Origin of the sequence: Leisingera daeponensis (genome assembly GCF_019801465.1) — a bacterium.
In the GTDB taxonomy this organism is placed as follows: Bacteria; Pseudomonadota; Alphaproteobacteria; order Rhodobacterales; family Rhodobacteraceae; genus Leisingera; species Leisingera daeponensis_A.
Genome location: NZ_JAHVJA010000008.1, coordinates 1 through 57376, shown reverse-complemented (window position 1 = coordinate 57376; position 57376 = coordinate 1). Strand labels below are relative to the sequence as shown.

Genomic DNA, 57376 nt, shown 5'->3' with positions numbered 1-57376 from the left:
CCGCGCCATGGGCAAGACCGGCCCGCTGATCGGGCGCTGGCAGCTCAAGGCGTTCTCGGCGCTGCTGTTCAACACATTGGCCACCGACCGGGTGGCGCTGATCACCTCGCTGGCCAAGGCCGTGCGCATGGGGCTGCAGATCGCGGTGCTGGGCGTCGGCGTGGTGCTGGTGATCAACAACCAGCTGACCCCGGGGCTGATGATCGCCGCCTCGATCCTGCTGGGCCGCGCCGCGGCGCCGGTGGAGCAGTCGATCGCCGGCTGGCGCGGCTTCCTCAAGGCGCGCAGCGCGCAAGGCAGGCTGAACACCCTGCTGGCCCACCTCGGCGCCGCGCCGGAGCGGCTGACCCTGCCCGAGCCGGAGGGCCGCCTGTCGGTGGAGAACGCCACCGTGGTGCTGCCCGGCCGCCCGGACCCGCTGCTGATGGATATTTCCTTCGAGCTGAAGCCCGGCCAGTCGCTGGGGCTGATCGGCCCGTCCGGCGCCGGCAAGACCACTCTGGCGCATGCGCTGGCCGGCCTGCAGCCGCTGGTGCGCGGCCACATCCGCATCGACGATGCCGCGCTCAGCGACTGGGATCCGGCGCAGATCGGCCAGCATATCGGCTTCCTGCCGCAGCGGGTCGAGCTGTTCCAGGGCACGGTGGCGGAAAACATCGCGCTGATGGATCCGGACGCCCGCCCCTCCGACGTGGTGGCGGCGGCCAAACTGGCGCAGGTGCATGAGATGATCCTGGCGCTGCCCGGCGGCTACAACGCCGAGGTCGGCCCGCGCGGCGAGTTCCTGTCGGCCGGCCAGCGCCAGCGCATCGGCCTGGCGCGCGCCTTCTTCGGCGACCGCAAGCTGATCATCCTGGATGAGCCCAATGCCAATCTCGACCCCGAGGGCGAAGAGGCGCTGGCCTGCGCCATCGAGGAGGCCTGCGCCCGCGGCGCCGCGGTGGTGGCGGTGACCCACCGGATCAGCCTGCTGCGCCGCGTCAGCCATGCGGCGCTGCTGCAGGACGGCCGCCTGGCCCGCTTCGGCGAGGCCCGCCAGGTGATCGAGGCCGCGGCGCAGCCGATGGCCGCCGCCCAGGCGCATCCCGACGACCCCAAGATCGCCCCGTTCCGCCACCGCAAGGGCAGCGCGGACCAGGACGCACAGACCCCTCCGGCTGAAGGAGAAAGCGCATGAGCCTGGTAGAGCAAGAGAGCCGCGCCCCGGCCCGCAGCGGCAATCGCCCGGACGGGGTGCAGAGCGGCTTCCGCGACCTGATGCCGGCCGGCAGCGGCCAGGACATCCCGCTGCCCAAGCGGCCGCCCACCCGGGTGCGCCAGCTGGTGCTGTGGCTGGTGGTCTGCGGCTTCGGCCTGTTCGGCGGGCTGGTGTTCTGGGCCACCAAGGCGGAGCTGACCAGCGCGGTGGTGGCCGGCGGCAGCTTCAACGTGGCCGGCGACCGGCTGGCGGTGCAGCATTTCGAAGGCGGCATCCTGCGCGAGCTGAACGTCGCCGAGGGCGACCGCGTCCGCGAAGGCCAGGTGCTCGCCCGGCTCGACGGCCGCCGGGTGGAGGCGCAGCTGGCGATCCTGCACACCCAGCTGGCCAGCGCCCTGGCGCAGCAGGCGCGGCTGGAGGCCGAACTGCAGGAGGCCGAGACCCTGCAGCCGGGCGCCGCGCTGGAACAGCTCATCGCCGCGGCGCCGGAACTGGCGCAGCTGGCGGCGGTGCAGCAGGATCTGCTCCTCTCGAACCGGGCGCTGTACCAGGGCCAGATGGAGATCATCCAGGGCCGCATCACCCAGCTCAATGACCAGCTCAGGGGCCGCGACGCCCGCATCCGCGCCACCGAGGAACAGCTCGCCCTGGTGCAGGGGGAACTGGCGGATCTGACCGGGCTGTTCGAAAAGGGCCTGGTGCCGAAGACCCGCATCAGCCAGCGGCAGATGCAGCTCAGCGATCTGCTGGGCACCCTGGGGGCGCTGGAAAGCGACCGCAGCAACGTGCTGGAGCAGATCGGCGAAATGGAAGAGCGCCGCCTGCAGACCGGCCGCGACCGGGTGGCGCGGATCGCCGCCCAGAGCCAGGAGGTGCAGGAGCAGATCCTGGACCTGAACCAGCGGCTGGACGCCACACGGGATGTGGCCGAGCGGCTGACCATCCGCGCGCCGCGCGGCGGCCGGGTGGTAGGGCTCAGCATCAACACCCTGGGCCAGGTGGTCGATCCCGGCCGCACCCTGCTGGAGCTGATGCCCGAGGATGCCAGCCTCCTGGTGGAAACCCGGGTGGCGGTGGCGGATATCGACGAGGTCTCGATGGGCAGCCTGGCGCGGGTGTCGCTGACCGCCTACAGTTTCCGCTCCACCCCGCCGGTCACGGGTGAAGTGGTGATGGTGGCGGCCGGCACCAGCACCGACCGGGCCACCGGCGAGTCCTATTACCCGGTGCATATCCGCATCAAGGACGAAGAGCTGGCCGCCCTGCCCAACGTCAAGGCGCTGCCCGGCATGCCGGCCCAGGCGATGATCGAAACCGGCCGCCAGACCCTGGCCAACTACCTGATCAGCCCGGTGCTCGCCAGCATGTCGCAGGCGCTGAAGGAAGGCGACAGCTGACAGCCCAGCTCCCGCAGGCCCGTTCTGCCGCCCGCAGGACAGGCGGCGGCAGAACGGGCGGCGGCAGGAAAACAGCGGCCCCGGCAGGGGCCGCAGCTGGAAAGGCAGCGGCCCGGGGGGAGGGCCGACCGCCTGACCGGGCCCGTTCCGGCCACCGGCCGGGGCGGGCCTGTTCCGTTCCGCACCCCAATTCCGGTTCTGCAGCCGCCGGGCAGACCCGCCAGCCAGAATAGGACCGGACCGGACCAAATGTTTCGCGCGCGAAACATTTGGTCAACCATGCTGACCTTTCTCTGAGAGAAGACGACCCGCCTTTCCAGGCAAAGGCAGCGCCCAGCAGTCCCCGGCAGAATGAGTATTTATGGAAAGATGAAACCCCGGCGGCCCGTAAGCCAGCCGCGGGCTATTCCGCGGCGCGCTTCCTGACCCAGCCCAGGAAGGCGGCATCGGGCATCCGCAATCTGGGGCTGCCGCTGCGCACCCACATGGCGCGCCATTCCGCCTCCAGCGCATAGGCGTCGGCGCCGGGGATCAGCGCCCGCGCCTCCTCCAGCGTCTGCGGCTTCAGCTGCGGCGCGTTCAGCACCGCCTCGGTCACCGCCGCCTTCTGGCTGAAGCGGATCACATCGCCCTCCAGCTCCTCCAGCGCGTAATCCGGCAGGGGCTGGGCGTCGATCATGTCGCGGATCATCTTGCGGAACACCCGGCGCGGCGAGGCGGAGCCGGATTTCTTCAGCAGCGTCTCCACCGACACCTGCCAGCTGTTCTGCCGCCCGCAGTGCTTGCGCGCCAGTTCGTAGATCCGCCGCTCCAGCGGCTTGCGCAGCCGGAAGTAGTCGCGGCTGAGCGTCAGCACCGATTTCGACAGCACCGCCCGGTACAGCCAGTCGCTGAGCGTCACCGCCACGCTGACCATCTTGCCGCCGCGCGCCTTGCGGACGATCTCCCATTTCTCGATCAGGCCGAAGCCGGTGGTGACCTCCTCGCCGCCGGTCACGATATTGGTGGTGATGCGGGTGCCCGCCAGCCGCTCGAAAGCCTCGCGCAGGCGGCGGTAGGCATCGCCCGAGGTTTCCCGGTTGCAGGCCACCAAGAGGTCATGCGCCTTCAGGTGCAGCACCCGGCTCACCTGCCGCCCGGCATTCAGCGCCGCCATCAGCTGGCTGATGCAGAAGATCAGGATGTCCTTGTCGTGGATCGTCGCCAGCCCCTTGACGCTGGGGGTGACGGTGATCTCGGCGCCGTTGTGCTGGTAGTTCAGAATCCGCCGGTCCGGCCGGGTGCCCAGGGAGAACAGCGGATGCTCCATCGACGCGAGATCGTTCTTGGGGATCGCCCCGAAGATATCGCAGAGGAAAAAGTCCCCCTCTCCTTCCGGCGGAATCCCTCCCGCTGTCAGCTCTGCTGCCATCTGCCTGCCCGTATCCGCTCTGCCGCCCGCCGGGGTCTGCTGCCCCTTTTCGGCGACTCGTTTATCGTGGTTTTGATTACGCTCACCCTAGGGTTATCCACATGCCCCCGCAACGGGGGTTCGGAGTCATCTGGTCGGGGGTTCGGAGTCGTTTCAACGGGGTTTCAGAGTCACGCAGGAGCGGAATTCCGCCCGGATCGCCAATGAAAAAAGGGCTTTGCGCGAGTCACGCTTCCCCTGTAACTGATAAATAACCCATATTTAACAGGGCAGAATTTTTTGCACGCCCTGAAACACCCCCGCTTTCCCCCGCCGCAACCGCTGGATTTGCTTAGGAAAACCAAGGGGGATGCGCATTTTTCTTCCATGTGCCGTGTTTTTGGGTATTCTCTCCAAAAGGCAGCACATTGAGGCTGCAGAGCAGACAGAACAGCATTTCACACCGACCGGGCCGCAAGGCTCACCGACAGCGGGCAGCACTCTCATGGCCAGAGATATCCACAAGGGCAGCACCAGCCTCCCCCCCTATTTCAGCATCGATCCGGACGCCGCCCTGGCCGAGCTGGACACCCCCACCAGCACCGCGGGCTTTGCCGAGATTGCCGCCGCCTGCGCGCAAGGGCGCGCCGATCTCGCCAGCCGCGGCATGAACGAGGAAGGCCGCAAGGAACTGCGCCTGTTCTCCACCTGGGAGATCACCCGCTACCTGATCCCGGTCGCCCAGGCCCATTTCCGCCGGGTGCTGAAGGCCAACCCCGATCTGCCGCAGGGCCGCTCCGAGACCGAGGGCGGCGCCAAGTGGTTCACCCTCGACGAGGTGCTGCGGCTCAGGGCGCATTTCGGCGCGCAAGGATCCAAGGCCAAGGACTACCTGCCCTACCGCCCCGAGGGGCTGCCCGCCAAGATGGTGGCGGTGGCCAACTTCAAGGGCGGCGTCGGCAAGACCTCGACCGCGGCGCATCTGGCGATGTCGGCGGCGCTCGACGGCTACAAGGTGCTGGTCATTGATCTCGACAGCCAGGGCTCGATGACCTCGATCTTCGGCGGCCGGGTGGAGGATGAATGGCAGACCGCCTTCCCGCTCCTGGCGCGCCACTACGGCGAGCACCTGCGGCTGGAGAACCAGCGCCGCCTCGACCGCGGCGATGCCCCGCAGCCGCTGGACGAGGCGCTGGATGCGGCGATGGAGATGACCGCCCGGGACGTGATCCAGGACACCCACTGGCCCAACATCGACCTGATCGGCGCCCAGCTGAACCTCTACTGGGCGGAGTTCCAGATCCCGGTCTGGCGGATGGCGGCGCGCAGCTGGAAGCTGTGGGATGCGCTCACCGAGCGGCTGGAGGCGGACGGCGTTCTGGACGAATACGACGTGATCTTCATCGACACGCCCCCCGCCCTTGGCTACCTGACGATCAACGGGCTGTCCGCCGCCGACATCCTGCTGGTGCCGATGGGCGCGTCGTTCCTGGAGTTCGACTCGACGGGCCGCTTCTTCGACATGCTGCATTCCACCTTTGCCTCCATCGAGGAGGGCGAGAACCTCGCGGCCCGCGCCCTGGGCCGCCCCGGCCTCAGCTTCGAGTGGGACGCGGTGCGCGCCGTCATCACCCGCTACGACGGCGCCCAGCAGGGCGAGCTGGCGGCGCTGATGCAGGCCTACATGGGCCGGGTGCTCTCCCCCCACAAACAGGATTTCACCGCGCTGATCGGCCAGGCCGGCGAGCAGGTCTCCGGCATCTACGAGGCCGACTACCGCGACTTCAACCGCGAGACCTACGCCCGCGGCCGCGAAACCTTCGACGAGACCTATGCGGCCTTCAAGAAACTGCTGATCGGCGTCTGGCGGCGCGAGGTGTTGCAGCAAGAGGCGGAACAGCGCGCGGCCGGCTAAGGCCCTAACAAGGAATTTCCGGCACACTCTCTGCCCGGAGACAGACAGACAGGTCAGGACAGGACATGGCAAAACGCAAACGGCTCTCCCCGGCGCAGACGGGTTACCTGACAGCCGCCCCCGCAGGCAAACCCGCGCTTGGCACCGCCTCCAGCGTGGGGGCGGCACCGATTGCCCAGGTGGCCTCCGATGCCTCCGCCCAGGCGGCGCTGCAGGAGCTGTCCGGCGTTCTGGAAAACGCCCGCGCCAAGGGGCTGATGATCGAAGAGCTGCCGCTGGCGCAGATCGACGAGAACCACCTGGTGCGCGACCGCATCGAGCAGGACGAGGAAGAGCTGCAATCGCTGATCGAGTCGATCCGCGCCCGCGGCCAGCAGACCCCGGCGGAAGTGGTGCCGCTGGAGGAGGCCTCCGGAGGCCGCACCCATGGCCTCATTTCCGGCTGGCGCCGCGTGACCGCGCTGCGCAGACTCTATGAAGAGACCTCGGACCCGCGTTTCGCCACGTTGAAGGCGCTGGTGATCCGGCCGGACAGCGCCGAGGCGTCTTATGTGGCGATGGTCGAGGAAAACGAGATCCGGGTGAACCTCTCGCATTACGAGCGCGCCCGGATCGCGGTGCGGGCCTATAAGGAGGGCGTCTTCACCCGCCGCAAATACGCGCTGCAGGCGCTGTTCGGCAACGCCACCCGGGCCAAGCGCTCCAAGATCGGCAGTTTCGTGACCCTGGTGGAAGCCTTGGATGCGGTGCTGTTCTACCCCACCGCGATCAGCGAGAAACTGGGCCTGGCGCTGGTGCGCGCGATCGAGGCGGATGAAGGCTTTGCCGAACGCGCCACAGCGGCGCTGCAGGCCGCCGGCCGGTCTTCCCCGGAGGCGGAGCTGGAGGTGCTGACCCGTCTGGTGGAGGGTGAGGCGGCGGAAACCCTCAAGTCAGAGCCTGATATGCCCCCTGCCCCGCCGACCCTGGAACAACTGGCGGCACAGGCGAAGGAGCGGAATGCCGGCCGGGAGGCGGAACAGCCCCGGCCCCCGGTGCCGCCGCTGGCCAGCGGCCCGCGGGTGCGCGGCGCCGGCGACTGGGACGCCGCGATGCCGGGCGAGCGGATCACCCTGCCCGCCCCCCGCGGCGTGCGGCTGGCCTATACCCCCAGCGAGCAGAAGATCGAGATCAGCGGCGAGGCCGTCAGCGCCGCCTTGGTCAAGGAGCTGCAGGCCTGGCTGAAAAAGCTCTGATCAGAGCCTTCTGGAACAGCAAAGGGCGCGGTTTCCGCGCCCTTTTTTGTGCCTTGTTAGAGCCTGATATTAGGTCAGCACGATTGACCAAATGTTTCGCGCGCGAAACATTTGGTCCGGACCGGACCTATCTCGGATCCCCCCGGCCGACCGAGGTATAGGTCTCGAAACCCGCCCGTTTGGCAGCCTTGGGGGAATAGATGTTGCGCAGGTCCGCCATCCGCGGCACCTCCATCCTGCGGGCCAGCTTCTTGAGGTCGAGGGCACGGAACTCGTTCCATTCCGTCAGCAGCACCACCAGGTCGGCGTTCTGCGCCGCCTGGTAGGGATCGTCCATCCATTTGACCCCGGGCAGCAGCGCCTCGCCCTCGGCACGGCCCTGCGGATCCACCACCCGCACCCGGGCGCCGCCGCCGACCAGCGCCGGCACGATGGTGAGGCTCGGCGCCTCGCGCATGTCGTCGGTGTTGGGCTTGAAGGTGACGCCGAGCACCGCCACGGTCTTGCCGTTGAACGAGCCGTCGCAGGCATCGCGCAGCTTTTCGACCATCCGCAGCTTCACTTCGTCATTGACCCGCATCACGGTCTCGGTGATGCGCAGAGGGAAGGCATGGTCCTGGCCGATCCGCGCCAGCGCCGCGGTGTCCTTGGGGAAGCACGACCCGCCGTAGCCGGGGCCCGCATGCAGGAACTTGTTGCCGATCCGCCCGTCGAAACCGATGCCGCGGGACACTTCCTTGACGTCGGCGCCCACCCGCTCGCAGAGGCCGGCGATCTCGTTGATGAAGGTGATCTTGGCGGCGAGGAAGGCATTGGCCGCGTATTTGATCAGCTCGGCGCTTTCCAGGTCGGTGGTCAGGATCGGGAAGTCGCGCAGGTACAGCGGGCGGTAGATCTCCGCCATCACCTCGGCGGCGCGGTCGTTCTGGACGCCGACCACCACCCGGTCCGGTTTCATGAAATCCTCGATCGCGGCGCCCTCGCGCAGGAACTCGGGGTTGGAGGCCACGTCGAAATCGGCTTGCGGATTGGCCTTGGCGATCACCTGTTTCACCTGCCGGTTGGTGCCCACCGGCACGGTGGATTTGGTGACCACCACCGCGTAATCGGTCAGCGCCCCGGCGATCTCCTCGGCTGCCGCCATCACATAGGTGAGGTCGGCATGGCCGTCGCCGCGCCGGGTCGGGGTGCCGACGGCGATGAACACCGCCTCAGCCCCGCTGACGGCCGCGGCCAGATCGCTGGTGAAGCTGAGCCGCCCGGCGGCCACGTTCTTCTCCATCAGCTGGTCCAGGCCCGGCTCGTAGATCGGCACCTCGCCGCTGTTCAGCCGCTCGATTTTCCCTGCGTCCTTGTCGACGCAGACCACGTCATGGCCGAAATCCGAAAAACAGACGCCGGACACCAGTCCGACATAACCGGTGCCAATCATCGCAATGCGCATGAACTGCCCTTTCCCCAATCGCTCTGCGGCGGCTTGGCTGCCGCCCTTGTTCTGAGATTAGGAGGATATACGCCGCTGCACAGGGCAGGAACCGGTTTTTTAAGGAGCCGGAAACAGGATGCAAAATAGGTCCGCTTCGGACCAAATGTTTCGCGCGCGAAACATTTGGTCCGAAGCGGACCTAAATGCCCGGGCGGGAAAGCGGCGTAAAGCGTTTGACAGCACCGGGCATTTATGTGCTTTCGGGCCCGCATAAGCGGCAGCAGATTCATCAGACAGGCCCGCAGGGGCCCGGACAGGCAAGGAGCATCCTTTGGCAGCAGCAGCAGAGGCCCCCGGCAGCGCAATCCCGGCAGCGGCAGCTCCCGCAGGCGCAGGCCGCCTGGTGGCGGTGGTGGTGACCCACAACCGGCTGGACAAGCTGAAGGCAACGCTGGCGCGGCTCCTGGAAAGCCCCCCGGACGAACTGGCGGCGGTGGTGGTGGCCGACAATGCCAGCAGCGACGGCACCGGCGCCTGGCTGGCCGGGCTGGAGGATCCGCGGCTCGATATCTGCACCAGCCAAACCAACCGCGGCGGCGCCGGCGGCTTCGAAATGGGCATGCGCCGGGCGATGGAGGCGCATGATCCGGACTGGCTGGCGGTGATGGATGACGACGGCCGTCCGGCCCCCGGCGGGCTGGCGGCGTTCCGCGGGCTGGCCATGCACGATCAGGCAGAAGGCGGCTGGGATGCGGTCGCGGCGGCGGTCTATTTCCCGGACGGCCGCATCTGCGAGATGAACCGCCCCTCGCGCAACCCGTTCTGGCACGCCCGCGAGTTCCTGCGAACCCTGTTCGGCGGCGGCCGCTCCGGCTTTCACGTGCAGCCCTCGGATTACGAGGGCGGGGGGATGCAGATCGATGTCACCTCTTTCGTGGGCTTCTTCATCTCGGCGGAAGCGGTGCGGCGGATCGGTTTCCCGGATCCGGAGCTGTTCATCTATGGCGATGACGGGATCTATACGCTGGGGCTGACCAAATCGGGCGGCCGCATCGGCTTTGAGCCCTCGGTGCGCTTCGAGCATGACCTGTCGACTTTCCAGGGCAAGGGCCAGGCCAAGGCGGATGCGGCGCAGCGCGGCCGTTTCGTGCCGCTGTGGAAGGCCTATTACTACCACCGCAACCTGCTGTTGCTGTACCGGATGGCGGCGGGCTGGCTGTTCTGGCCGGTGCTCCTGGTGATCGTGCCGAAATGGCTGATGAAGGCGCGCCAGCACCCGGGCGCGCGCCGCGCCTTCCTGCGGCTGATGGGCCATGCGCTGCGCGACGGGCTGCTGCGGCGCACCAAGGTGCGCCACGCACGGGTGCTGGAACTGGCCGCCGAGGACTGACCGCCGCGCCGCCCGGGGCGGCCTGCACGGGCGGTCTCAGCGGTTCAGGATATCCCGGTGGTAGCGGCCGGTCAGCACCAGCCCCAGCGCCAGCAGCCCCAGGCTGGACAGCAGCACGAAGGGCACGCTGACATAAGAAGCGCTATAGGTCGGGTAGAAGCCGGTGCGCATCAGTCCGGAGATGTGTATCAGCGGATTGTACCACAGGATGTCCTGGGCCAGCGGCGGCAGGTCCTCATAGATGAACAGGATGCCCGACGCGATGAACAGCGGCCGGGTGAAGATCGACCAGGCGACCTCCCACAGCGGAAACAGCCCCGAGAGCACGCAGTTCAGGGTGCCGACCCCGAGGCCGAGGATCATAGCCAGGAACATTGCCAGCACCGCCGGCGGCAGGTCCAGCACCGCGCGGCTGTCGATCACGGCCAGCACGGCGCCGGTCAGCAGCAGGGTGACCAGGATGCCGGTCAGGCTGTTGAGCAGGAACCGGGCCAGCAGCGCATCGATCCAGGTCACTGCCGGATAGCGCAGCAGCGGCCGCGAAAAGCTGAGCGCCCGGGCCACGGTGGTGGACACGCTCTGGTAGAGATTGAACGGCAGGAAGCCGGTGGCGTAGAACAGCAGGAAGCTGGTGCCCAGCGACGGGTTGCGGATCACCAGCGAAAAGCCGATGGCCAGGAACAGGATCGCTGCCAGCGGCTCCAGCACCGCCCAGAGATAGCCGCCCGGGGTGCGGCCGTAGCGGGTCGACATCTCGCGCAGCATCAGCGCCGCGATGGTGCGCAGCGCAGCAAAGCTGCGGGCGCGTCCGGATCCGGGCGGCTGGGCCGGAGGGAAGGCCGGAGAGAGGGCAGGGGCCGGGGACGGGGCGTCGGCCCCCGCGGGTGTGGGTCGGGTCATGAATAGCCATTGTGAATATGCGCGCTGCAGGCGATAATATGAAAGAAAGACGAGGCAATTACAAACGGCCGCGGGCCGGGGTAAGCAGATTATGACACAGGACCGTCCGGCGGCGCAGCGCACAGCGGCCGCCCAATTCCGTTCCGGCCGCAAGGGAGCGGAAGGCAAAAGCTCCGGCAGCGGCGGCCCCAGCCCGGAGGATCCGGCGGCAGCCGGTCCGGAACTGGCGCTGAAAGCGAAGCCCGGTCCGGTCAATCTGAAGGAGAAGGTCGCCCGGCAGAAGCGCCGTATCGGCCGTCTGCTGGCCCGGGCCGAGACTGCCGAGGCCGAGCTGGAGGCGATCAAGCAGCAGCAGCCCGCGTTTCCGATCGCCCGCGCGGCCCATATGAAGCGGCGCCACTGGGGGCTGATCGCCTCCTTTGCGCTGCTGGTGCTGGCGCCGCTGGCAGCGGCGGTGTTCTATCTTTTTGCCATCGCCGAAGACCAGTATGCCTCCACCGCCGGCTTCACCGTGCGCAGCCAGGACAGCACCGGCGCCAATGATCTCCTGGGCGGGCTCGCCAGTTTCACCGGCAACAGCACCGCCTCGGACAGCGACATCCTTTATGAGTTCATCCAGAGCCAGGAGATGGTGGCGGCGGTGGAGGCGCGCACCGGCCTCAGCACCCATTTTGCCAGCCGCTGGCCCGGCGACTGGGTGTTTGCGCTGTGGCCGGGGGCCTCGTTAGAGGACCTGACCTGGTACTGGCAGCGGGTGGTGCGTATTGCCTATGACAGCGGTTCGGGGCTCACCGAGGTGCAGGTGACGGCCTTTGATGCGCAGATGGCCCAGGCGATCACCCGCGCCATCGTCGAGGAAAGCCAGACCCGCATCAATGCTCTCAATGAGCAGGCCCGCACCGATGCAATGCGCTATGCCGAGGCCGACCTGGCGGAGGCGCTGGAGCGGCTGAAGGCGGCGCGCGAGGCGCTGACCCGGTTCCGCACCCGCACCCGCATCGTCGACCCGGAGGCCGATATCCAGGCCCGCATGGGGGTGATGAACAACCTGCAGCAGCAGCTGGCCGAGGCGCTCATTGAATACGATCTCTTGGCGGGCACCGTGCCCGCGGGCGACGTGCGGCTGAACAAGGCGCAGCAGAAGATCGAGGTGATCCGCGGCCGCATCGACATCGAGCGCCAGACCTTCGCCTCCAGCAACACCGACACCGGCGGGGTGGGGGAGGATTACCCGACGCTGATCTCGGAGTTCGAACGGCTGACGGTGGACCGCGAATTTGCCGAGGAAACCTACCGCGCGGCGCTGGCGGCGCTGGAGCTGGCGCGCGACGAGGCCGCCCGCCAGAGCCGCTACCTGGCCACTTATATCACCCCCACCCTGGCCACCGAGGCGGAATACCCGCGCCGCTATGTGCTGAGCGCGCTCACCGGGCTGTTCCTGCTCCTGGTCTGGGCGATCGGGGCGCTGATCTTCTATTCGGTCCGCGACCGCAGCTGAGGGCAGGACGGTGATCCGGTTCGAGAACCTGAGCAAGAGCTTCTGGATCAAGGGCGAGCGCAAGATTGTCCTCGACAATCTGAACCTCACCCTGCCGGCTGGACAGTCGCTGGCGCTGCTGGGCCGCAACGGGGCCGGCAAGTCGACGCTGCTGGAGATCATCGCGGGCACCCTCAGGCCCGATCACGGCCGGGTGGTCTCCGAGGGCACCATCTCCTGGCCGGTGGGGCTGGCGGCCTCCTTCCACCGGGATCTGACCGGGGCGGAGAACGTCCGCTTCATCGCCCGCATTTACGGGGTCGACAGCGATGATCTGGTGGCCTTTGTCGAGGAGTTCGCCGAGCTCGGAAAATCCTTCCACATGCCGATGCGCAGCTATTCCTCCGGCATGCGCTCGCGGCTCACCTTCGGCGCCTCGATGGGGATCCGGTTCGACACCTATCTGGTCGATGAGGTGACGGCGGTGGGCGATGCCGCCTTCCGCCGCAAGAGCCAGGCAGTGTTTGCCGACCGCATGCAGCTGTCCGGCGCCATCATGGTCAACCACTCGATGCGGCAGGTGCGCGAATTTTGCAACGCCGGCCTGGTACTGGAGGGCGGAAAGGTGAAGTATTACAGCGACTTGGATGAGGCGATCGCAGCGCACGAACGCGATATGGAATAGCGCGCCCATTCAATTTGCAATAGCCGTCCAAGCCTTCTATGAAAGGCGCAAGCTACACGAGGCAGCGGCGGTACTTATGAAGGTTTTGTATTATAACTGGGTGGACTATCTCGACGCGGAAAAGCGCGGCGGCGGGGTGACGGTTTATCAGGCGAACCTCATGAAAAGGCTGCAGGAACAACCCGGCGTTGAGGCCTGGTTCCTGTCTGCGGGCATTTCCTACGACCTGTTCTCCAGCAAGCCGAGATGGGAAAAGCTGCGCCATGGCCCGTCCGATGACGCCCCCCGCTACGAAATCGTCAATTCCGGCATCCTGTCGCCGGCCCATATGTCCTTCGGCAATCCGGCGCAGGTGTCGCATCCGGAAACCGCGGAGGTCTTCTTCGATTTTGTGAAGGCCCACGGTCCGTTCGACGTGATCCATTTCAACAACCTCGAAGGCATCCCGGCCGAGGTTCTGGAACTCAAGCAGCAGTGGCCGCAGACCAAGGTCGTCCTGTCGCTGCACAACTACTACCCGTTCTGCCCCCAGGTGAACCTCTGGCAGCAGGAAAAGATCCATTGCGCCGATTTCGGCGGCGGCCGGAAGTGCCGCAGCTGCCTGCAGAAGAAGCCCGAGGAACGGGCAGTGCGGCTGGCCGGGGCGGTGGCTTACAACCTGAAGAAATACGGCTGCGGGCCGGGCACCCGGGTCTTCGACCGCGGTTTCGGCACCGCCGTGCGGGTGGCCAGCCGGCTGGTGCGGGCGCATGGTAAGCTGCGCAGGCAGGCCTCCGGCCAGGCCGCCGCGGCCGCCCGAACGGCGGTGCGGCTGTCGCCGGAGGCGGAATTCCCGATCAACCCAAGCCCGGCCGCCGATTTTGCCGTCCGCCGGGAGCGGTTCCTGGAACTGATCAACCGCAATTGCGACCATGTGCTGGGGGTGTCTGAACGGGTGAGCGAAATTGCCCGGGAGTACGGTGTGAATCCGGAGCTGGTCAGCACCGCCTATATCGGCACCCGCCAGTACGGCAAATTCCAGGAAACTGCGCCCCGCCCGTCGCTGCTGGACGAGGACGGGGTGCTGACCCTGGGCTATTTGGGCTACATGCGGCGCGACAAGGGCTATTTCTTCCTGCTGGATGCACTGAACGCGCTGCCCAAGGACGTGGCCCAGCGGGTCCGCCTGGTGCTGGCCGCGCCGCGCGGGCGCACCCTGGAGCCGCTGCGCGAGCTGTCGGGGCATCTGCGGGACGTGGTCTATTCCGACGGCTACAGTCATGACCAGCTGGATGAGCTGCTGGCGCCGGTGACGCTGGGGGTGGTGCCGGTGCTGTGGGAAGACAACCTGCCGCAGGTTGCAATCGAGATGCATGCCCGCCATATTCCGCTGCTGACCAGCAGCCGCGGCGGCGCCCGCGAGCTGGGCAATTGCCCGGATCTGGTGTTCGAGGCCGGTGACGAACAGGCCTTTGCTGCGCGCATTGAAGCGGCGCTTGAGGGGCGGATCGACCTGGACAGCTACTGGGCCAATGCCCGCCCGCCGGTGAGCATGACGCAGCATACCGAAGCCCTTCTGGAGCTGTACCGGCAGGCGCCGGCCCGCTCTCAGGTGCAGACGGCCGCCCAGTAAGGCGCCTTTCATCCGGCCGCCTCAGCAGGATGCCCGGAGCATGCCCAGGCCAACCGGGAATGTGCAGGCTGGCGCAGACAAGGGCAGCGGCAGAAACAAAGCCGGTAAGCCGCAATTCAGCTGCGGGCGGCGCTTGCTGGCGGGCTGGTAAAAAGGCCCGCCAGCAGGCAGGCCAGATCTACAGGCCCAGCTTTTCCTCGTAAGATTTCAGCTTTTCCTGGATCTTCCTGCCGTTCGGGCGCAGGGCGTGCGCAACCTGCATCAGGGCATGGGCCTGTTTCAGGTCGGTGTCCTCCAGGGCGATGGCGCTGTCACGGATTGTGTCGATGCTCCGGGGGGCGACAGACTGATGCAGATTGTTCAGGGCTGAAGCGATGTTCTGAAAGATGAAGGCTTGATCATCCGGCTGCAGAACTTCCTCATTGGGGAATTTGCTGCAGTCAAGCGTGAGGTCAACGCCAAAATCGCGGGCAGTTTTGCGGTTGTCCTCTTCGAATGCCGCCATGAATGCGGCGGCCTGCTGCGCAGAGGGGGACTGTTTCAGGCCGCCGTCGTCGGTGAAAAAACCGCGCCGGAACAGAGACCAGGCGACATTGGGGGGGAGGCCGTGAAACCGCAGGTCGTGCAGCAGGTTGGTCAGTTTGGAACCGATTGATTCATTGAGCTGAGTTCCGTCCGGCTTGAAGGGAAGGCCGCAAGCCTGGATGAAATCGGTGACCGAGTCGCCGCCGGCAAGCAGGTGCCGGTTGTAGTTGCGCACAATGAACTCGGCGTCCGGGAAATGGGTTTTCCAATGGCTGAGCTTCTGATGGTAGCTGAGGTATTCCAATGTGTCGGCAGTCAGCTCCGGCAGCACGTTGCGCTTGTCGTTGCCAAAAACGAGTGCGGATTGCGAGGTCTTGGCGCCTTGGGCCTTGTTCGAGGCCGCCATTTCCACCTGATTCCGCAAGTAGACAACAATTGTCACCTTAAAGCCCAGGCTTCTGACCACCTCGCTCAGGCCGGGAAGGCTGGCCGTGTCGTTGAGAAAGAACATGTCCTCTGACGAGATGATCATGTCACGGCCGCTATCCCGAAGGGAGCCTGCGATCATATCCAGCATGCGGGGATGGAAGTTGAACTGGGCGCGTCCGTTTCCGCCCCGCCTGAACTCAATCGTATTGCTGAGGTTGACCACGCCGTTGATCTTGACGAGTTCCCAGCCCGCGCTGGCAAGGCTGTTTTCTGACCGGTTGAGAAAACCTTGGATTGCAGTGGTGCCTGTCTTGTGGGCGCCAATGTGAAGGATCAGTCTGCGTTTCAACGTAACTACCTGTGATCTGCTGGTCTGAGCGAAAGTTGAATATTCCGGGGGGATTAGCTGCTTTTCGGAGGAAACACCAAAGGAAATTCCCAGCGATCCTATCCGGAAAACCTGTTCCGAAGGCGGCGCGGGGTTGCGGCGCCGCTCACAGTGGCGCCGCAAAAAACGCCGGTGCCGCTTCGCCCGTCTCCAGGCAGGCGGCAAAGCCGCGCGCGGCGTCCAGCGCCTCGCGGATGGTCACATCCATGTCCAGGTAACGGTAGGTGGCGAGACGGCCCACGAAGGTGACGCCGCGGGTCTCTTCCGCCAGCTTCACATAGGCGGCCAGCAGTTCCTTCTCCTTCACCTGGCGGATCGGGTAGTAGGGAATGTCGCCGGGCTCCGCCAGGCGCGAGAACTCGCGGTAAAGCACCGAGCCCTCATGCTCTTCCCAGGGCGCGAAATGCTTGTGCTCGGTGATGCGGGTGTAGGGCACTTCCTCCTCGCCGTAGTTCATCACCGCGCAGCCCTGGTAGTCGCCCTGGTGGGTGAAGCGCTCGAAATCCAGGGTGCGGTAGCCAAGACGGCCCAGCTCATAGCCGAAGTAGCCGTCCAGCGGCCCGGAATAGAACACGTGGCTGTAGCCTTCGCCCATCTCCGGGGTGAATCCGGTCTCCAGCTGCACGGTGATGTTCTCATGATCCAGGATCCTGTCGATCATCGGCGTGTAGCCGTTTTCCGGCATGCCCTGGAACTGGTGGAAGAAATAGTTGTCGTCGTAGTTGAACCGCACCGGCAGCCGCTTCAGGATCGAGGCGGGCAGCTCGGAAGGGTGCATGCCCCACTGCTTGATGGTGTAGCCCTTGAAGAAGGCCTCATAGAGGTCCTTGCCGACGAAGCGCATCGCCTGCTCTTCGAAGGTCTCCGGGTTCTCGATCGAGGTGTCGGCCTGTTCATTGACGATGAAATCATGCGCCTCCTCCGGGCGCATGGTCTTGCGGAAGAACTGGTTGATGGTGTGCAGGTTGACCGGCAGCGAGAACACTTCGCGCTCCCCGGACAGCCCGCGGGTGGTCGATTTCACCCGGTTCTTGTAGGGCTTGAAACTCTCGAACCGGTTCACATAATCCCAGACCTCTTCGTCGTCGGTGTGGAAAATATGCGGCCCGTAGACATGCACCAGAACGCCGGTGTCCGCGTCGCGCTCGGTGTGGCAGTTGCCGCCGGTGTGGCTGCGGCTGTCGATGACGGTGATCTCATGGCCGGCCTCCGCCAGATGCCGCCCGATCACCGCGCCGGAAAGCCCCGCGCCCACCATCAAAAACCGTTCCGCAGCCATATCACATTCCCTCTTTGCGCTTTGCGCTTCTTAAATGCGATATCCGGGCAGACTGCAAGCCGCCCCGGCGGCGGATCCCGGCTGCTATCCGGAGGCGGCAGCCCGCCTCAGCGCACCAGCCATTCCTCGATGTCCGGCGTCACCGCGCGCATCCGGATCCAGCCCGGGGCCGCGGGCTGGCCCCGGCGCAGGCGCAGCTTGCCGACCAGCCCCACAAGCGTCCATTCCGGGCGCCGGCGGCGCGGCACATAGGCCCGTGACGCATCATAGGCGGGGTTTTCCTGCGGCTTGCCGTCCGCATCGCGCCGCAGCACGCCGTAATCGTCGCGCAGCCAGCGCTGTTTCCATTCATCCATGTCGCCGTCGCCCGCCACCGCCGGGCTGGCGCTGATCACGCCGATGGGCTCCTCGCCGGCGTTTGCGGCGCGGATTTTTGCGCCGTCCAGCACCACGGACAGCCCGCGGCGGTCTTCCCCTCCGGGGTTGCCGTCCGCCCATTCGAACCATTCGGCGTAGTCAGCGCCGCCGCCGGTCCAGGCGCCGGAGCAGCTGCCGTTGCCGTCCGATCCCAGCCGGAAGTCCGGGCTGCCGCCATCCCCCGCCAGCAGGTAATCGTCGCTGCTGCCCCGGATCTCCAGATGCGCCGCCGGGCTGGCGGTGCCGAGGCCCGCGCGGCCATTGGGTTTCAGCGCCAGCGCGGTGCTCCAGCTGCTGCCATTGGCGGACAGTTTCACCGCGAAGTCATTGCTGCCCGCCAGCCCCATCTCGGCGCGGCCGCTCCAGTTCGACTGGAACAAGAGCGAGGCGGTCTCCGCGCCGGCGGATTTGTTGATCTTGAGCTGATGGCCGGCACCTGAGTGGCTGAGCAGCGTTGCCGGGCCGGAGACCGACAGCGGGCTGGCGGCATCGGCCTGGGTGCCGACCCCGAGGCGGGCGAGGTTCTGGGTTTCCGCCGGCGGCAGCACCCAGGCGCTGCCGTCCCAGACCCTGAGCTCACCCTCAGTGGTGCCCCAGGCGCGCCAGCCGGGGCGGGGGGTGAGGAACAGCCAGCCCTCGCCCTGCCAGACGGCAATGGCATGGGGCCGCCCGGCCCAGGCGCCGCCGGGGCTGGCCGCCAGCACATGGGTCTCGCCCAGGGCGGGCGCGGCGGGGGGCGTGGCGGCATCAAACCCTTCGGCGCTGAGCTGCACCAGCGCGTCCAGCATCTGCAGCGCTTCGTTGTGGGTCACATGTTTCTGCGCCTGGGAGGGCATCAGGTAGGGCAGGGCGAGGATCGGCGAGGCCTGGGTCATCGGCGGGGCTCCGGCATGGCAAACGGGATTGCCGGCAGAGTGCCAGAGCCGGGTCAAGGCGGCGCTAACGGGGCGTGCGCCGGGTGCGCAACACCCCCCGCGGGCGGCGGGCGGGGTTCCGCTCTGTTCCCGGCCCATTCCCCGCCTGTTCGCGCAATTGTTCTCAATCTGTAAACAATATCCCCGGTTTCGCCAGATTTGCCGCCCGTTTTGCGCCGCGCCCGCCCGCCAGGGTGCCCCCGGGTTTTGCAGCGCATGGGAGCGGCACGATGGCACTGGCATTCAGCGGACGGTTCGGCACGGAGGACATGATTTTCGGCACCGATCTGCGCGATCTGGAGATCGCGGTGCAGGACGGCCAGGCCACGCTTTATGCCATCAACGGCATGAACGGCGGCCTCAGCCGCTGGCAGCTGCCGGACAATGGCGGCCTGCCGCAGCTGGCGGGCCGGCAACTGCACGGCCAGGCCTCCCTGCGCACCGGCAACTTCGAACTGGCGGAAACCGGCGGCGGTCTGCGGCTGCTGCAGGAGCAGGCAGGCGGCGGCCTCAGCTATTACCAGCTGGGCAGCGGCGGCGGCCTGGGCAGCCAGCAGCATCAGGCGCTGCCGGGCGCCGATGCGGGCGGGCCGGGCGCGGTGGCGGTGCTGCAGCTGCAGGGCGGCGGGTCGGCGCTTTACGCGGTGGGGCTGTCCGGCGGCGCCTTGCAGGGCTGGCGGCTGGATGCGGGCGGCAACGTGCAGGCGCAGACCGGCGGCGGCGCGCCCTTCAGCCTGGAGCCCTCGGCGCTCCTGGCCGCGGTGCAGACCGCGGGCGGGCCGGTGCTGCTGGCGGCGGATGCCGGGGCCTTGCGCGGCTACAGCGCGGATGCCGCCACCGGCGCGCTCAGCCCCGGGGCGGTGCTGGGCGCGGGGCAGGGGCTTTCGGTCTCCGGCATCACCGCGCTGGAGGGGTTTGAGATGGGCGGCAAGGCCTGGGCGCTGCTGGGCGCCGCGGGCAGCAGCTCGCTCACCCTGGTGGAGGTGGACGCGGCGGGGGGGCTGCGGTTCGAGGCGCAGCTGCAGGACACCGCGATGACCCGGTTCGGCGGCCTTTCGGCGCTGGAGGTGGTGCAGGCGGGGGATCACCTGCTGGTGCTGGCGGCGGGCAATGACGGCGGCCTCAGCCTGTTCACCCTGACCCCGGGCGGCGAACTGATCCATCTTGAGAGCCTGGAGCACAGGCCCGGCCTCGGGCTGCAGAATGTGACCGCGCTGGAGGCGGTGGCGGCACACGGCCAGCTGCAGGTCTTTGCCGCCTCCGGCGCCGAGGGCGGCATCAGCCGCTTCACCCTGCCGCTGGCGGAGCTGGGCGTTGTGCGCCGGGCCGGAGACAGCGAGGCGCGGCTCGGCGGCAGCGCTGCAAATGACGTGCTGGAGGGCGGTGCGGGGGCGGCGGATCTGTACGGCCAGGCCGGCGATGATGTGCTGGTTTCGGGCGCGCAGGGCGGCGATCTGACCGGCGGCAGCGGCGCCGACATCTTTGTCATTACCCCCGGTGCGGCAGCGGTGACGGTGCGCGATTTCACCCCCGGCGAGGACCTGCTGGACCTGTCGCTGTTCGAGGGGCTTTACAGCCCGGCCCAGCTGCAGAGCCGCGGCCGCAGCTATGGCATCGACCTGGAGGCGGGCGGCACAAGGATCGTTGTGGGCCAGGCTGGCGGCGGGCGGCTGGAGCTGGAGGATGTGTTCGGCCCGGCGCTGCGGTTTCAGTTCCCGCAGCGCCAGGGGCTGGGCGACACTCTGCCCGGCGGCGGCTATTACGGCGGCAGCGGGCATGATGTGCTGGCGGGCACCGGCGGCCGCGACGCGCTTTACGGGCTCAGCGGTGATGACCGGCTGGCGGGCTTGGGCGGGCATGACACGCTGTGGGGCGGCAGGGGCAATGACAGCCTGTGGGGCGGCGGCCGCGGCGATGTACTGCAGGGCGGCAGCGGCAAAGACAGCCTGACAGGCGATGATGGTTATGACCGGCTGTGGGGCGGCTATGGTGCCGACATGCTGGACGGCGGCACCGGGCAGGACAGTCTGTGGGGCGGGGGCGGGCGCGACCTGCTGACGGGCGGCGATGGCGATGACCGGCTGGCAGGCGGCAGTGAGGCCGACAGCCTGCGCGGCGGCACCGGCCGGGACTGGCTGCTGGGTGAGGACGGGGCGGATGTGCTGGCCGGGCACGGCGGCGATGACCGGCTGCAGGGCGGCGGCGGCAATGACCGGCTGTGGGGCGGCGCCGGCGATGATGTGCTGTGGGGCGGCCATGGCGCGGACCGCCTGACAGGCGGGGATGGCGCCGACCGGCTGGCTGGCAGCGGCGGCAATGACATGCTGGACGGCGGCCGCGGCGCGGACAGCCTGATGGGGGAGGCCGGGCGCGACCTGCTGCAAGGCGGCGGCGGCGCCGATATTTTTGTCTTTGCCGGCGGCCACGGCCGCGACACGGTGGCGGATTTCACCCCCGGTCTGGACCGCATCCGCCTGGAGGGTGCTGCCGCGGACCGCTTTGCCGATCTGGAGATCAGCCTGGCAGAGGGAGGCACCCTGATCGGCACTGGCAGCGGCTGGCTCCTGCTGGAGGGCCTGCGGCCGGGGCAGCTGGCTGCGGATGATTTCCTGTTCTGAGCAGGCCGCCAGCCCCCGCGGCTTGCCCCGCTGCGGGCAGGGGGGTATCACCGCCGGACCCCCATGCCCCTGCGCCGCGGCGCAGGCCAACCGGAGAGCCGTCTGCCCGTGCTGTCATCCCTGCTGCAAAAACTCAGGCCGCAAAAATCCGGCCTGCAGACATCCGGGCGGGGCGCCCGCTTTGCGGATCCGGCGCCCGGGGAACCGCTTTGCGTGATCGGCGATGTGCACGGCTGCCTGGGGCTGCTGGAGCGGATGCTGGCGCAGGTGCCGCAGGACCACCGGATCGTGCTGGCCGGCGATTACATCGACCGCGGCGAGCACAGCGCCGACGTGCTGCGCTGTCTCAGCGCGCGCCCGGAGCTGACCTGCCTGAAGGGCAATCACGAGGACATGCTGCTGCGCTTTCTGCGCGATCCCGAACGCGGGGGCGGCCGCTGGATCCGCAATGGCGGGCTGCAGACCCTGGCCTCCTTCGCCGTGCCGGGCGTCCGGCCGCAGATGAGCGCAGAGGAGCTGCGCGCGTGCCGGGACCAGCTGCAGGAGAGGATGGGGCCGGCGCTGATGGACTGGCTGGCCGGGCTGGAGACCTCGCGGCTGTCGGGCAATGTGCTGGTGGCCCATGCCGGCGCGGATCCCCAAGCGGCTCCGGACCGGCAGGCCGGGGAGGTGCTGATGTGGGGGCACCCGGAGTTTCTCCGCACTCCGCGCCGCGACGGGGTCTGGGTGGTGCACGGCCATACCATCGTCAGCGAAGCGGCGGCCGCGCACGGCCGGATTGCCGTCGACACCGGCGCCTATGCCAGCGGCACCCTGTCGGCGGCCTGCCTGGCGGACGGGGCGGTGCGCTTCCTGCAGGCAAGGCTCTAGCGCGGGCCGGGGCCGCCGGAACACGGACGGGTAGAAACGCCGCGGCAGACGGCGGCCGGAAGTTGCGTGTTTTTTAGGAAAATGTTAACGGCTGTGCAGGGGTGCGAACTCTAACCAGTTGAGGCTGAACCATGAAGACTTTCCTGACTGCCGCAGGTGCCGCAATTGCTGCAAACTGCATGACCCTGACGGCGGCTTTTGCCATGGGCAACGGCCATGGGCACGGTATCGGCAATGGCGGCGGCAATGGAAATGCTGGCGGCAATGGCTGGGGCAATGGCGTCGGCAACCCGCATGGGGTGCCGGAAATCGATGCCGGCACCGGCCTGCTGACGCTGGCGGCGGTGGGCGCCGCCCTGATCCTGGCCTGGGAAGTGAACCGCCGGCGCCGCGCCTGACGCGGCAGGGCTTCTGTTTCCGGACATACCCCGGCAAGCCCTCCCGGAACCGGGCAGGGCGCCGGGGCGCTGACCTCCGCGGCACCGGCCCGGGGCATGGCCGCGCACGCGCCCGGCGCAGGATGTTGCGCCGCCCTTCCCCGGGCCGGGCCGCTACCTCCAATGGAGGGGCATCCATCTGCCCGCCTTTGCGCTAGAATAACGGTTGAGGCCGCGCGCGCCGCCTTGCAGGCGCGCCGCAGCATACCGCCATTGAAGGCGGACCACTCAGGCAGGAATCCCCGGTCACACCCTGGCACGCAACCGGGAGGGGTTTTGCGATGGGTTCCAACGACAGGGCTGCGGACAGCGGAATCCGCAATCCGGCCGCCTGCCGGAGGCTCCCGGCAGACCCGGGCAGATGACCCTGCCGGGGCGGCAGGCCGCGGCTGCAGCCATCACCCTGGCCATTGCCGCGCTGTGGGCCCCGGCGGCCCCGGCGCAGGCCCCGCTTGTCGTGGGGAATGATTCCGGCGGCTACCTGCACCAGCGCCTGATCGAGCTGAAGCAGCTCCGGCGCAGCGCCGTGCGTGTCGAGATCCGGGGGCGGATCTGCTACTCGACCTGCACCCTTTTTCTGGGGCTGCCGGGCACCTGCGTGGCCCCCGGCACGGTCTTCGGCTTTCACGGCCCCTCGCGCCGGGGCGTGCGGCTCAAGGACAAGGACTTCGAATATTTCTCGAGGCTGATGGCCCGGCACTACCCCGAACCGCTGCGGGCCTGGTTCCTGCACACCGGGCGGAACCGGATCTCCGGGGTCTACAAGATCAAGGGCAGCGAGCTGATCCGCATGGGCATCGCCGCCTGCCGCGGGGGCTGAAGGCGGCTGCCGGGGGCGGCAGGATCGGGGCCCGCCTGCAGCACGCACTGGCCAAATTCCGGCAGTATGAAAAATGCTACTTAAATTCGTCACAACTTAAGTGTATTGAACATCTGTCCGTCCCGTTTAACGGGAGGGTTTTGCTTTAGATGTTTGAATTTACGGGTGTTTGACGATGCAGGATTTTGCACTGACCGCGTATTCCATTGATGAGTCCTCTGATCATCATCTGCCCGGCCAGAGACTGCCCGGATTCTACTCCAGCTTCGGCAAACGGGCCTTTGACATCGGCTTTGCCCTGCTGCTGCTGCCGGTTCTGATGCCGGTCATCCTTTTGCTGTGGGCCCTGGTGCGCAGCGACGGCGGCGCGGGCTTTTTCGGCCATACCCGGGTGGGGCGCAACGGCAAGCCGTTCACATGCTGGAAGCTGCGCAGCATGGTGGCGGATGCCGAGGCCATGCTGCAGGCGCATCTGGATGAAAATCCGGCGGCCGCCGCGGAATGGGCGCGCGACCACAAGCTGGCCGATGATCCGCGAATCAGCCGGCTGGGCCGCGTCCTGCGCAAGACCAGCCTGGATGAGCTGCCGCAGATCTGGAACGTGCTGAAGGGCGAGATGAGCTTTGTCGGCCCGCGCCCCATCGTCACCAAGGAACTCGCCAAATACGGCAGCAGCGTCTCCGCCTACCTGGCCCAGAAGCCCGGCATCACCGGTCTGTGGCAGGTCTCGGGGCGCAATGACATCAGCTATGACGAGCGGGTGGCGCTGGACGTGGCCTATCTGTTCCGGCGCAGCTTCCTCACCGATCTGAAGATCATTGCCAAAACCGGCCTGGCGGTGCTCGGCACCACCGGCCGCTGAGCCGCACCGCGCCCGCGCCGGTTGCGCAGGCCTTTCTTCCAGGCGCGGCGGCGTGTATGCGGGGCTGCAGCACGCCGCCGGCACGCGCCGGTCATTACGGGTTTCGGGACTTCATGAAACAATTGCCTTTGAACGAAGCTTCCTTCGCGGTGCCGCGCCCGGCACCCGCGGAGGCGCCGGACGATGATGCCGTCGACCTGGGGGCCCTGGCGGCCACCCTGTGGCGCGGCAAATGGATCGTGGCGCTGGCCACCCTGGCGGCCGTTTTCACCGGCGGCCTCTATGCCTTTGTCGCGGCGGTGCCGCTTTACACCTCCAGCGCCGTGGTGATGCTGGAAACCAAGCAGCAAAGCGTGGTCGATCTGCAAAGCGTCGTCAGCGGGCTGTCGGGCGATTATGCCGAGGTCAACTCCGAGCTGGAGGTGCTGCAGTCGCGCGGGCTGATGGGCAAGGTTGTCGACAAGCTGGACCTGATGGAGGATCCGGAGTTCAACGGCACGCTGACCGAGCCCTCTGCCCCGGCGGTCCTGGTGCGGTCGGTGAAATCGGGGATCAAATCGCTGCTGGGCCTGCAGCGCCCGGCGGCGGAGATGCCGGAGGAGCTGGTGCAGCAGCTGATCCGGGACAGCGTTGTCTCCACCCTGCTGAGCAAGGTCTCGGTGCATAATGTGCCCAACACGCTGGTGTTCCGGGTGGTTGCGGAAACCGAATCGGCCCGCAAGTCGGCGCTGATCGCCGACACCATCGTGGATCTCTACATCCTCAATCAGATCGAGGTGAAATTCGACGCCACCGAACAGGCGACGACCTGGCTGACCGGCCGGGTGGCCGAGCTGAAGGCGGAGCTGGAAGCCGCCGAGGCCAAGGCCAATGAATTCAACGCCGGCACCGCGCTGATCTCGCCGGAGGCGCTACAGGCCCAGGAGGTGCAGCTGAAGGACCTGCGCGAGCGCATCTCCCTGGCCAAGGCCGCCGCGGACGCCGCGCAGGCGCGCTATGACGGGCTGCGCGCGGCGGCAACCCGCGAGGCGCAGGCGGAGATCAGCCAGGACCGGCAATTGCAGCGGCTGCTGGCGCAGGCGGAGACCGCGGCGGGCGCCGCCGCTTTCGACACCGCCTTCCAGCGGCTGCTGGCCCGCGCCGCGCTGGATGCCCGCCGCGCCGCCCAGCAGGCTCAGACGCTGGTGCAGTCGGAGGCGGAGCTGTCCCGGCAGACCGCCCGCCAGGGCGAGGACCTGATCACCCTGCAGCAGCTCAGCCGCGAAGCCGAAGCGGTGCGGCTGCTCTACGAGTATTTCCTGACCCGCCTCAAGGAGACCTCTGCCCAGGAGGGCATCCAGAAGGCCGACAGCCGCCTGCTGTCGCGGGCGGTGATTCCGCTGTTCCCGTCGGCGCCGAAGAAATCCCTGATCCTCGCCATGAGCGGGCTGCTGGGGCTGATGCTGGGCGCGGGCGCGGTGCTGCTGCTGGAGGCGCGGCGCCGGGGCTACCGCTCGGCCGGGGACCTGGAGCGCAAGACCGGCTACAGCGTGCTGGGGCAGATCCCGGTGTTCCCGGCCAGCGGCCGCCGCAAGGTGCTGGAATACCTGGCCGAGAAACCCTCGTCCGCCACGGCGGAGGCGGTGCGCAACCTGCGCACCTCGCTGATGCTGTCCAACGTGGACCAGCCGCCGCAGGTGGTGGTGATGACCTCTTCGCTGCCCGGCGAAGGCAAGACCACCAACGCGCTGGCGCTGGCGCAGAACTTTACCGGCATCGGCAAGAAGGTGCTGCTGGTCGAGGGCGACATCCGGCGCCGGACCATGACCGCCCAGCTCAGCGATGTGCCGCCGCAGGGCATCGTCTCGGTGCTGGCAGGCGATCTTCCGGCCCAGGAGGCAATCTTTCAGGATCCGCTGCTGGGCTGCGACGTGCTGGCGGGGGAGCAGACCTCCGCCAATGCCGCCGACCTGTTCGCCTCGGAGCGGTTCCGCGCCTTCCTGCAGGAGATGCGGCAAAGCTATGACGTGATCCTGATCGACACCCCGCCGGTGCTGATCGTCTCCGATGCCCGGCTGATCGCGCGCCATGCGGATGCGGTGCTGCTGGCCGTGAAATGGGATGACACTTCCGAGCAGGATGTGGCGGAATCCCTGCGGCTGTTCCACACCGACAACCAGCGCCTGACCGGGATGATCCTGGGCCAGATCAACACCCGCCGGATGAAGCAGTACGGCTACAGCTACGGCGACTACGGCTCGAAATACTACGTCAGCTGAGGCGTCCGGCCCGGACCGGCGCTTGCAGAAACGGCGCGCCCATCAGGGCGCGCCGTTCTTTTTCTGTCCTTGGCCGGTTCCCGGCCGGGGTCAGTTTGCCGTGCTGGTGGTGCTGGTGGTGGAGGGGGTGGAGCCGCCGCCCGCGGCCGCCGCAACACCGGCCGCGGCGGCAACCGCGCCCAGGGCCGGGGCCACCAGCGGCACAAAGCCGGTCACGCCTTCCGCCTCTGCGGCGGCAGCGGCCTCGCCGGCATCCGCATGCAGGCCGGCGCAGTCAGCGCCGTCGCTGTTTTGGGTGTCTTCGCAGTCATTCTCGCTGGCAGTCTGGGCGCAAACGCCGGTTGCAGACAGCACCAGCGCCAAGAGGGTCATCCGGGTCATCGTTAATCTCCTAAACCTATCCGGCGCCAGCCTATCATGCCGGCTTTGCCCTGAGAATGCCGCACTGCTGTAAAAGCCCCGGAATACTGCATTTTTTTGCTGTGCTGCGCCTCGGAAACGCCCCCCGGCAGGGCGCCCGGGGCGGCTGCCGCCCCGCGGCGCCGGCAAGGGTTGCAGCGGCGCCTTAAAAGCGCAATGAAACAGGCAGATTCGCCACAGGCGAGAGACAATTCGCCCCTTTTCACCCGGCCGCGGGACAGCCTGCCGGAAAACGGATAAGGGGAAGCGGGCCACAAGTGATTTTTTAAAGCGTTATGAGACAACGGATACTCCAGAGACGGCATTTTCTGCTGGCAGCGCTGCTGCTGGCAGCCGCCCCGGCGCCGCTCGCTGCGCAAAGTGTTTCCACCTACGGCACTCCCGGTCTGATCGAGGTCCCGACAGCAGAGATGTTTGAGGACGGCACCTTGGTGTTCACTGCAGGAGGATTTGACGGAACGCTGCGCGGCACCATGACCTTCCAGCTGCTGCCCTGGGTGCATGGCAGCTTCCGCTACGGTGCCATCAAGGGGCTGTCGGACGTGCATGACCGCCTATACGACAGGAACTTCGACCTGCATTTCCGCTTGCGGCACGAGACCCGGAACGGCCCGGCCATTGCGCTTGGCCTTCGGGACTTCGGGGGCACCGGGGTAAATGCCGCCGAGTATATTGTCGCGACCAAGACCCTTCGGGGCCGGTTCAAGATCACGGGCGGCATCGGCTGGGGGCGCATGGCCGGGCGCGGCAGTTTCTCCAACCCGCTGGGGGTTCTGTCGGACCGGTTCAAAACGCGGGAAGCATCCGGAGCGGGCGGCATCTCGGAGACCGGCCAGCTTGATTTCGGCAACTGGTTCCGCGGCGATGCGGCTTTGTTCGGCGGCGCCAGCTGGCAGTACAGCGACCGCCTGACCCTGCTCGCGGAATACTCCCCGGATCTTTATGCCCAGGAAACATCCAGATCCGGCTTCGAGCTCAATTCTCCGTTCAATTTCGGTCTCCAGTACCGGTTCGAAAACGGCGCGCAGCTGACCGCCTCTTACCTTTACGGCAGCACCCTGGGGGTCAGCTACAGCTATTTCATCGACCCCCGCCAGAGCGTGGCGCCGGGGGGGCAGGGGGCGGCGCCGCCGCCCCTGCTGCCGGTGGACCAGGTGGCGCTGGCCAGCTGGAACCTGCCGGACGCGCCCGCCGCAGCCGTTCGCCGCCAGCAGGTTCTGGAGAGACAGCTGCAGCAGGAAGGGCTGCGGCTGGTCTACCTTGAGGAGGCAGGCGGGACCCTGCGCATCGGGGTGGAAAACGGCACCTACGGCCAGGCCGCCCAGGCCATCGGCCGCACCGCCCGGGTGCTGGCCAACACCCAGCCCGCCGGAACCCGGGACTTTGACATCGCGCTGATGGCAAACGGCGTGCCGCTCAGCGCGGTGCGGATTGCCCGCAATGATCTCTATGAGCTGGAGCATGATCCCGACGGCGCCTGGCGCAGCTTTGCCCGCGCCGAGGTCTCCGACAGCATCTCCCTGGTCAAGGGCGGCTTCACCGCGGCGGCCTATCCGCATTTCAGCTACCGCTTCGGCCCCTATCTGCAGGCCTCCTTCTTCGACCCGGACGCGCCGCTGCGCTATGAGATCGGCGCCCAGCTGGGGCTGGATTACACGCTGTCGCCGGGGCTGACCCTGTCCGCCGGGCTGCGCCAGCCGCTTGCGGGCAACCTGGACGACAGCCGGCGCCAGTCCAACTCGGTGATCCAGCGGGTGCGCTCGGACTGGGGGCTTTACGCCCGGGAGTCCGACCTGCGGGTCGAGCATCTGACCGCCGAGTACATCTGGCGGCCCGGGGAAAATCTCTATGCCCGCGCCACGCTGGGCTATCTGGAGACCATGTACGGCGGCCTGTCGGGCGAGATCCTGTGGTTCCCGGCGAACAGCCGCCTGGCGCTGGGGGCGGAGCTGAACTATGTGCGCCAGCGCGATTTCGACGTGCTGTTCGGCTTCCAGGACTATTCGGCCGCCACCGGCCATCTGTCGGCCTATTACGATCTGCCGGGGGAGTATCACGCCCAGATCGACGCCGGCCGCTACCTGGCCGGCGACTACGGCGCCACCGTCACGCTGGACCGGGAATTTGCCAACGGGTTCAAGGTCGGCGCCTTCTTCACCCTGACCTCGGTGGGCTTCAGCGACTTCGGCGAGGGCAGTTTCGACAAGGGGATCCGGCTGGAGATCCCGGTGTCCTGGCTGACCGGCCGCCCGTCGCGCGACCGGCTGGCGCAGGTGATCCGCCCGGTGCTGCGCGATGGCGGCGCCCGGCTCAATGTGCGCAACCGGCTCTATGGCGTCACCCGCGAGGCCCGCGCCCAGGAACTGGTCAGGGGCTGGGGGAGATTCCTGCGATGAAACGCCTGGCCCCCCTCCTGTTCACCCTGCTGCTGCTCTCCTGCGGCGAGGCAAAGGACGACCTCGACCTGTTGCGCGGCGCGCTGCAGCCGGAGGCGCCCCGCTTCCACCCGCGCGCCTCGGCGCTGGCCTCCGTCCGGCCGGTCCCGCCGCGGCTGGAGGTGGCCTTCCCGACCCGCGATCTGAGCGGTGTCATGCTCCTGGAGACCGAACGCGCGGGCGTGCAGACCTGGCTCACCGCCGATGGCGCCACCATCACGCTGGAGCAGGGCTTCCTCACCTCCGCCAAGGGCTTCGGCTCCGGCCTGGCCGCTTCGGATGTGCGCCAGAGCGCGGATCTGGTGCTGGCGGCGCGGGAGGGCACCGCGGAGCGGTTCCACAGCTTCCTCAATGGCAACGACCAGATCGAGCTGCACGCCTACCGCTGCGCGGTCACCCGCCTGGGCGCCGGGGATATCTTTCTGCGCGGCCTGCCGGTTGCCGCGCAACAGCTGGAAGAGCGCTGCCACGGGATGGCGGAAAGCTTCACGAATACCTATTGGGTCCGGCAGGGGGCGGTTGTGCAGTCCTCGCAATGGACCGGCAGCTTCCTTGGCAACCTCTTCATGAAGACGGTGCCGGATGAGAATTGAATATAAGTTGATTGGAGAACGCATCGTGCGCCGTATTTCCCTTGCCCTCAGCGCCCTGGCCCTGGCTGGACTGGCCGCCGGCTGCTCGACCATCTACCGCAGCCCGGCGGTGAAGGCCGGCGTGTCGGACACCGGCAAGGTCCGGGTGGTGGCGATGACGCCGGAGACCGTGCTGGTCGCCAACCGCGCAGCCTATCAGCCCAGGACCCTGCCCGCGGTGTTCCGGATCTCGGCAGGCTCGGGCGCCGGCGCCAGCCCGCGCGGCGCGGGCACCCTGCCGGATGCGCCCTCGACCCAGGACGGCAGCCGCCAGGGGCTGCGGCTGGACCCGCCGCCCAGCATCGACCCCGGCCCCTATACCATCGGCACCGGCGACGTGCTGGTGCTGTCGACGCCGTCGACGCAGGGCACGGTGGCCGAGCTGTCGGGACTGCTGGCGGCGCAGAACAGCCGCAACGGCTACACGGTGCAGGATGACGGCTCGATCAACATCCCGGACGTGGGCCGGGTGCGCATTGCCGGCCTCACCGTGGACGAGGCCGAGGCGCTGCTGTTCCAGCGCCTGGTGGAAAGCCAGATCGACCCGACCTTCAGCCTGGAGGTCTCCGAATTCAACTCCCGCCGCGTCTCCATCGGCGGCGCCGTGGGCCAGCCCGGAGTGCTGCCGATCACCCTGACGCCGCTCACCCTGGGCGAGGCGCTGGCGGCGGCGGGCTCGGTCTCGGTTGCCGATATCGACACCAGCTCGGTCAGGATCTACCGCGACGGCAGCATGTACCAGATCCCGCTGGAGGATCTCTATTCCCGCTCCGATCTGCAGCGCATCCCCCTGCTGGCGGATGACTCGGTGTTTGTGGACACCGATTACGACCTCAGCCGCGCCGAGCGCTATTTCGCGCAGCAGATCCAGCTGCAGCAGGCCACCCTGGCGGGCCGCAAGGCGGCCATCGACGAGCTGACCGCCGCGCTCACCCTGCGCCGCGCCGACCTGAACGAGCGGCGGGAGAACTTCGCGCAGGCGCTGGAGCTGGACGCGGTGGAGCGCGACTACGTCTACCTCAGCGGCGAGGTCCGCACCCAGGGCCGCTACACGCTGCCGTTCGAACGCAAGGCCACGCTGGCGGATGCGCTGTTCGACACCGGCGGCGGCATCGCCAAGGAGACCGGCGACGCCTCGCAGGTCTACGTGCTGCGCGCCTCGGACGATATCCGCGAGTTCGGCGCGGTGACCGCCTGGCACCTGGACGTGCGCAACGCCGCGCATCTGCCGCTGGCCGCCCGCTTCGAGCTGCGCCCGGATGACATCGTCTTCGTGGCGGAGAACCCGGTCACCCGCTGGGGCCGCACCATCGACCAGATCACCCCGTCGCTGATCACCGCGCCGGTCAATGCGCTGGCGGATTGAGGGCGCTTCCTGGCACAGCGGCCTGCCAAGGCAGGCCGCCGAGACGTCATAAGGCAGGCTGCCTTTTGGCCTTCAAACGGCTTATGAAGCGGAACAGAATGAAGGCGGCGGTAATGTAGATCAGGAAAAACACACCAATTTCCATACCCTCTCGCACCATACGGACAGGTACTGTTCCTGTCAGGAACACTGCTGGGATAACCGCGTGGCTTTGGGTGCGGGCAAGCAGCCAAAGTTTGTCGCAAACCCGCAATATAAAACCGAGTAAGATACCGCCAAGAAGGATGCCTGTGCCGCCAAAGGCGATATACCACTCGCCTGCCATTGTCGGAGGCACGCCTGAAAGGCGGTCACCGGAAAAGAAGACCCGCATCGCAACCCCGAACACGTCGGGTTTTTCCGTCCAGATTGAACGCGGAATAAAGCGCCCCAGATAGTTGATGAACTGCATCCCATAGTCATGACCTTGATAGTCCACATAGGTTTTGACAGCGCTCATCAGGTCTACAATGGGCAGGGCCGCAGCAAACTCAAGCGCAGCCCCATCAAAGCTTTCCGCAAGATCAAGGCTTTGCGATTTCCCCTGGGCCACATCGCGGATTGCCCCGCCGACAACAACAAGCAGGAAGACTGCAACGGTGCCGGCGGCCGCCAGCATAAGCGCAGTCCGCGGGCGCATACCGAAGCGGGCGCTTCCGTCCTGCGATGGCCGCTGAGGCGTCCAGAACCAGAAGAGGCTGAAGCCAAGCGCGTTAATAGCAGCGGTCCCGCGCGACCCGGTTGCAAAGATAATCCAAATTTGCAGCAGCCCCATGGCCATTGCTGCTGATGCCAAAAAGAACCTTCGGTTGATGCGGGCGGAATGAATCGCGAGGCCTATGAAAACAAAAGAGAATTGCAGGCTGAGCGTGATAAATCCCAATCCGGCCGTTCCTGCGCCTGCGCGCCGAGACAAAAACTGAATCGCGTTTCCAAGCCCCCCGAACAGGCTCGCAATGAACATGATTGCGGCTGCCAGCATTGCGGCGGCCGCGAGAACGGAAACTCCTGCAAGATCGGAACGGACTGGCAATTTGCAGGCATTGCTGAGCTTTTGCGCGGCCCTCCGCCCCCCATTGCCTGACGCTCCGTAGGCGGCAAAGGCTGCAAGCGTAAAGATCAAAAGCCACTGATACGACCAGAGGAGATCTGCAGGCTTGCCGCGGACTTCGCGGAAGAAATACCCTTCTGTGATTAGGCCTGCATCAATATATCCGAACCGGAAGACCACGCCGAGCAGCATGAGGGTAAGGAAAAGTGCAAGATTGATATGCTGCCGGACAACGGCATAGCTGAGCATCGCAGCTACCAGCACCGCAGCAAGCCATACATCAACTGCCATTTCCACTCCTCATCCGGCTTGTCGCAGCGTGCGCCCCTGGCCTGCAGGCGCCAGCCGCAGGAGAAGCCATGCAGACCATCCGGAGATTGTCTTCCGCCATCGGTTCATCCGCCCCCGCATGCGGCCTTCCCGTCCTCCGGGCCGGCGCCGGGCGCCCGCAGCCGGTACAGGAAGATGCCGTTAAAGCAAACCAGGGACAGCACCTGGGCCAGCAGGAAGCCGGCCGACAGATGGATCAGGCCCGTGTCCAGGACAAGGTAGAAATAGCCGCAGCAGGAAAGGGTCAGGGCTGTTGCGGCGGCATCCATCACCATTCCGGTCGAGAAATACCGCCCCGCGGTGATGAACACCCGCGGCACCAGCGCCATGTATTTGAAGCTCCAGCCTGCCGCCAGCAGGACAAAAACCGTGTCAAGATCCTGAAATGCGGCGCCGTAGAGAAGCAGCAGCACCAAGTCGCCGGCCAGAACCGCGGTCAGGAAACCGCCGGCGCAGCACAGCATCAGCAGCAGCTGGAATCTGAAGACCTGCCGCCGCACGGCGGCAAACCGGCCGTCCTGGAAGCTGCGGGCCAGCGGCGACAGGAAGGTGAGCAGCAGGGACAGCACCAGGATATTGGCGGCCTGAAACAGGTAATAGACCGCGGTGAACCGGCCCAGCTCAAAATCGCCGGCAGCGGCATCGACCAGGAACCGCGGGGCCAGAAGGCCGATGTCCCCGATCAGCGTGCCGGCCGCCACCGGAAGCTGGGTCAGGGCGATTTGCAGAAGCGGCAGCTCCCGGAGACCGGGGCCGCGGCGGCCGGCCAGGCCGCTTGCGCTCCTGTCCGCCAGGGCGAACACCGCAAACTGCGACAGCCCCCATCCAAGCGTCGCCCAGAACAGGCTGGCGGTCGCCGTATAGGTGCCCAGGAAGGCCGCAAACGCCAGAACCGCCCGCAGGAGCTGGGAGCGGGCAATGCTCCCGAGGTCGCCGGACCGCTGGAAAAAGCCGTAGGCCGCCTCGGAAAAGCTTTCCGCCAGCTTGGGCAGCAGCACCGCAAGCGTGACCGCAAATGCCATGCTGGAGGCCGCGGTCAGGCTTGCGAAGAGAACAATGGCGGCGCAGGCCAGCCCGCCGGTGAGGATGCGGAATACCCAATAGCCGGAATCCGGAAAAGTGCCGGACAGATCCGTCGCAATGCCCTGCCGGAGCCCCATGTTGAAAAAGCCGAAGGACACCGTGCTGACCGCCAGCGCCGCCCCGAGGACCCCGATCGCCTCCACATCCCCGGAGTGGGCCAGGATGGAGATCAGACTCCATTGCACGAGGCTGAAAACCAGTCTGGAGAAAACAACAGAGAGGGTGTGGCGTCGGGGCGGCATGTCTCGTCATGCCTCCAGGGGAACCAGGAGGTCTGAAATGCGCTCCAGCTGGTCCCCGCTTTCGCCTTTCAGGTCTTCAAAGAGCGCGGCAGCGTTCCGCCGCAGCTCCGGGTACCGGTCAAGATTGTCCGCGATATAGTCCGGGACACGGCCGGTAAACGCAGCCTGGTCCGCAAACAGCCATTCGGGCTGGCGGCTGAGATCCGATTTCAGGCAGGCGCGCCCGACGGCAAGAACGGGAACCCCGTGGGAAAGCGCCTCAAGGTTCACAATCCCCTGGGTTTCGTTCTTGTAGGCCGAGGGGAACAGGAAAAAGCCAAGCGACTGAAAGAACGCTTCCTTTTCCTGACCGGAGATTTCTCCCAGATGCTGAATGCCGCTGTCGCCGGCGGCGGCGGCCTGCACCAGGTCCCGTGTCTTTGCATCGGCAAAACGGCCTGCCAGCCTGAGAACTGCCGGAATCCCCCGGCGCTTGAGGTTCCGGTACACCTCCAGGCAGGTCTGGACACCTTTCTCGCAGGACAGCCTGGACATATGGCCCAGCACGATCTCCGTACCGCTGCCTTCCGGCCGCGCGCCCTGCTCGGCGGACCCGATATGGAAAATATTCGACAGGTTCTCAGTGTGCCTGATCTTCGGATAGCGGCTGGAAAGCGCCCGGGACATTTCCCGGCAGATACTGATGTGCACGGCATCCGCGCCGGCCGCAGAGACGATCCATGCCATCGCCCGGTTCCGCTCCGAGATATGCGAGTAGGTGTGATGGTGGAGGAAAACCCGGGAGGATCTGGCCCGGGCGCACAGGCAGTAGAGGAATGTCAGATACATTCCCTTGTTGGCATCCACCGAGATATAGGTGCTGCTGGAGCGCCCGCTTTCCAGCAAGATGCGCGCGGCCGCGCAGCCGGCCCGCAGCAGCTTGACCGCCTGCGGCAGCCGCCGGTTGCCGCGGGCGATGTTCACTTTACGGATTCTCCCGGCCCCATGCCTGCCCAGGAGATAGCTGTAAAATTTCTGCGTTGAGATTGTCTGGCCGCTGATAGGCCCCGGGAAGGGGCCTACAACCAAAACTTTCCGTGCCATTCAAAGCCGCTCTTTCAGCCAGGCGATTTCCTTTTCCTGTTCCTCGTGCAGGTAATCCAGGTCCAGGGTCACCAGCCGGGTCTTGATCTCCTCGAGGCCGACACGGCCGAACAGCGCCGAGCGCGGGCTTGGCGTGAACAGCATTGCCGGGCTGCCGAAGGCCAGGGTTGCCACGCAGGCATGAACCCGGTCGGAGAGGGTGAAATCCGCATTGGCGTAGATGTTGATGTAGGTCCAGGGCTCGTCCGATGCGGTGGCATTGGGCTGGCGGTAGATCTTGTGGGTGACATGCGGGAAGAAACGGTGCTCCGGACGCACCACCATCCGGCCGGCAAAGGTCTCCGGCAGCTTGCGGCGGTCGGTCAGGTCGGCAAAGTAGCTGCGGATCTTGCCCTTATGCGCGGATTTGTCGAGAAAGTTCGGAATCCCGAGATGGTAGGCTGCCCCTTCCAGTTCGATCCGCATGGTGCGGAACTTGCCCGCATCAAAGGCGCTTTCGGAGATGCTCGGCTCCGGGTAGCGGTCGAAATTCATTGCCATGTAAGGCGTGCTGCCGCGGGTCTTGAACGGGGTGACGCAGCGGTTGAGGAAAAAGCCGGAGTCGATCCCGTTGTACTTCGGAACGCCGGGCAGCCAGTCCTTCAGAATGCCGTAGGATTTGTCATCCCGGGTGGAGATCAGGGCCGGCGGATATGCTTCAAGGAAGGCCTTCACCTTGGCGATCTCGCTGCCGGTGAATTTGAAGAAGGCGCAGGACAGGAGGATGATCCTGGTGCCGCGTTCCTGCAGCGCCTTGAACGTCTTTTCCCAGCTGGCGGCCATCCAGGCATTCAGCACCGGCCCCTGCAGCACCAGATAGTCGATATCCAGGTATTTGACAAAATCGACGTAATTGTCCGGGTTGCCTTTGAACTTGTTGTGCAGCGTGCGGTAGTTCGGCTGATCCTGAAAATACCCCACCGCATTGTCGCCGAACACGCGCTTCAGTACATATTCCCCGCCCAGGTTAAAAAAGGCATTGCCGACATTCTGGGCCCATTGCCCGCCGACAAGGGCAACCCGGGGGGCTTTCAGCTCAGTTGTTTGAATATTCATAACGTGTTTCCTAGTTCAAAATCAGGCGTTCTGGAGCCAATGGCTGTAAGTTTGGCCAATACCTTCTTCCAGAGACCGGGAATTGTTCCAGCCCATGGCATGCAGCCGGGAGCTGTCCATCAGTTTGCGCGGCGTGCCGTCCGGCTTGGTCGTATCAAACACCAGCTCCGCGTCGTAGCCGACCACCCGGGCGATGGTTTCCGCCAGTTCGCGGATGGTGACCTCCACCCCGGAGCCTACGTTCACATGATCGTGGCCGGAGTATTCCTTCAGCAGGAACACCAGCGCATCCGCCAGGTCATCGCAATGGATGAACTCGCGCCGCGGCGTGCCGGTGCCCCACAGTTCCACCGAGGCGGCGCCTGCTTCCTTGGCCTCGTGGAACTTGCGCAGGAGCGCCGGCAGCACATGGGACGAGTTCAGGTCGTAATTGTCGCCAGGGCCGTAGAGATTGGTCGGCATCGCCGAGATCCAGTCGCGGCCGTACTGCCGCCGGTAGGCCTGCATCAGCTTGATGCCTGCGATCTTGGCAACGGCGTACCATTCGTTGGTGGGCTCCAGAGCGCCGGTCAGCAGGCTGTCCTCCGGGATCGGCTGGGGCGCAAATTTCGGGTAGATGCAGGATGAGCCCAGGAACAGGAACCGTTCCACATCCGCTTCATGGGCGGCCTGGGCGAGGTTCGCCTCGATCATCAGGTTCTGATAGAGGAAATCGACCGGAAAATCGCTGTTGGCCTTGATGCCGCCGACCTTGGCTGCTGCCATGACGATGGCATCGGGGCGCTGCGCCTGCATCCAGGCCCTGACGGCCGCCTGGTCGACCAGGTCCAGTTCCGCGCGGGCGGCAGTGACCAGTTCGCAGTCTTCAGCTGCCAGACGGCGCAGCACGGCGGCACCGACCATGCCGCGGTGGCCCGCGACAAAGACACGTTTTCCCTTCAGATCATAGGCCATGGTGTGCTCTTTCAGTCCTCCACAGAGACCGGCACTTCCATGCCGTGCTCCTTCAGGAGCGCGTGGCGGCGGGCGGTCTTCAGGTCCTCGGCGACCATCTCGGCGCACATCTGCTGCACCGGGATCTCCGGCACCCAGCCCAGCTTCTCCCTGGCCTTGGCCGGGTCGCCCAGCAGCGTCTCCACCTCCGCCGGGCGGAAATAGCGCGGGTCGATCCGCATCACCACATCGCCGGGCTTCAGCGCCGGCGCCTTGTCGCCCTCGACCGCCGCAACGGTGGCAATCTCGTCCACGCCCGAGCCGGAGAACTCCAGGTGGATGCCCAGCTCGGCGGCGGACCAGGCGATGAACTGGCGCACCGAATACTGCTTGCCGGTGGCAATGACGAAATCCTCCGCCGCCGCCTGCTGCAGCATCATCCACTGCATCCGCACGTAATCCTTGGCATGGCCCCAGTCGCGCAGCGCGTCGATGTTGCCCATATAAAGGCAGGGCTCCAGGCCTTGCGCGATATTGGCCAGCCCGCGGGTGATCTTGCGGGTCACGAAGGTCTCGCCGCGGCGCGGGCTCTCGTGGTTGAACAGGATGCCGTTGCAGGCATACATGCCATAGGCCTCGCGGTAATTGACCGTGATCCAGTAGGAATAGAGCTTGGCCACCGCATAGGGCGAGCGCGGGTAGAACGGCGTGGTCTCGCGCTGCGGCGTCTCCTGCACCAGGCCGTACAGCTCGGAAGTCGAGGCCTGGTAGAAGCGGGTCTTCTTCTCCAGCCCGAGGAAGCGGATCGCCTCCAAGAGCCGCAGGGTGCCCATGGCATCGACGTCGGCGGTGTATTCCGGGCTCTCGAAGGAGACCGCCACATGGCTCTGGGCGCCGAGGTTGTAGACCTCGTCGGGCTGCACGTCCTGCAGGATCCGGGTCAGGTTCGAGCTGTCGGTCAGATCGCCGTAATGCAGCTTGAAACGGGCGTGATCCGCATGCGGGTCCTGGTAGATGTGGTCGACCCGCTGGGTGTTGAACGACGAGGCCCGGCGCTTGATGCCATGCACCTCATAGCCCTTCTCCAGCAGAAACTCCGCCAGGTAAGACCCGTCCTGGCCCGTGACGCCGGTGATAAGTGCCTTCTTCATTTCGTATTTTCCGCCTGTTCCGTGATCTGGCCATTCAGGAGAGATTTCCTGCCCCGTAACCCAAATGCTGTCAGATTGCAGTTGTGTGCATATCCTTTGGCCGGGCAACTGAAGCAAAGACTCCCGAAACCCGGCTGACATCAGCGCGGCTCAGATTGTGGTGGTTCGGCAGGTAGATGCCGAATTCGTGGACCAGATCAGCGTTAGGCAAGGTCTGCTCGCCGTACTCCCGGACCCAGAACGGGTGGCGGGCGATGTTTCCGCAGATCAGCGGGCGGCACTCAATCTGATTTTCCTTGAGTTTTTCAAAAACCTCCATCCGGTTTTCAACCAATGTCCCGTAGGCAAAGGAGGACAACAGGCCTGTATCGCTGCGCTGCTGGTAGTAGCCGGTCAGCGTATCCGCGTAAGAGCCGAAGTTCCGCGCCCTGACGGTGCAGATGCTGTCCAGCTTCTTCAGCTGCATCCGCCCGATAAAGGCTTGCAAATCGGTCGAGCGCAAATTGAAACCCGCGTGGTAGAACGTGTATAAATTGCGGAAATCATCAATCCTGTGCTGGCTTTGCAACCGTTCACGGCGTTGCGGATCGAGATCGCGGCTCCAGCCGTGGGAGCGCAGCGACAGCATTACCTGATGCAATTCCGTGTCGTCGGTCACGACCATCCCGCCCTCGATGGTGGAGATGTGGTGGCCGTAATAGAAGGAGAAGCTGCCCGCTGTCCCGTGACAGCCCAGCTTGCGGTCTCCATAGGTTGACCCCAAAGCTTCACAACTGTCTTCCAGCAGCAGAATGCCATAGCGGTCGCAAATCTCCTGAATTTCCTTCAAGTGGTTTGCATGACCCAGCACATGCACAAGCAACAGCATTGACGGTGCTTCCGTCCGGCAGAGCTCTTCCAAGTGGTTGAGGTCAAGGCCCAGGTTTTGGGGGTCGCAATCGCATAGCCGCACATCAAACCCCAGCTGCATCAGCGGCGACACCGTGGTGACCCAGCTGACAGCCGGGGCAATCACCTTGTTGTTGCGCAACCGCCCCGCCTCCTTGGCGGCATAGATCATCAACAGGTTGGCTGACGACCCCGAGTTGACGAAAACCGCGTGGCGGCACCCCATCCATTCTGCAAACTCCCGCTCGAACTCAACCGTGAGCGCGTCCTTGGTCAGGCGGTTACCGGCCAGCATCCATTCCGCGGTGGCCTCCAGCTCAGCTTGCGAAATCGTTTCTTCCGCCAGGGTCACCGGCTTCCGGGCTATCATATTCATGCGCGTGCCTCCCGTACGGCCTGCATGGCCTTTAATTCGACATAGTAGTGGCGCACCTCGTTGTAGGCGGCTGCGATATCTGCCTTTTTCTTCCGGTCCTTGAAGGCATCGATTGTGATGCTCCCGTCATGAGCGCGGAAGCTGGCCAGAGGCTCCTTGACGAAGCCCACCTTGGGATAGCGCAGCATGGACAGCAGCGAGGCAAAAATATCTGGACCGACGCCGTGGTATTCATGGCCCTGCAGCGGCAGGCGGCCCTGGTACAGCGCGTCGATCAGGATCTGCCGGCGGAAGACCGCGGCACCGGGAGAGATCAGTGAGCCGACGATCTTTTCCTCCGCCAGACGGTTTTCGAAGATGCCGGAAGCGGGCAGCCAGTCCAGGAACTGTGTCATCGTCTGCTTGCCGGTGCTGTCGTCGACAACTTCCGCGCCGGTGAAGGCAAAGCCCACATCACCCTTAAGCAGGTCCGCGCATTTCTCGATGAAGGTCGGGTGGATCCAGTCATCATCATATTGCAGATGCACATATTCTCCCGAGGCGTGAAGCACCCCCTCCAGCCAGCAGAAATGCGGGCCGAAGTCACGCTCACGGCGCACATAGGTAATTTTGCTGCCGTAGCCTGCCGCCACCTCAGGCGTGCTGTCGGTCGAACCATGGTCCACCACGATCACTTCGCAGGGATGGGTCTGCGCGAGAGCGCTGTCGATGGCCTTTGGCAGCATCTCGGCCCGGTTGAAGGTCGGGATAACGATGGAAATCCGTTCAGGCATTACATTCTCCAAGTATGTGCTGCAGGCGCGAAACGTCGGCCACCAAGTTGTTGCTTTGCCCCATAGGAGTGATCTTGAGTGGAAAGGGCGCTAAGGACTGCGCGAACCCGGCAACCGTCACCGGATTGCCTGAGGCCACATTCACCACGCCTTCCGCATCTGACAGCGCCAGCCGGACCAGATACCGGGCGGCTGCGCGAGCGGTCAGGAAATCCCTGAGCCCGTCTGCTCCGTAAAGCTCGAAATCTGCTTCAGGGTCCGCCTCGGTGAAGCGTTTTTCCAGGGAAGGCCGCAAGTAGCTTCCGGTCTGTTCAGGATCATGAATGGAAAACAGGCGGCCGATGCAAAGAGAGCGGCCCGAGACAGCGCAGATTTCCAGCGCCGCTTGTTCGGCCATCAACTTACTCTGCCCGTACACAGTGACAGGTTTGGTTTCTGCGGTCTCCGGGATTGGAGTGTCCTGGCTGGCATAGACATGGCTGGTCGAGCAGAGAAGCATCCGGGCGGGGGAGGCCGACAGCGCCGACAGCAGGTTGATCGTGCCGCCCGCATTGACCGCATAGGCCCTGGCCGGGTCGGCGTTGACCGCTGCCACCGGAACCATTGCCGCAAGGTGGATCACAAGATCCAGCGGGCCCGCTGCTGCAATCGCCGCAGCCGTCTCGGAGAGATTTGTCAGGTCTGCCGTGTTGCGGATCACTTCAGCGCCGGGAGCAAGCTCCGCCAGCACCTTGAGCGCATGGCGCCCGACGATCCCGCCGCTGCCTGTGATATAGATTTTCGCGGCCATCGTCACTCCGCAGCAACCTGTTGCGCGGGTAGACCGAAAAGTCTGCGGTAGCGGGCTTCCAATTCAGCGCTTTTCTTTTCTATCTTGTTGAGCGGCTTTTGCCTGACGCGGGCCGCAGCCTTGCCGTGCCAGCAGAAATCGCCGCTGCGCACGCCGTCTGCAAAGGACCTCGTGCTCAGGCCTTCCGATTTAAGCAGGTCATTGTCCTGGTGAGGCCTGAATTCAGCCTGGGCGTCCGGATCGGAATAATAGCGCCCGATAATCTTGGGCAGCCGGGTCAGCTTCAGGTTCTTGTGCTTCAGCAGCCCCCAGAAGATTGTGTCGCCGATCGACAGGATGGGGGCGCCGTTACCGAAATACGTTGGATACCATTTGCCCACGATATCCAGATCCCACATAGTAGCGGCCCCAAGGGTGCCGCGTTCCCCCGAGCCGCTGCCTAGCCTTAATCCTTGATGGCGGCGGGGCGGCCATGCGGGCAGGTATTGCGTGCCTTCCAAATCTGTCACCGGAAACTCCAGAGACAGGTGCTGCTTGTCAAAACAGACCAGCCAGTCCCCTCCCACAAGAGCAGAACTGGTAGTCATTGCAGTATTCAGAAGTTCTTGCGCCCCGTTTGTGGCCAGCCGGTCATCCATGTTCAAATTCATGACGTACCGTGTCTTGGCAAGCGCTACCGCTGCAGCCCACGCTTCATAGATGGTAAGAGGTTCGGAAAACGAATGCCACGGCGCATCGAGCCACTCCGGGGCTTCCTCCCCGTTGTCAAAAATGTAGCAGGGTTCGACCCTTATGCTTTGTGCCTTCAGGTTCTCCCAATGAGAACGCAAGAGCTCCAGCTTGCCTACCTGCTTGTGCCAGACTGCGCAGAATACAGTCACCAATGGCCGGTCTTCCGAGGCTAGGTCCGACTGGTTGTGCGATTCAAAAAGCATTCGGCGGTTTCTCCAACCCGTGTAGTTGAGGCTTCTCCTCTTCGATTTTAGGGATACCGGCGAAAAGCTAATTGGAGGTTAAGTGGCACAACAAGTAATTGCCGTAGCAGCTCGGTTTTGAGAGTCTTCAGGAGAACCTCCACCGCAACATTGAAGCTCCCATGCTTGCCATCCGCCAGACGGATCAACTAGCAAGTAGTGATTTCTGCGGGCGGCGATCGGGTCTGGATTTGAAAGCACCAGAACGCTACCGGAGGCTGATTCGGCTAGTCCAGTTCGACCGCTAGAGCATTGACGGCTTCGGTTCTTTCAGGACTATGTACATCCTTATTTCTGGAGTAACGGGCGTTTCCCGCTGGCCAGCCTGCCCTTGTTCCAAAGGCGGCGTTTCGGCTTGGCAGCACGCGAAATCGGCACCCAGGCTGGCCATCAAGCCTTTCACAACCTGCCTGATTTTCCGGAGCGGATACCGGCCCGGGATGCGTTCTTCCAGATCGGCATAGCTGAAAAGGAGGCCGCTCGCTTCGTCCGCCCCGCTTATCATCATCCCTGCCGCATTTGCACTAGGACTGAACCATGTTCCTCAGGCTGTGTCGAAAGCCGTTTCCATAGCGGTAAGCGAAAACGCAGCCACGACGGAGCCGATCGGGGTTTACCGGTTTACGATTCCGCACCAGCTTGGACCGAACGCCATTTCGGGATTGCTGCCCTGCCTCATAAAGCCAGGGCGGCTGGCGCGGGCAAAACTCTTGACTCGGAAATTCCGTTTTGCCATTCAGCAAAAGTGACCGGTTCCGCGAGTGTTTCAATGCGCAGCGGAAGAAATAGGGAACACGGTGCGGCGTACCCAAAAGGGACCAAATCCGTGACTGCCCCCGCAACTGTGAGCGGTGAGTGACGCTGAAGACGCCACTGGGATCCGTCCCGGGAAGGCCAGCCGAACCAGGACCCGCGAGTCAGGAGACCTGCCGGACACAAGGGCGCGGATCCGCTTGCGGCAAACCTGCCCTTTTCCACCGGACGCCGGGGTGAGCGTCTGGCGCGACTGCCGTTCCGGCTATTCCGTGCCACTATCCCCGTTGTTCATTCCTGATTGCAGGTGCGCCTGCGTCGTCGAATGAGGACGAAATGAAACTGAACTACCTGGCCGCAGCTCTGGCCGTATCCCTGCCGGCCGCCGCGTCGGCGCACTTCCAGCTGAATTACACCGAAAGCGCCCTGATTGCGAAGCCCGGCGATGTGCCGATGGGCCTGGTGTTCTGGCACCCGATGGCAAACGGCCATGCCATGGACATGGGCACGCCGGCAGAGTTCTTCATGATCCACAAGGGTGAAAAGACCGACCTTTCAGACCGCCTGGAACCGGCCGTCTTTAAGGGCGCTGAAAACGAAGCTTCGGCCTACAAGGCGTCCGTCCCGGTGAAACGGTCCGGCGACTATGTGGTGGTCACCGTGCCCGCGCCCTACTACGAGGAGAGCGAGGATATCTTTATCCAGCAGATCTCCAAGGTTGTGCTGAACCGCAACACGCTGCCCACCGACTGGGATCAGCCGGTTGGCCTGGCCACCGAAATCCTGCCGCTGAACAAACCCTACAACGTGATCGTGGGCTCCACCTTCTCCGGTCAGGTCCTGGCGGAAGGCAAACCGGTTCCTGGCGCCGAGATTGAAATCGAATTCATGGCGGCGGAGCCGGACCTTGAGAAGTTTTCAACCACCGAACCCACCGTTCAGGAAATGGCGGGCGGCTCGATCGTTGCCATCGCGGACCAGAACGGTGTGTTCTCCTTTGGCATCCCGAAAGCGGGTTACTGGGGCTTTGCGGCCCTGGGTTCCGGACCGGCGACCGAGTACGAAGGCAAGGAGCTCAGCCAGGATGCCGTGCTGTGGATCCACGCCGCAGAGCTGAAGTGAGGCCCGGCCCATGCATATCGTAGACGGCGCTCTGTCGAACCCGGTTGTGATCGGCGGAGCGGTTGCCGCCGCCGGCGGTATTGCCATGGGCCTGCGCAACCTGCCGCTGGAACGGATTCCGGCGGCAGGGGTTCTGTCCGCCAGCTTTTTTGTGGCCTCGCTGATCCATGTGCCGATCGGGCCCAGTTCGGTACACCTGATCCTGAACGGGCTGGCCGGGCTGGTGCTGGGGTGGGCGGCCTTCCCGGCCCTGTTCGTCGGGCTGCTGCTGCAGGCGGTCTTCTTCGGCTTTGGCGGCCTGACCGTGCTCGGTGTGAATGCCGTGAATATCGCCCTGCCCGCAGTTCTGGCCGGACTGGCCATCCGCCCTCTATTGGCCCGCGGTTCACCGTTGCAAGGGGCGATCTGGGGCGGCATTGGCGGCGGCGCAGCCATCGCCCTCACGACGCTTGCGGTTGCGGTTTCGCTGATGCTGTCCGGTGATGAATTCCTTCTGGCCGCCAAGCTCGTGTTCGTGTCCCATATCCCGGTGATGGTGATCGAGGCCCTGTTGTCCGGCGCTGCCATTTTCCTTGCGCGGCGGGTCAAACCCGAGCTGTTTGCTGACGCGAAGGGAAGCCTCGCATGATCCGCGCCTGGGTTCTGGGCATTGCGCTGATGGCTCCGCTGCCTGCATTTGCCCACAATGTGATCTCCGCGGTGTTTCCTTCCGGCTCCGACATCGAGGGCGAGGTCGGTTTTTCCAATGGCGAAATGGCCCCGGGCCTGCTGATCGAGGTTTTTGACCAAGACGGCGGCAAACTTGGTGAGACCAGGACCGATGACGACGGTTTCTTTGTGTTCACCCCGGCCGAGCCGGTGACGCACATCTTTCGCGGCAACCTCGGCGCCGGCCATGTTGCCGAAGCTGCCATGGATGCGGCAGAGGTGGCACAGATCATGGGCAAAAGCCCAAGCACGGCAACACCCGCGGCGGCCGGATCCGGTGCGCTCCCGCTGGCCGCAACGGCAGCCGGCCTGTCCGATCAGGCCCGGGCCGAGCTTGCCGCCATGCTGCGTAACGAATTGCGTCCGCTCCGGCAGGAACTGACCGCTTTCAAGAACAAGTCGGACTTCCAGTCCGTTCTCGGCGGAATCGGCTATATTTTCGGCCTGTTCGGGCTGGGCTTCTACATCGCCGCCCGGCGCAAGATGGGAAACAGCGCATGACCTATGTTCTGACAGGCGATGAAAAACCGCTCAGCGGGATCGGTGTTTGCCGGGCAAAAGTCACCGCATTCGACCCGCGCATGCGGATCGTCATGACCGCCATTTACGCAATAGTTGTCGTCTCTCTGAACAGCCTGTGGGTTCTGGCGGGCGCGCTTATCCTGTCGTCAGGGCTGCTGGCCCTTTCCGGCCTGCCGCCCCGCAAAACGCTGAAGCGGATGGCGATGATGGACAGTTTCATCATATTCATGCTGCTGCTTCTGCCCTTTACGATTCCCGGAACGCCGGTGTTTTCCCTGTGGGGGCTGGAGGCCAGCTGGGAAGGTTTGCGGCGCGCCGTGGAGATTGCTTTGACGGCCAATGCGGTCATTCTTGCGGTCATGACGCTGGTGGGGTCGATGGAGCCGGTGACCTTGGGGCACGCGCTGTTTGCCCTGAAAACACCGGAGCGGCTTGTACATCTGCTGATGTTCACCATCCGCTACATCGATGTTCTGCGCGAGGAATACCAGCGACTGCGAACTTCGATGAAGCTGCGCGGCTTCCGCCCGGGAACCAATTGGCACACTTACCGCAGCTATGGCTACCTGGTCGGCATGATGCTGGTGCGCGCCATCGAACGGTCGGAACGCATTCTGGCGGCGATGAAATGCCGGGGGTTTTCCGGCCGCATCGTCCTGCTGGACGACTTCCGCTTGAGCAGGGCTGACCTGCTGTTTGCCGCGGCCCTATCCGCCGCTCTTGCCGCCCTGATTTGCGCGGAGGCCATCTATGCTGCTTCTTGACCTGAACAACATCCACTTTGCCTACCCCGGGCTGGGCCCGGTGCTGGAAGGCGCATCGATGCAGCTTGAACCAGGGCAACGGCTGTCGCTTGTCGGGCCCAACGGGGCCGGGAAGTCGACCCTTCTGAAGATCATCATGGGGCTGCTTGCTCCCGAACAGGGCACTATTTCGGCTTTCGGCAAGACTTGCACCCGCGAAGCGGATTTTCACGAGGTGCGCCGCCGCATCGGGTTCGTCTTTCAGGACGCAGACGACCAGCTGTTCTGCCCGACCGTGGCCGAGGACGTGGCCTTTGGCCCCCTGAACCTGGGAAAGTCCAAACAGGAAGCGCTGGCCATTGTCGATAATGTGCTGACCCGCCTGGGGCTGATGCATCTGCGCGACCGGGTTACCCACAAACTGTCGGGCGGCGAAAAGCGGCTGGTCACGCTGGCTACAGTGCTGGCGATGGAGCCGGAGGTGCTCATCCTTGATGAACCGACCAACGCGCTGGATCCGGAAAACTACGGGCGTCTGACCGGAATCCTGAAAGAGCTTGATCAGGCAATCCTGCTGGTCAGCCATGACCCGGAGTTCCGTGCAGAGATTGCCCCTGACGGGTATCACCTGAAAGATCGTGAGCTTCTAAGGGTCTAAGGCAGGAAATTGCCTTCGGGATTTGCAGCGGCAAGATGACTCCTGCCGGAAGCGGAAAACATAGGACCTGTCACTGCGCGAACTCCAAGAAAGGGGGCTCAGTGGCTGGTCCTGCTAGGCTTCAGAAGAAGCCCAAGGGCTAGGAACACTTCCGCCAGCGGTTCCACAAAAGCCTCGTCGAGAGCCAGGAAGCCGCCGAGGAGAGGCTGCGCTTTCGCCAAACCTGTCAGCGCGTGCATGAGACGAAGAAACGCAAACTCCTGCAAGTCTTCAAAGGCGTGGTTTTTCGCAGCTGATCAGCGAACGTTTGAACACTGCGCATGAGGAACTGACTGCGATGAGGGACAAGCGGGCAGAGTTTGTTCCGTCGGCGGTCGATCTGCCCGGGAACCTGCCGGAACTCTACCGGGAGATGGTGGCGGACTTGGCAACGTCGTTGTCTGACGAGGCCGTTGCCGAACGGACCGTAGATGAGCTGCATGAGTTCGTAGAGCGTGTGGGGTGCATTGGGGCGATGACGTGCAGAGCCACTGGCTCTTGATCGACGGCAACCTGCTGAAGGTGATACGCAAATCGGCGCCGAGATATCACGACGCCGATCGTGATGATGCGGTATTCGCGGGTGTTGGTTGTGGGAGCAGCCAACCGCCAAATTCTACCTGCCCTCTTCGCAACTATTTAAACGAATGAATGTGCCCAGCCTCCGAAGGCACTTAGGCGATTTCCAGCACCACCGCGTTGGCAATTTCTAACGCCAGCGCTCGGCGCATGCCCGCATCGGTATAAGCCGCCGTGCCGTCCAGCTCGGCAGTCTAGTTGCAGCGGGCCATACAGGCAACCTGCGCGTGTTCAGAGGTGCTTTGGGCGACAGTTCACTGCCGACGTTTTCCCGTGCTTGGCCGGAGACACGTTGCCAACTTGAAAAAGCTGCCGGTGTATCATCTTTAGCGGCGCTGGCCTCGACCTGGCAACAGGGCTCTTTTCCACGGTTGCAATCAGGAGCGCCGCTTACCGGGCCTCCAGCACGGTTTCCGCCCAACGGTCACAGATACCGCCAAAGCAGTCGTGGATAGAGTCGCCCGCAATGCTGCTGCCGTTTGACAGCCGTCCGGCCAGCCCAAGCCCCTGCACCGGTTTTCCGTCAGACCGGATCAGAACCGCATCCGGCCTGCAGCGTGCCCCCAACCCTTCGCTGAGCGCCGTCAGGGTCTTTGCGTCCTGCAAGCCAGCCACCAGCGGCTCCGCCACGCGCTCGAGAGCCGGGGGCGGCAGCACGGTGTCGATCATAACATCCGCGGTCACGGCCGCTTCGCCGGACTGTATGTCCCAGCCCTTCGAAGACAGGGCAACTCCGGGATCGTCCGCGGCGCGCGGATCAACCAGTCCGGTTTCAATCAGCATCAGGAGCTGCCGGGCCGTTACCACCGGCGCGCCGTAGGAATAACGCTTGAGCCCCTCATCAAATGCCGTAAAGGCGCGGGCGGTGGCCGGGGGCACCAGCCTGCTGCCGTAGATGCTGCGCAGCAGTGGCTGCCATTTGCGCCACAGCTGGCCCACCGTGTAGCCGATGGCAGGCGGTTCCTGTCCCTCCGCTTGCCGGATGCCGCAGCGCAGAGCGTCGAGAGTGCCGAGTAGCTCCTGACTGCCCGGTGCCCCGGCTTCCCGCTCCAGCCAGTCCAGCACTTCATCTTGTTCCGCTCCCCCCCCGGCTGACCGGATAACACGCACTGCGGATGCAGCAAGCACATCAAAGGCGGTCGGCAGACCCGCGTTTCCGGAGTCCGAAAGTGCTGCGTGCAGGGCTGCCTCAAACGCTGCGTCCTCCCTTGGCAACGGGTCGAACCCTGCATCCAGCGCCGCATCCAGCGGTTTTGGCCACGGCGCCAGACCATCCAGAGAAAATGGGACGATCCGTGCTGGCTCCCGCCCGGATGCGATGTAGCGTCCATCTTCAAACCGACCGCCGAGACCTAGTGTCAGCATGCGGATCACGTCAAGCGACGACAGAGCCAATCCGCGAATGCCCACGACGCGTCCGGACCAATCTTGGGCAGCCCGGATCAACTCAGCGCCAGGATAGGCTGAACAGAGCGGCAGGGCATTGAGCCCCGCGTGCTTTCGCCATCTCTTCAGCTGCGGATCCGGGTGGGTTTCCGGCTGCCCGAGGGACATCAGAACATGCTCAAACGGCCCGTGACCGCCGCTCTGCGCGTGCAGCCGCCAGCCATCCTGATCCCAATGCGCTGCGCTGACACGCAGCGGGTGATGCACCACGGAAATATGGTCCGGCAGCTGTGCCAGAAGCGCCTTAAACCGTTCATGCAAGTAGGTTCCGAGCATCGCGCGCGGCAGATAAGCCTCCCGGTCGCATCCGGCCTCGCCCAGCCAGTCCGCAAAATCCTCCTGCAGTCGCGAGCATGACGGCGGCGGCGGCAAGGCGATGCTGCGCAACGGCAGGTTCAGAAGGCAGACCTTACTTTCATCGGGACTGAAACTCGGACCCGCGGCGGGCCAGCGGCTGGCATCGAACACATCAACCGCCATCGAGGCGCCGGTGGCCTGTGCCCGGTTCACCAGCGCCTCAAGCGCCCCCAGGCCCCGCGGACCGAAGCCCACAATAGCGATGCGGCGCCGGACTTGCGTCATGATGCCTTCCTTCCCTCTGCTCACCCCCGCCACCTTGGGCCACAGCGGGATCAAGGCGCAAGGTTGTAAAGCACAGAGAACAGTATCGGCGCTAAAGCGTTGATGGTGAACGAGGTGCGCTCGTAGAAGCGGCTGCTCTGTTGGAGGAAGAACCGCCCGCCGGCCTTGGCGTACCGCGCGGGCTTCGGCATCCAGTTTGTTCACAAGGGTGACGCCTGTGAAGAACTTGCCCCTTCTGCCCTTCGCCGGATGACGGCCTTTCCGCAAGTGGCGCAGGCAGCCCAAATTCGACATCAGCGCAAGATGCAGCGTTGCACTCGCTGCTCATGTTTACCGCTCGCGTGTCGACTAATGAGGCATACCGACAAGCGGAAATCTATGGGCCCAGGCTTCAAGACAAGACGTCAAACCAGGTGGGGACTGTCCCCACTGGAAAATCACCTCTCTTTCCCCTTGCCGAAGGAGATGACGCACTGAAGTCCATCAGGCCGGTAGTCCACTTCCACCTCTCCACCCAGATCAAACTTCAAGATAGTGTCAATCATCTTGCTGCCGAAGCCTCGACGCGTTGGCTCGACGACAGGCGGGCCATTACGTTCCCGCCATACAATCCGAAGTAAACCGCCCCTTTGATCAAGGCTTTCGCAGGCGACCTCGACGTACCCGTTTGGCTCAGAAAGAGCGCCATATTTCAGGGCGTTGGTCGTGAGCTCGTGCAGGGCCATCGAAAGACTGGTCGCCTGCTCCGATGGCAGCATCGCGGTTACCCCTGAAATGCGAAAGCGTTCCGCCCCACCGGCCTCTTCCTCTGTCAGTGCGAGCAGTTCCATAAGGTCCGCGGTCTTCTGGCCCTCGCTTGTCAAGATATCATGCGCCTTGGACATCGCCTGAAGACGGCCGGTAAAGCTCGCATGGAATTCGGCTGGAAGGGTTTGCTTGGCTATCCCGGCAACGACGGTGAGGGTGTTCTTGATGCGATGTTTCATTTCGTTCATCGCGACCTTCAACCGGAGTTCGGCCTTCTTGCGGGCGGATATGTCGCGCAGGACGATTGAGTAATTTCTTTTGGCCCCGGTTTCGTGTTCTTCGATCGGCACCACGGTGATCTCAAAGTGCTGCCCCTTACTGTCTACTGTTTCAAACACAGCTTCAGGCTTACTCTTGCAGGTTGCGGCTGCACGCGCAAACCAGTCCGGGTCATCCTCAAGCCGGATCTCGTCCTGGACACAAAGTCCCTGAACAGCTTCGAAAGTCCTCCCCAGGAGCCGCTCAGCGCCTGCATTCCAGCGCAGGATAACACCGTTCTCTTGCACACGAAGTATACCATTCGGCGAGGTGCGGACGATGGCTGCAAGCTCATCTGATTCACGCCGGGCAGCCCGAAGCTGGTCCTCGTACAAGCGGCGTTCGCGGGCGTCGAAAATGGTATAGTCGAACCGGACAGGGCTTCCCTCGGGATCGTGTCGCGCAACTCCGCTGAGCAAAACAGGAAAGGGTGCGCCGTTCATCACCTTCAAAGAACAGGAAATCTCGCGGGCGAACCCCTGCAGGCGCATCATTGGAGCCAAATGGGTCTCGTAGAACAGCCTTCCCGGGCCAGTCATAAGTTCAGGCAACCGTTGCGGTCTTTCCTCGGCCGCGGCCGGAAGGTTCAACCAGCGGCTCAGCGTTTCATTGACATATTTCAGCCTTCCGTCCGGGTCCGTCACGACGATTCCGCAGGGTGCATCCTCCAAAAGTTCCGCGAAAGCGGACTGAAGATCCACTCTGTCTTCCATGGCGCTCAGAAATCCTTGAGATAGTCGCGGATTGCCGCCACCACGTCAGAGGGGACAGTCATATGAGGGCAGTGGCCGGTGGCCGTCAGCACCTTCAGCGTCGCGCCCGGCATCCGGTCGCGCATCCACTCGGCAACCTGCATCGGTACGAGAGCATCATCGTCGCAATGCAGGATCAGGGCCGGACACGCAGCCCTTTCAAACGCCGACCGTTCATCCGCGAAGAAAGTCACACGGCCAAAATGCTGGGCGATTGCAGGATCGGTGCGGCAAAATCCTTTGGTAAGTTCGTCAGCTGCGGGAGCCCCTGCGGGCTGACCGGCGATCGTTGGGGCCATTTGAGCAGACCATCCCAGATGGTTCTCGTCCAGGAACGAAATGAGCTCCTCAAGGTCACCTTGAGAAAAACCTCCGTGATACCCATGAGACTCGTCATCCAGAAAACACGGCGTCGGAGAAACAAGAACGAGCCGGGACACCTTCCCCGGCTCCCGATTGGCCGCGAGCAGCCCAATGGTTGCACCGATGGAGTGGCCGACCAGCACCGCCTTTTCAAGCTCGAGTTCATCAATGATTAGCAGCAGATCATCGGCATGCGCCTGAAGATCGGCATAGCGCCCCGGATCGTAAGCGGAGAGATCCGACTGCCCCATGCCCGTCAGATCGTAGGTCACGATCCGGAAATCTTCGGCAAGGCTTGGCACAACCTGCCGCCACATCGACTGGTCACATCCAAAGCCATGGATGAAAACGATCGGCTGACCGCTGGTCAAACCGGAAACGACAACCTTGTTTCGCGTAATCATGCCCAAAGTCCCCTGTGCGAGTTAAAGCGCCTTTGTGACCAGCACCCTACATTTTAACACACAACGTAATGCGTTGGAGCGTTATCCGAAGCTGCGGCCGAGCTTTCATGAGCCGCAAGATAAATCTAGACTAAAGTTCAAAGCGTGCGATGTTTAGCGGCGAAAATCCAACTCCTTCACTCCGCCCACGTGAGATCAGCCCCATCGCGGATCCCCAGCAACCCACCCGCGTGCAACGAACTTTAGTAGCCTTCCGCACGCTGCCAGTCTGTCCCGGCGTGCGAAGATCTGGCTGCCTAAGGGCGCGCGTTTTCCGGGGTTGCCGTTGCGGCATGGCACGATGGTCCGGACCAATCAGCAGGCAGCCCGTTCAGGTGATACGAGATCGGGAACTGCTGCCCCCCCTGGGAGGCGAGTTGCAGGAGCAGGAATTAGACACCGTTTCATCCCAAACAGGTCTAAGGTTCGTTTGAGAGGCGTACCAAGCATGGCACCTAGTTCTGCCTGAATTAGGTGCCTTGCTTGACAAATTTAGTTTCCTCTGCACTTCGGTGCGGCCCGGGTTGCACAGGCGGAAGGCAAGAAGCACGACGGCTTGCACTGCACCGGCTTTGCACCAGTTAGCGGTCCGCCGTCTCTCCCTTGGATTGGCATTTCGCCTTCGAGACCAGGATCTTCATTGGCCGCCTGCACTACTGGCGATGGCCTGCCGCTTGTCTTCCGAGGACAGCACCCAAACCGCTAGCGAGAACCCGGCCACGCCGCCCGCTGCTTTGCCCAAGAGCAAAGGGAGGATGATCGTTGGCTGAAAATTCGCCGAAAACGCCAGATGGTCGCCGAACATGAACGCACCGCAGACTGCAAAGGAAATCACCAGCACCTTGTCCCGAGGTGGCATGTCTTTGATCAGCCGGAACATCGCGAGCACATTGGCCGAAGCCGCCAGAAGCCCCGCAGTGCCCGCGGAAGACAGCCCGAGCCAAGTGCCGACTTTCTGCATCGGTTTCTGCAAAAACCGGTTCAGCATCCACACCATGGGGAAAGCTCCGCACAGCATGATGCCGATGTAGCCCGCAATCTCCAAGGCCCGGAATTGATCTTCTTCATCGGCGATGATCGGCGCGAACCCCCATCCGCCAAGAAGGCTGGAAAGGAGGCCAGTGAAATACTCCACGATTGACAGGACCAGAACCAGTGTGATCGCTGCATACATGATGCGGCCGAAGGCGAGGAACAGGCGGATCATCAAGGAAGGGTACAATTTGAGACCGGCAGCCAGGGCCAAACAAAAGACGACCAGCGGCGCAATGTTGCGAAACACATCGGCCGTTTCAAGAACCAGACCGTAGGTGGCACTGCCGGCAGCATTGATTTCCGGACGGACTGCGATGTCCATGAGGCCAAGTGCAAGGCATGAAACGAGAACCCCGACCGGGATCGACAGCAACCCGCACATGATCCCGATGGCCATATACTGGTGGTCCTCCTTTTCCAGCATCGAAAGACCGACCGGGATTGTGAAGATGATCGTGGCTCCTGCCATGAAGCCGGTGACCGACGCCATGATCCAGCCTTCGTGCGACTGGGCCAGCGCCTTGGCCAGCTGATAACCACCCATGTCCACGGCGATGATTGAAGTTGCCGCCATAGCCGGGTCAGCGTTGACCGCCTGAAAAGCCGGGCCGATGGTTGAGCTGATAAAGGCGGAAAGATACGGAACCGCGGCCATGATCCCTGCCACGGGAATGAAAATGTGACCGATAGAGTGAAGGCCTGCAGTGAATTCCTTACCAAGGGGGCTTTCACTGTCGATGATCGAGGCAACAGCCCCAACCACGGCTGAGGCCATGATGATGTAAATAACGATGGTGCCGATATAGGCCATGCGCTTACTCCCTGTTGGAGGTCGGACCGGGCTTCGACGTCCCGTGACCGGCAATTGGTCAGCCGAACAATGCTGAAAGATGGTCGTTCAGATAGAAGCCCTGCGGGTCCAACTTGCGGCGCAGGTTTCTGAAGTTTTCTGCCCGCGGATAGATCGCAGCTACGTCCTCGCCCGTCAGAAAATGCATCTTGCCCCAATGCGGACGAGCACCGAAGTCCCGCAGGATCTTGTCCACGGCGCGCAGGTAGTCCCAGTAGTCCTTGCCAGGTTCCCCGGAGACCGACACCGTAACACTGTCCTGGCGGTAAAACGGGCTCATCCAGGCTTCGTCACCGGCCGTGAAGCGGTACTCTATGGGATAGATCGCCTCGGGGAACTGTTCCAGCATCAGTTTGCGCACGGCGCGTACAGCGTCCTTACCGTGTTCACGCGGCACAGCATATTCCAGCTCGTGAAAGTTTGGGACATACTCGATGGGATAGACATCCGAACTGTAGGCGGCCTTTTCAAACTCACGTTCGAATGGTTCTTCTTCAGTGATATCCATGACCTTCATCTCGCAGACATCAGAGGTCCGGCCGGTTTTTGAAGTCGCTGAAGTGTCGGGGAGACAATAACAATGCCTGCTTTCCTCATATGGGCACCAGAAAAAGCTGAAATGCCGGTGATTTTCCGCAAGCTCGTCGTGCATTTCCATCGCGGTCTCGAAGTCCTCGCGCCAGATTTTTTCGTGCAGGTTGTAGCTATCCTGCAGCTGGAGAGTCATTTCCGAGATGACGCCGAGCGTCCCCAGCGAAACCCTGCCCGCCAACAGAAGGTCCGGCGTGCTTTCGTCGACGGTCAGGATCGAACCGTCAGGCTGGATCAGCTTCATGCCCACGATGGCGTCGGCCAGCACCGGCAGTTTCGCGCCGGTTCCGTGAGTGCCGGTGGTCAGCGCGCCAGCTATAGCCTGGCTGTCGATGTCGCCCTGGTTGATCATTGACAGGCCTTCAGCTTTCAGCACCTTCACCAGCTCATTGATCGTCGTTCCGGCTGACGCGGTCACTCGGCGACGTGCATGGTCGATTCCCTTGACGCCCGTCATGTTCGCTAGCGTAAGATGGAGGCCATTGGTCAGTGCGACGGGTGTGAAACTGTGCCCGGAACCGGCGGCGCGCACATTCATCCCCTTGCCGGTCGCTTCGGCAATCAACGCGCAGAGTTCGTCTTCACTTTGCGGTGCCCCACGCGCGGCGCGGACGCAAGCCTGATTACCGACCCAATTGCGCCAATGCGCCTGGTCGACGCCAAAATCATTGACGGTCATCCCGTGTGATGAGGTGGTCATATTCAATCCTCCCTGTTGTTGCTGTTTCAAATTGCGGTGTAACCGTTGTCGGCAAACAGATGCGCGCCATTGACGAAACTCGCATCATCACTTGCCAGGAACAGTGCTGCCTTGGCGACTTCTTCCGGTTTGCACAGGCGCCCCTGCGCGGCCGCGATGGCATTCTCGGAAACATCGACGCCATGCTGTTTCAGGAGATCGATTTCACGCAGACCGTGTGCCGTTGCAATGAAACCCGGGCAGATCGCGTTTGATCGGATGTTCCGGTCGCGGAACTCCACGGCCAGCGCACGGGCAAACATGTGACAGGCGCCCTTGCTCGTGCAGTAAAGAACTTCCATCGGCGTTCCGGCAATGGCCGAAATTGAAGAGGTGCAGATCACGCTGCCTCCGCCTGCTGCGAGCATCCCCGGCAGCACTGCTTTCGTTACCAGAAACATGCTTTTGACATTCACGGCCATGATCTTGTCCCACTGCTCTTCCGAAGTTTCCAGAAATGGCGCAGCGGCCAGAATGCCGGCGTGGTTCATCAGAACAGTAATCAGGCCAAGGGTCTCTTCGACCGTCTTCACCGCAGTCCTGACCTGCTCAGCGTCCGACACGTCGGCGGGCGCAAAAATGGCCTGGCACCCATTGTCGCGCAAACGGCGCGCTGCGGCCTCGCCGTCGCTCCCAGGCAGATCCAGGATCCCGACTTTCGCTCCCTCGGCGGCAAATAATTCGGATGCTGCCAAGCCGCACCCGCCCGCCCCCCCGGTTATCAAAGCTACCTTTCCGGTCAGTCTTCCTGTCATTCTTTACCTCCTGGGCCAAGACTTGCCTGTCCGGCCGGTTTCTGTGTCTATGGGTCACGGACCCGATCTTTCCCAAGGCCGGATGCGGAAAGCCTAAAAGGCGGACACTGAAATTCCATATGGCGTAAGTTATACAAGGGAGGTCAGACGATGATCACCGCACAGGACGCGGAAACCGTTGGCGGCTTGATCTCAGCTGCTGGCGGCTCCAGCTTTGGACAAGCTCTTGATCTATTGACCAAAAGTTGTGCGGAGTTCGACATGAGCTGCGCATTTGCCTTCAGTCTACGCGCAGAGCCCAAGGTGGTGCATGACGGATACTCGGCAACCGTGGACCGGCGGGCATTGCGTTCCTATTTGCGCGGTGCTTATCTGCTCGACCCGTTTTATTCGGCTAGTATATCCGGCCGGCCCGAAGGGCTATGGCGCATGCGTGACCTCGCTCCCGACGGCTTCTACGAGTCTGAATTCATGGCCTCTCGCGAGGTTCACCCCTGCATCTCGGACGAGGCGGGCACTCTGGTCGAGGAGATCGGTTTTCTGGTCCGGCTGACCGGCGAGCACACGGCCACCTACTCTCTGATGCGCAACCGGGGAGGCCAGCCTTTTTGCTCAGAAGAATTCGCAGCCCTTGCTGCGCTCACACCTATCGTTGCTGCAAGTCTTCAACGGCATTGGCAACTGACGCACGCTGCAGACAACGTTGAAACACCCGTCCGAGCAGACGCCGAGCAGGTTTTTCAAGAGGTGTTTGGAAGCGTGCTCACACCGGCTCAGCACGCTGTCACTAAGTTGATATTGCGCGGCCACAGCAGCCTTTCCATCGCCGAGCACCTCGGCATCGCCGAAGGGACCGTCAAAATCCACCGCTCGAACATTTACCGGCGCCTCGAGATATCCAGTCAGAGCGAACTGTTTCAGATGTTCATTAATTACTTGGCTAAGTAACACTGATGATTGGCTTGGTTCCCTGTGTCCGCTGTGTGACGGAAACGGTGCCCTATGACTGCATCTCAACCTTTCGGAGCGCTACCGCGAGACGGTCGAGGTTCTCGCCATGACCGAGTTCGACGCGCGGCGCCAGCAACTGGAACGGGAGCTGCAGAACACCCCTGCCGCGGACCCGGTGGTGTTTCACCCGTCGATGGCGGAGGCCTACCGGGAGCGGGTGTCGCGGCTGATCCGGAGCCTTGGCTCCAGCGAAGGCATGGAAGAGGCCAAGGAAGCGCTGCGCGCTTTGGTGGAGCGGATCGTGCTGACGCCTGCGGCGGAGGGCCCTGGCCTGGATCTGACCCTTGAAGGGGATCTGGCGGGGCTGCTGCGGCTTTCGGCGGGTGTGGAAGGCCCGGACACGAAGAAGGCCACGGACGGTTTGCCGGAAGCCTTTGATATATCTGAGGAAATTGTGTTGGTTGCGGGAGCAGGATTTGAACCTGCGACCTTCAGGTTATGAGCCTGACGAGCTACCTGGCTGCTCCATCCCGCGGCAGTGGTTTTGTTTCATCGTTTTAGAGAGATTATTGGATTT

At 64.3% G+C, this 57376-nt stretch carries 47 protein-coding genes, 1 tRNA gene, 1 pseudogene and 1 riboswitch (1 of these 50 cut by a window edge); of the genes and pseudogenes, 23 read left to right on the top strand and 26 right to left on the bottom strand.

All coding sequences use genetic code 11. The features are described 5' to 3' along the window. Both KUV26_RS16275 and KUV26_RS16270 read left to right on the top strand, forming a co-directional pair. A protein-coding gene (locus KUV26_RS16275; protein WP_222509105.1) for a type I secretion system permease/ATPase crosses the window boundary here: on the top strand, window positions 1–1177 show its 3' portion. 593 nt of this gene lie to the left of the window's left edge; only the last 1177 of its 1770 coding nucleotides appear in the window; its start codon lies off the left edge, out of view; it ends in the stop codon at window positions 1175–1177. Next, window positions 1174–2595 carry an HlyD family type I secretion periplasmic adaptor subunit gene (locus tag KUV26_RS16270; protein WP_222509104.1) on the top strand — a complete coding sequence of 474 codons (1422 nt, stop codon included), beginning with the start codon at window positions 1174–1176 and terminating at the stop codon, window positions 2593–2595. The genes KUV26_RS16275 and KUV26_RS16270 overlap by 4 nt, the downstream gene beginning before the upstream one ends. 403 nt (window positions 2596–2998) lie before the next feature. Here the strand turns inward: KUV26_RS16270 and KUV26_RS16265 are convergent, their stop codons facing one another. Next, window positions 2999–4006 carry a replication initiator protein A gene (locus KUV26_RS16265; RefSeq protein ID WP_222509103.1) on the bottom strand — a complete coding sequence of 336 codons (1008 nt, stop codon included), beginning with the start codon at window positions 4004–4006 and terminating at the stop codon, window positions 2999–3001. A 484-nt stretch (window positions 4007–4490) separates the two neighbouring features. Between KUV26_RS16265 and KUV26_RS16260 the strand changes: the two genes are divergently transcribed. Both KUV26_RS16260 and KUV26_RS16255 read left to right on the top strand, forming a co-directional pair. Then, window positions 4491–5900, top strand: a complete 1410-nt coding sequence (locus KUV26_RS16260) for an AAA family ATPase (protein WP_222506284.1) — start codon at window positions 4491–4493, stop codon at window positions 5898–5900. Between the two features lie 65 nt (window positions 5901–5965). Further along, window positions 5966–7135 carry a ParB/RepB/Spo0J family partition protein gene (locus KUV26_RS16255; protein ID WP_222509102.1) on the top strand — a complete coding sequence of 390 codons (1170 nt, stop codon included), beginning with the start codon at window positions 5966–5968 and terminating at the stop codon, window positions 7133–7135. Between the two features lie 127 nt (window positions 7136–7262). Here the strand turns inward: KUV26_RS16255 and KUV26_RS16250 are convergent, their stop codons facing one another. Then, on the bottom strand, window positions 7263–8579 hold the full coding sequence (locus tag KUV26_RS16250; protein WP_222506282.1) for a UDP-glucose dehydrogenase family protein: 1317 nt from the start codon (window positions 8577–8579) through the stop codon (window positions 7263–7265). Window positions 8580–8892: 313 nt separating this feature from the next. Here KUV26_RS16250 and KUV26_RS16245 point away from each other — a divergent pair, with 313 nt between their 5' ends. After that, window positions 8893–9951 carry a glycosyltransferase gene (locus tag KUV26_RS16245; RefSeq protein WP_261399941.1) on the top strand — a complete coding sequence of 353 codons (1059 nt, stop codon included), beginning with the start codon at window positions 8893–8895 and terminating at the stop codon, window positions 9949–9951. A 36-nt stretch (window positions 9952–9987) separates the two neighbouring features. Here KUV26_RS16245 and KUV26_RS16240 read toward each other — a convergent pair whose 3' ends face one another. Continuing rightward, window positions 9988–10851, bottom strand: coding sequence for an ABC transporter permease (locus KUV26_RS16240; RefSeq protein WP_222509101.1), 864 nt, complete (start codon window positions 10849–10851; stop codon window positions 9988–9990). 91 nt (window positions 10852–10942) lie between these two features. On the opposite strand from KUV26_RS16240, the gene KUV26_RS16235 reads away from it, so the two are divergent. The 3 genes from KUV26_RS16235 (at window position 10943) to KUV26_RS16225 (ending at window position 14625) form a co-directional block, all read left to right on the top strand. Beyond that, entirely contained in the window at window positions 10943–12349 is a 1407-nt protein-coding gene (locus tag KUV26_RS16235) for a sugar transporter (protein WP_222509100.1), read from the top strand. Window positions 12350–12359: 10 nt separating this feature from the next. Next, a complete protein-coding gene (locus tag KUV26_RS16230) occupies window positions 12360–13013 on the top strand; it encodes an ABC transporter ATP-binding protein (RefSeq protein WP_222509099.1) in 654 nt (217 codons plus the stop codon). A gap of 76 nt (window positions 13014–13089) precedes the next feature. After that, window positions 13090–14625 carry a glycosyltransferase gene (locus tag KUV26_RS16225; protein WP_222509098.1) on the top strand — a complete coding sequence of 512 codons (1536 nt, stop codon included), beginning with the start codon at window positions 13090–13092 and terminating at the stop codon, window positions 14623–14625. A 178-nt stretch (window positions 14626–14803) separates the two neighbouring features. Here KUV26_RS16225 and KUV26_RS16220 read toward each other — a convergent pair whose 3' ends face one another. The 3 genes from KUV26_RS16220 to KUV26_RS16210 all read right to left on the bottom strand — a co-directional run bounded on the left by KUV26_RS16220 (window position 14804) and on the right by KUV26_RS16210 (window position 18538). Then, a complete protein-coding gene (locus KUV26_RS16220) occupies window positions 14804–15928 on the bottom strand; it encodes a hypothetical protein (protein WP_222509097.1) in 1125 nt (374 codons plus the stop codon). 145 nt (window positions 15929–16073) lie between these two features. Beyond that, complete coding sequence (gene glf / locus KUV26_RS16215; RefSeq protein WP_222509096.1) at window positions 16074–17246, bottom strand: UDP-galactopyranose mutase; 1173 nt, start codon at window positions 17244–17246, stop codon at window positions 16074–16076. A gap of 107 nt (window positions 17247–17353) precedes the next feature. Beyond that, window positions 17354–18538, bottom strand: a complete 1185-nt coding sequence (locus KUV26_RS16210) for a peptidase G2 autoproteolytic cleavage domain-containing protein (RefSeq protein WP_222509095.1) — start codon at window positions 18536–18538, stop codon at window positions 17354–17356. Between the two features lie 269 nt (window positions 18539–18807). Between KUV26_RS16210 and KUV26_RS16205 the strand changes: the two genes are divergently transcribed. The 6 genes from KUV26_RS16205 (at window position 18808) to KUV26_RS16180 (ending at window position 26442) form a co-directional block, all read left to right on the top strand. After that, window positions 18808–21195 carry a calcium-binding protein gene (locus KUV26_RS16205; RefSeq protein WP_222509094.1) on the top strand — a complete coding sequence of 796 codons (2388 nt, stop codon included), beginning with the start codon at window positions 18808–18810 and terminating at the stop codon, window positions 21193–21195. 213 nt (window positions 21196–21408) lie between these two features. Beyond that, window positions 21409–22065, top strand: coding sequence for a metallophosphoesterase family protein (locus tag KUV26_RS16200; protein ID WP_315900131.1), 657 nt, complete (start codon window positions 21409–21411; stop codon window positions 22063–22065). A 131-nt stretch (window positions 22066–22196) separates the two neighbouring features. Beyond that, the gene (locus KUV26_RS16195; RefSeq protein WP_222509092.1) at window positions 22197–22463 is read left to right on the top strand and encodes a VPEID-CTERM sorting domain-containing protein; all 267 of its coding nucleotides are present in this window, start codon (window positions 22197–22199) and stop codon (window positions 22461–22463) included. A 400-nt stretch (window positions 22464–22863) separates the two neighbouring features. After that, window positions 22864–23322 (top strand): hypothetical protein, encoded by a 459-nt coding sequence (locus KUV26_RS16190; protein WP_222509091.1) that lies wholly within the window; start codon window positions 22864–22866, stop codon window positions 23320–23322. A gap of 175 nt (window positions 23323–23497) precedes the next feature. Continuing rightward, on the top strand, window positions 23498–24184 hold the full coding sequence (locus KUV26_RS16185; protein WP_222509090.1) for a sugar transferase: 687 nt from the start codon (window positions 23498–23500) through the stop codon (window positions 24182–24184). 113 nt (window positions 24185–24297) lie between these two features. Beyond that, window positions 24298–26442, top strand: coding sequence for a polysaccharide biosynthesis tyrosine autokinase (locus KUV26_RS16180; protein WP_222509089.1), 2145 nt, complete (start codon window positions 24298–24300; stop codon window positions 26440–26442). A 90-nt stretch (window positions 26443–26532) separates the two neighbouring features. Here the strand turns inward: KUV26_RS16180 and KUV26_RS16175 are convergent, their stop codons facing one another. Beyond that, window positions 26533–26823 (bottom strand): hypothetical protein, encoded by a 291-nt coding sequence (locus KUV26_RS16175; protein ID WP_222509088.1) that lies wholly within the window; start codon window positions 26821–26823, stop codon window positions 26533–26535. Window positions 26824–27137: 314 nt separating this feature from the next. Between KUV26_RS16175 and KUV26_RS16170 the strand changes: the two genes are divergently transcribed. From KUV26_RS16170 to KUV26_RS16160, 3 genes are read left to right on the top strand one after another with little or no spacing between them, the layout of a single operon-like run. Then, window positions 27138–29258 carry a YjbH domain-containing protein gene (locus tag KUV26_RS16170; protein WP_222509087.1) on the top strand — a complete coding sequence of 707 codons (2121 nt, stop codon included), beginning with the start codon at window positions 27138–27140 and terminating at the stop codon, window positions 29256–29258. Beyond that, entirely contained in the window at window positions 29255–29890 is a 636-nt protein-coding gene (locus tag KUV26_RS16165) for a YjbF family lipoprotein (protein ID WP_222509086.1), read from the top strand. Before KUV26_RS16170 ends, KUV26_RS16165 begins: the two co-directional genes overlap by 4 nt. A 25-nt stretch (window positions 29891–29915) precedes the next feature. After that, complete coding sequence (locus KUV26_RS16160; protein WP_222509233.1) at window positions 29916–31295, top strand: polysaccharide biosynthesis/export family protein; 1380 nt, start codon at window positions 29916–29918, stop codon at window positions 31293–31295. A 46-nt stretch (window positions 31296–31341) separates the two neighbouring features. On the opposite strand, the gene KUV26_RS16155 is transcribed toward KUV26_RS16160, so the two are convergent. From KUV26_RS16155 to KUV26_RS23705, 11 genes and pseudogenes are all read right to left on the bottom strand, one after another. Next, entirely contained in the window at window positions 31342–32676 is a 1335-nt protein-coding gene (locus KUV26_RS16155) for an oligosaccharide repeat unit polymerase (protein WP_222509085.1), read from the bottom strand. 104 nt (window positions 32677–32780) lie between these two features. After that, window positions 32781–33983 (bottom strand): lipopolysaccharide biosynthesis protein, encoded by a 1203-nt coding sequence (locus KUV26_RS16150; RefSeq protein WP_222509084.1) that lies wholly within the window; start codon window positions 33981–33983, stop codon window positions 32781–32783. Window positions 33984–34046: 63 nt separating this feature from the next. Then, a complete protein-coding gene (locus KUV26_RS16145; RefSeq protein ID WP_222509083.1) occupies window positions 34047–35003 on the bottom strand; it encodes a glycosyltransferase in 957 nt (318 codons plus the stop codon). A gap of 120 nt (window positions 35004–35123) precedes the next feature. Beyond that, complete coding sequence (locus KUV26_RS16140; RefSeq protein WP_222509082.1) at window positions 35124–36218, bottom strand: polysaccharide pyruvyl transferase family protein; 1095 nt, start codon at window positions 36216–36218, stop codon at window positions 35124–35126. A gap of 21 nt (window positions 36219–36239) precedes the next feature. Then, window positions 36240–37172 carry a GDP-L-fucose synthase gene (locus KUV26_RS16135; RefSeq protein WP_315900130.1) on the bottom strand — a complete coding sequence of 311 codons (933 nt, stop codon included), beginning with the start codon at window positions 37170–37172 and terminating at the stop codon, window positions 36240–36242. A gap of 11 nt (window positions 37173–37183) precedes the next feature. Beyond that, window positions 37184–38302 (bottom strand): GDP-mannose 4,6-dehydratase, encoded by a 1119-nt coding sequence (gene gmd / locus KUV26_RS16130; protein WP_222509081.1) that lies wholly within the window; start codon window positions 38300–38302, stop codon window positions 37184–37186. Between the two features lie 70 nt (window positions 38303–38372). Then, window positions 38373–39566 carry a DegT/DnrJ/EryC1/StrS family aminotransferase gene (locus tag KUV26_RS16125; RefSeq protein WP_222509080.1) on the bottom strand — a complete coding sequence of 398 codons (1194 nt, stop codon included), beginning with the start codon at window positions 39564–39566 and terminating at the stop codon, window positions 38373–38375. Beyond that, window positions 39563–40339, bottom strand: a complete 777-nt coding sequence (locus tag KUV26_RS16120; protein WP_222505844.1) for a glycosyltransferase family 2 protein — start codon at window positions 40337–40339, stop codon at window positions 39563–39565. The genes KUV26_RS16125 and KUV26_RS16120 overlap by 4 nt, the downstream gene beginning before the upstream one ends. Then, window positions 40332–41129, bottom strand: coding sequence for an NAD-dependent epimerase/dehydratase family protein (locus KUV26_RS16115; RefSeq protein ID WP_222509079.1), 798 nt, complete (start codon window positions 41127–41129; stop codon window positions 40332–40334). The genes KUV26_RS16120 and KUV26_RS16115 overlap by 8 nt, the downstream gene beginning before the upstream one ends. Before the next feature lie 2 nt (window positions 41130–41131). Beyond that, window positions 41132–42064: a glycosyltransferase family 2 protein gene (locus KUV26_RS16110; RefSeq protein ID WP_222509078.1), complete on the bottom strand. Its 933-nt coding sequence runs from the start codon at window positions 42062–42064 to the stop codon at window positions 41132–41134. 406 nt (window positions 42065–42470) lie between these two features. Further along, window positions 42471–42608, bottom strand: a pseudogene (locus KUV26_RS23705) (IS5/IS1182 family transposase); the annotation flags it as partial. A gap of 228 nt (window positions 42609–42836) precedes the next feature. After that, window positions 42837–43052: riboswitch (cobalamin riboswitch) on the top strand. A gap of 140 nt (window positions 43053–43192) precedes the next feature. Here KUV26_RS23705 and KUV26_RS16105 point away from each other — a divergent pair. Genes KUV26_RS16105 through KUV26_RS16085 form a run of 5 tightly spaced genes read left to right on the top strand, consistent with a single transcriptional unit; the run spans window position 43193 to window position 46609 of the window. Beyond that, on the top strand, window positions 43193–43978 hold the full coding sequence (locus KUV26_RS16105) for a DUF4198 domain-containing protein (protein ID WP_222509077.1): 786 nt from the start codon (window positions 43193–43195) through the stop codon (window positions 43976–43978). Between the two features lie 10 nt (window positions 43979–43988). Then, on the top strand, window positions 43989–44606 hold the full coding sequence (gene cbiM / locus KUV26_RS16100; RefSeq protein WP_222509076.1) for a cobalt transporter CbiM: 618 nt from the start codon (window positions 43989–43991) through the stop codon (window positions 44604–44606). Then, the gene (locus KUV26_RS16095; RefSeq protein WP_222505849.1) at window positions 44603–45187 is read left to right on the top strand and encodes a cobalt ABC transporter permease; all 585 of its coding nucleotides are present in this window, start codon (window positions 44603–44605) and stop codon (window positions 45185–45187) included. The genes cbiM and KUV26_RS16095 overlap by 4 nt, the downstream gene beginning before the upstream one ends. Next, window positions 45184–45972 (top strand): cobalt ECF transporter T component CbiQ, encoded by a 789-nt coding sequence (cbiQ, locus tag KUV26_RS16090; RefSeq protein WP_222509075.1) that lies wholly within the window; start codon window positions 45184–45186, stop codon window positions 45970–45972. The genes KUV26_RS16095 and cbiQ overlap by 4 nt, the downstream gene beginning before the upstream one ends. Continuing rightward, window positions 45959–46609: an energy-coupling factor ABC transporter ATP-binding protein gene (locus KUV26_RS16085; protein WP_222509074.1), complete on the top strand. Its 651-nt coding sequence runs from the start codon at window positions 45959–45961 to the stop codon at window positions 46607–46609. The genes cbiQ and KUV26_RS16085 overlap by 14 nt, the downstream gene beginning before the upstream one ends. A gap of 98 nt (window positions 46610–46707) precedes the next feature. Here KUV26_RS16085 and KUV26_RS16080 read toward each other — a convergent pair whose 3' ends face one another. The 7 genes from KUV26_RS16080 to KUV26_RS16050 all read right to left on the bottom strand — a co-directional run bounded on the left by KUV26_RS16080 (window position 46708) and on the right by KUV26_RS16050 (window position 55848). After that, window positions 46708–46848: a hypothetical protein gene (locus tag KUV26_RS16080; protein ID WP_222509073.1), complete on the bottom strand. Its 141-nt coding sequence runs from the start codon at window positions 46846–46848 to the stop codon at window positions 46708–46710. Between the two features lie 769 nt (window positions 46849–47617). Further along, window positions 47618–49255, bottom strand: a complete 1638-nt coding sequence (locus KUV26_RS16075) for an FAD/NAD(P)-binding protein (protein WP_261399948.1) — start codon at window positions 49253–49255, stop codon at window positions 47618–47620. Between the two features lie 437 nt (window positions 49256–49692). Next, window positions 49693–51033, bottom strand: a complete 1341-nt coding sequence (locus KUV26_RS16070; protein ID WP_222509071.1) for a PAS domain S-box protein — start codon at window positions 51031–51033, stop codon at window positions 49693–49695. A 5-nt stretch (window positions 51034–51038) separates the two neighbouring features. Then, the gene (locus KUV26_RS16065; protein ID WP_222509070.1) at window positions 51039–51839 is read right to left on the bottom strand and encodes an alpha/beta fold hydrolase; all 801 of its coding nucleotides are present in this window, start codon (window positions 51837–51839) and stop codon (window positions 51039–51041) included. A gap of 676 nt (window positions 51840–52515) precedes the next feature. Next, window positions 52516–53724 (bottom strand): ethanolamine utilization protein EutH, encoded by a 1209-nt coding sequence (eutH, locus tag KUV26_RS16060; protein WP_222509069.1) that lies wholly within the window; start codon window positions 53722–53724, stop codon window positions 52516–52518. Window positions 53725–53782: 58 nt separating this feature from the next. Then, window positions 53783–55054, bottom strand: coding sequence for a D-arabinono-1,4-lactone oxidase (locus tag KUV26_RS16055; protein WP_222505859.1), 1272 nt, complete (start codon window positions 55052–55054; stop codon window positions 53783–53785). A gap of 26 nt (window positions 55055–55080) precedes the next feature. After that, entirely contained in the window at window positions 55081–55848 is a 768-nt protein-coding gene (locus tag KUV26_RS16050; RefSeq protein ID WP_222505860.1) for an SDR family NAD(P)-dependent oxidoreductase, read from the bottom strand. A gap of 150 nt (window positions 55849–55998) precedes the next feature. On the opposite strand from KUV26_RS16050, the gene KUV26_RS16045 reads away from it, so the two are divergent. Next, window positions 55999–56796 carry a helix-turn-helix transcriptional regulator gene (locus KUV26_RS16045; protein WP_222509068.1) on the top strand — a complete coding sequence of 266 codons (798 nt, stop codon included), beginning with the start codon at window positions 55999–56001 and terminating at the stop codon, window positions 56794–56796. Window positions 56797–57257: 461 nt separating this feature from the next. On the opposite strand, the gene KUV26_RS16040 is transcribed toward KUV26_RS16045, so the two are convergent. After that, window positions 57258–57334 (bottom strand) — tRNA-Met (locus tag KUV26_RS16040). Between the last annotated feature and the right edge of the window lie 42 nt (window positions 57335–57376).

Excerpts from the sequence above, each read along its gene's own strand:
- KUV26_RS16055 (WP_222505859.1), bottom strand. The coding sequence starts at position 55,054 with ATGACCACCTCATCACACGGGATGACCGTCAATGATTTTGGCGTCGAC.
- KUV26_RS16120 (WP_222505844.1), bottom strand. The coding sequence starts at position 40,339 with ATGCCTGAACGGATTTCCATCGTTATCCCGACCTTCAACCGGGCCGAG.
- KUV26_RS16080 (WP_222509073.1), bottom strand. The coding sequence starts at position 46,848 with ATGCACGCGCTGACAGGTTTGGCGAAAGCGCAGCCTCTCCTCGGCGGC.
- cbiQ (WP_222509075.1), top strand. The coding sequence starts at position 45,184 with ATGACCTATGTTCTGACAGGCGATGAAAAACCGCTCAGCGGGATCGGT.
- KUV26_RS16255 (WP_222509102.1), top strand. The coding sequence starts at position 5,966 with ATGGCAAAACGCAAACGGCTCTCCCCGGCGCAGACGGGTTACCTGACA.
- KUV26_RS16265 (WP_222509103.1), bottom strand. The coding sequence starts at position 4,006 with ATGGCAGCAGAGCTGACAGCGGGAGGGATTCCGCCGGAAGGAGAGGGG.
- KUV26_RS16175 (WP_222509088.1), bottom strand. The coding sequence starts at position 26,823 with ATGACCCGGATGACCCTCTTGGCGCTGGTGCTGTCTGCAACCGGCGTT.
- KUV26_RS16250 (WP_222506282.1), bottom strand. The coding sequence starts at position 8,579 with ATGCGCATTGCGATGATTGGCACCGGTTATGTCGGACTGGTGTCCGGC.
- KUV26_RS16140 (WP_222509082.1), bottom strand. The coding sequence starts at position 36,218 with ATGAATATTCAAACAACTGAGCTGAAAGCCCCCCGGGTTGCCCTTGTC.
- KUV26_RS16070 (WP_222509071.1), bottom strand. The coding sequence starts at position 51,033 with ATGGAAGACAGAGTGGATCTTCAGTCCGCTTTCGCGGAACTTTTGGAG.
- KUV26_RS16045 (WP_222509068.1), top strand. The coding sequence starts at position 55,999 with ATGATCACCGCACAGGACGCGGAAACCGTTGGCGGCTTGATCTCAGCT.
- KUV26_RS16270 (WP_222509104.1), top strand. The coding sequence starts at position 1,174 with ATGAGCCTGGTAGAGCAAGAGAGCCGCGCCCCGGCCCGCAGCGGCAAT.
- KUV26_RS16155 (WP_222509085.1), bottom strand. The coding sequence starts at position 32,676 with ATGGCAGTTGATGTATGGCTTGCTGCGGTGCTGGTAGCTGCGATGCTC.
- KUV26_RS16210 (WP_222509095.1), bottom strand. The coding sequence starts at position 18,538 with ATGACCCAGGCCTCGCCGATCCTCGCCCTGCCCTACCTGATGCCCTCC.
- KUV26_RS16190 (WP_222509091.1), top strand. The coding sequence starts at position 22,864 with ATGACCCTGCCGGGGCGGCAGGCCGCGGCTGCAGCCATCACCCTGGCC.
- KUV26_RS16185 (WP_222509090.1), top strand. The coding sequence starts at position 23,498 with ATGCAGGATTTTGCACTGACCGCGTATTCCATTGATGAGTCCTCTGAT.
- KUV26_RS16235 (WP_222509100.1), top strand. The coding sequence starts at position 10,943 with ATGACACAGGACCGTCCGGCGGCGCAGCGCACAGCGGCCGCCCAATTC.
- KUV26_RS16165 (WP_222509086.1), top strand. The coding sequence starts at position 29,255 with ATGAAACGCCTGGCCCCCCTCCTGTTCACCCTGCTGCTGCTCTCCTGC.
- KUV26_RS16065 (WP_222509070.1), bottom strand. The coding sequence starts at position 51,839 with ATGATTACGCGAAACAAGGTTGTCGTTTCCGGTTTGACCAGCGGTCAG.
- KUV26_RS16095 (WP_222505849.1), top strand. The coding sequence starts at position 44,603 with ATGATCCGCGCCTGGGTTCTGGGCATTGCGCTGATGGCTCCGCTGCCT.
- KUV26_RS16125 (WP_222509080.1), bottom strand. The coding sequence starts at position 39,566 with ATGAATATGATAGCCCGGAAGCCGGTGACCCTGGCGGAAGAAACGATT.
- KUV26_RS16105 (WP_222509077.1), top strand. The coding sequence starts at position 43,193 with ATGAAACTGAACTACCTGGCCGCAGCTCTGGCCGTATCCCTGCCGGCC.
- KUV26_RS16240 (WP_222509101.1), bottom strand. The coding sequence starts at position 10,851 with ATGACCCGACCCACACCCGCGGGGGCCGACGCCCCGTCCCCGGCCCCT.
- KUV26_RS16135 (WP_315900130.1), bottom strand. The coding sequence starts at position 37,172 with ATGGCCTATGATCTGAAGGGAAAACGTGTCTTTGTCGCGGGCCACCGC.
- eutH (WP_222509069.1), bottom strand. The coding sequence starts at position 53,724 with ATGGCCTATATCGGCACCATCGTTATTTACATCATCATGGCCTCAGCC.
- KUV26_RS16195 (WP_222509092.1), top strand. The coding sequence starts at position 22,197 with ATGAAGACTTTCCTGACTGCCGCAGGTGCCGCAATTGCTGCAAACTGC.
- KUV26_RS16115 (WP_222509079.1), bottom strand. The coding sequence starts at position 41,129 with ATGGCCGCGAAAATCTATATCACAGGCAGCGGCGGGATCGTCGGGCGC.
- KUV26_RS16075 (WP_261399948.1), bottom strand. The coding sequence starts at position 49,255 with ATGACGCAAGTCCGGCGCCGCATCGCTATTGTGGGCTTCGGTCCGCGG.
- KUV26_RS16110 (WP_222509078.1), bottom strand. The coding sequence starts at position 42,064 with ATGCTTTTTGAATCGCACAACCAGTCGGACCTAGCCTCGGAAGACCGG.
- KUV26_RS16170 (WP_222509087.1), top strand. The coding sequence starts at position 27,138 with ATGAGACAACGGATACTCCAGAGACGGCATTTTCTGCTGGCAGCGCTG.
- cbiM (WP_222509076.1), top strand. The coding sequence starts at position 43,989 with ATGCATATCGTAGACGGCGCTCTGTCGAACCCGGTTGTGATCGGCGGA.
- gmd (WP_222509081.1), bottom strand. The coding sequence starts at position 38,302 with ATGAAGAAGGCACTTATCACCGGCGTCACGGGCCAGGACGGGTCTTAC.
- KUV26_RS16205 (WP_222509094.1), top strand. The coding sequence starts at position 18,808 with ATGGCACTGGCATTCAGCGGACGGTTCGGCACGGAGGACATGATTTTC.
- KUV26_RS16085 (WP_222509074.1), top strand. The coding sequence starts at position 45,959 with ATGCTGCTTCTTGACCTGAACAACATCCACTTTGCCTACCCCGGGCTG.
- glf (WP_222509096.1), bottom strand. The coding sequence starts at position 17,246 with ATGGCTGCGGAACGGTTTTTGATGGTGGGCGCGGGGCTTTCCGGCGCG.
- KUV26_RS16050 (WP_222505860.1), bottom strand. The coding sequence starts at position 55,848 with ATGACAGGAAGACTGACCGGAAAGGTAGCTTTGATAACCGGGGGGGCG.
- KUV26_RS16225 (WP_222509098.1), top strand. The coding sequence starts at position 13,090 with ATGAAGGTTTTGTATTATAACTGGGTGGACTATCTCGACGCGGAAAAG.
- KUV26_RS16260 (WP_222506284.1), top strand. The coding sequence starts at position 4,491 with ATGGCCAGAGATATCCACAAGGGCAGCACCAGCCTCCCCCCCTATTTC.
- KUV26_RS16180 (WP_222509089.1), top strand. The coding sequence starts at position 24,298 with ATGAAACAATTGCCTTTGAACGAAGCTTCCTTCGCGGTGCCGCGCCCG.